Source organism: Exiguobacterium sp. s46 (assembly GCF_018618875.1).
Lineage (GTDB): Bacteria > Bacillota > Bacilli > Exiguobacteriales > Exiguobacteriaceae > Exiguobacterium_A > Exiguobacterium_A abrahamii.
Genome location: NZ_JACSMY010000002.1, coordinates 1 through 57069 on the forward strand (window position 1 = coordinate 1; position 57069 = coordinate 57069).

General features: G+C 48.5%; 56 protein-coding genes, 7 tRNA genes and 1 rRNA gene (1 of these 64 only partly in view). 47 read left to right on the forward strand and 17 right to left on the reverse strand.

Annotated elements, in window-relative coordinates; all coding sequences use genetic code 11:
• The 9 genes from rrf to rocF all read left to right on the forward strand — a co-directional run.
• Positions 1-88, forward strand: a 5S ribosomal RNA gene (gene rrf, locus KNQ08_RS11575); the annotation flags it as partial.
• Between the two features lie 11 nt (positions 89-99).
• Positions 100-174, forward strand: a tRNA-Asn gene (locus tag KNQ08_RS11580).
• A 2-nt stretch (positions 175-176) separates the two neighbouring features.
• Positions 177-251 (forward strand) — tRNA-Glu (locus tag KNQ08_RS11585).
• Between the two features lie 13 nt (positions 252-264).
• Positions 265-337: transfer RNA gene (locus KNQ08_RS11590), tRNA-Thr, on the forward strand.
• A gap of 37 nt (positions 338-374) precedes the next feature.
• A tRNA-Tyr gene (locus tag KNQ08_RS11595) sits at positions 375-458 on the forward strand.
• A gap of 4 nt (positions 459-462) precedes the next feature.
• A tRNA-Lys gene (locus KNQ08_RS11600) sits at positions 463-535 on the forward strand.
• Positions 536-541: 6 nt separating this feature from the next.
• Positions 542-613 (forward strand) — tRNA-Gly (locus KNQ08_RS11605).
• A gap of 9 nt (positions 614-622) precedes the next feature.
• Positions 623-698 (forward strand) — tRNA-Ala (locus KNQ08_RS11610).
• 211 nt (positions 699-909) lie between these two features.
• Positions 910-1818 carry an arginase gene (gene rocF / locus KNQ08_RS11615; RefSeq protein ID WP_214724778.1) on the forward strand — a complete coding sequence of 303 codons (909 nt, stop codon included), beginning with the start codon at positions 910-912 and terminating at the stop codon, positions 1816-1818.
• A gap of 78 nt (positions 1819-1896) precedes the next feature.
• On the opposite strand, the gene tnpB is transcribed toward rocF, so the two are convergent.
• A complete protein-coding gene (gene tnpB / locus KNQ08_RS11620) occupies positions 1897-3069 on the reverse strand; it encodes an IS200/IS605 family element RNA-guided endonuclease TnpB (RefSeq protein ID WP_214805789.1) in 1173 nt (390 codons plus the stop codon).
• Positions 3070-3289: 220 nt separating this feature from the next.
• On the opposite strand from tnpB, the gene sigW reads away from it, so the two are divergent.
• The 9 genes from sigW to KNQ08_RS11665 all read left to right on the forward strand — a co-directional run bounded on the left by sigW (position 3290) and on the right by KNQ08_RS11665 (position 12381).
• Positions 3290-3853 (forward strand): RNA polymerase sigma factor SigW, encoded by a 564-nt coding sequence (gene sigW, locus KNQ08_RS11625; protein ID WP_023466660.1) that lies wholly within the window; start codon positions 3290-3292, stop codon positions 3851-3853.
• A 16-nt stretch (positions 3854-3869) separates the two neighbouring features.
• Positions 3870-4490, forward strand: a complete 621-nt coding sequence (locus tag KNQ08_RS11630; RefSeq protein WP_149426610.1) for an anti-sigma factor — start codon at positions 3870-3872, stop codon at positions 4488-4490.
• A 79-nt stretch (positions 4491-4569) separates the two neighbouring features.
• Entirely contained in the window at positions 4570-5430 is an 861-nt protein-coding gene (cdaA, locus tag KNQ08_RS11635) for a diadenylate cyclase CdaA (protein WP_050676886.1), read from the forward strand.
• A complete protein-coding gene (locus KNQ08_RS11640) occupies positions 5430-6716 on the forward strand; it encodes a CdaR family protein (protein WP_064300434.1) in 1287 nt (428 codons plus the stop codon). The genes cdaA and KNQ08_RS11640 overlap by 1 nt, the downstream gene beginning before the upstream one ends.
• 29 nt (positions 6717-6745) lie before the next feature.
• Positions 6746-8101, forward strand: coding sequence for a phosphoglucosamine mutase (glmM, locus tag KNQ08_RS11645; protein WP_029343107.1), 1356 nt, complete (start codon positions 6746-6748; stop codon positions 8099-8101).
• 412 nt (positions 8102-8513) lie between these two features.
• The gene (glmS, locus tag KNQ08_RS11650; protein ID WP_064300436.1) at positions 8514-10310 is read left to right on the forward strand and encodes a glutamine--fructose-6-phosphate transaminase (isomerizing); all 1797 of its coding nucleotides are present in this window, start codon (positions 8514-8516) and stop codon (positions 10308-10310) included.
• Positions 10311-10385: 75 nt separating this feature from the next.
• Positions 10386-10952 (forward strand): hypothetical protein, encoded by a 567-nt coding sequence (locus tag KNQ08_RS11655; RefSeq protein WP_214805791.1) that lies wholly within the window; start codon positions 10386-10388, stop codon positions 10950-10952.
• A 23-nt stretch (positions 10953-10975) separates the two neighbouring features.
• Positions 10976-11743, forward strand: coding sequence for an alpha/beta hydrolase (locus tag KNQ08_RS11660; protein WP_149426612.1), 768 nt, complete (start codon positions 10976-10978; stop codon positions 11741-11743).
• Positions 11744-11781: 38 nt separating this feature from the next.
• Entirely contained in the window at positions 11782-12381 is a 600-nt protein-coding gene (locus KNQ08_RS11665) for a short chain dehydrogenase (RefSeq protein ID WP_149426613.1), read from the forward strand.
• 38 nt (positions 12382-12419) lie between these two features.
• On the opposite strand, the gene KNQ08_RS11670 is transcribed toward KNQ08_RS11665, so the two are convergent.
• Positions 12420-12593, reverse strand: a complete 174-nt coding sequence (locus KNQ08_RS11670; protein WP_214805793.1) for a hypothetical protein — start codon at positions 12591-12593, stop codon at positions 12420-12422.
• A gap of 129 nt (positions 12594-12722) precedes the next feature.
• Between KNQ08_RS11670 and KNQ08_RS11675 the strand changes: the two genes are divergently transcribed.
• The 4 genes from KNQ08_RS11675 to KNQ08_RS11690 all read left to right on the forward strand — a co-directional run bounded on the left by KNQ08_RS11675 (position 12723) and on the right by KNQ08_RS11690 (position 15726).
• Complete coding sequence (locus tag KNQ08_RS11675; protein WP_214805796.1) at positions 12723-13283, forward strand: isochorismatase family protein; 561 nt, start codon at positions 12723-12725, stop codon at positions 13281-13283.
• Between the two features lie 13 nt (positions 13284-13296).
• A complete protein-coding gene (locus KNQ08_RS11680; protein ID WP_214805798.1) occupies positions 13297-13779 on the forward strand; it encodes a GNAT family N-acetyltransferase in 483 nt (160 codons plus the stop codon).
• Positions 13776-14669, forward strand: a complete 894-nt coding sequence (locus KNQ08_RS11685; RefSeq protein WP_214805800.1) for a phosphotransferase family protein — start codon at positions 13776-13778, stop codon at positions 14667-14669. Before KNQ08_RS11680 ends, KNQ08_RS11685 begins: the two co-directional genes overlap by 4 nt.
• A 64-nt stretch (positions 14670-14733) precedes the next feature.
• On the forward strand, positions 14734-15726 hold the full coding sequence (locus KNQ08_RS11690) for an NAD(P)/FAD-dependent oxidoreductase (RefSeq protein ID WP_214771960.1): 993 nt from the start codon (positions 14734-14736) through the stop codon (positions 15724-15726).
• A 60-nt stretch (positions 15727-15786) separates the two neighbouring features.
• On the opposite strand, the gene KNQ08_RS11695 is transcribed toward KNQ08_RS11690, so the two are convergent.
• Positions 15787-16119 (reverse strand): winged helix-turn-helix transcriptional regulator, encoded by a 333-nt coding sequence (locus tag KNQ08_RS11695; RefSeq protein ID WP_353049228.1) that lies wholly within the window; start codon positions 16117-16119, stop codon positions 15787-15789.
• Between the two features lie 122 nt (positions 16120-16241).
• On the opposite strand from KNQ08_RS11695, the gene KNQ08_RS11700 reads away from it, so the two are divergent.
• The 13 genes from KNQ08_RS11700 to manA all read left to right on the forward strand — a co-directional run bounded on the left by KNQ08_RS11700 (position 16242) and on the right by manA (position 26553).
• Positions 16242-17096: an SDR family oxidoreductase gene (locus tag KNQ08_RS11700; RefSeq protein WP_214805804.1), complete on the forward strand. Its 855-nt coding sequence runs from the start codon at positions 16242-16244 to the stop codon at positions 17094-17096.
• A gap of 74 nt (positions 17097-17170) precedes the next feature.
• On the forward strand, positions 17171-18025 hold the full coding sequence (locus KNQ08_RS11705) for a PPK2 family polyphosphate kinase (RefSeq protein ID WP_050676896.1): 855 nt from the start codon (positions 17171-17173) through the stop codon (positions 18023-18025).
• Between the two features lie 195 nt (positions 18026-18220).
• Positions 18221-18646 carry a DMT family transporter gene (locus KNQ08_RS11710; protein ID WP_023466686.1) on the forward strand — a complete coding sequence of 142 codons (426 nt, stop codon included), beginning with the start codon at positions 18221-18223 and terminating at the stop codon, positions 18644-18646.
• A 12-nt stretch (positions 18647-18658) separates the two neighbouring features.
• On the forward strand, positions 18659-19321 hold the full coding sequence (locus KNQ08_RS11715; RefSeq protein ID WP_058713385.1) for a Crp/Fnr family transcriptional regulator: 663 nt from the start codon (positions 18659-18661) through the stop codon (positions 19319-19321).
• Positions 19322-19333: 12 nt separating this feature from the next.
• Positions 19334-19804 (forward strand): DMT family transporter, encoded by a 471-nt coding sequence (locus tag KNQ08_RS11720; RefSeq protein ID WP_214805806.1) that lies wholly within the window; start codon positions 19334-19336, stop codon positions 19802-19804.
• A 2-nt stretch (positions 19805-19806) separates the two neighbouring features.
• Positions 19807-20508: a YjjG family noncanonical pyrimidine nucleotidase gene (locus KNQ08_RS11725; protein WP_214805809.1), complete on the forward strand. Its 702-nt coding sequence runs from the start codon at positions 19807-19809 to the stop codon at positions 20506-20508.
• A 107-nt stretch (positions 20509-20615) separates the two neighbouring features.
• The gene (locus KNQ08_RS11730; RefSeq protein WP_483299297.1) at positions 20616-21053 is read left to right on the forward strand and encodes a GNAT family N-acetyltransferase; all 438 of its coding nucleotides are present in this window, start codon (positions 20616-20618) and stop codon (positions 21051-21053) included.
• A 102-nt stretch (positions 21054-21155) separates the two neighbouring features.
• Positions 21156-21698, forward strand: coding sequence for a sigma-70 family RNA polymerase sigma factor (locus KNQ08_RS11735; RefSeq protein ID WP_050676900.1), 543 nt, complete (start codon positions 21156-21158; stop codon positions 21696-21698).
• Complete coding sequence (locus KNQ08_RS11740; protein WP_050676901.1) at positions 21673-23031, forward strand: DUF4179 domain-containing protein; 1359 nt, start codon at positions 21673-21675, stop codon at positions 23029-23031. The genes KNQ08_RS11735 and KNQ08_RS11740 overlap by 26 nt, the downstream gene beginning before the upstream one ends.
• Positions 23032-23095: 64 nt before the next feature.
• Positions 23096-23578 carry a GNAT family N-acetyltransferase gene (locus KNQ08_RS11745; RefSeq protein ID WP_133208221.1) on the forward strand — a complete coding sequence of 161 codons (483 nt, stop codon included), beginning with the start codon at positions 23096-23098 and terminating at the stop codon, positions 23576-23578.
• A gap of 98 nt (positions 23579-23676) precedes the next feature.
• Positions 23677-24744 (forward strand): YcjF family protein, encoded by a 1068-nt coding sequence (locus tag KNQ08_RS11750; protein ID WP_050676903.1) that lies wholly within the window; start codon positions 23677-23679, stop codon positions 24742-24744.
• A gap of 40 nt (positions 24745-24784) precedes the next feature.
• Positions 24785-25426, forward strand: coding sequence for a peroxiredoxin-like family protein (locus KNQ08_RS11755; protein WP_214805813.1), 642 nt, complete (start codon positions 24785-24787; stop codon positions 25424-25426).
• 176 nt (positions 25427-25602) lie between these two features.
• Positions 25603-26553 (forward strand): mannose-6-phosphate isomerase, class I, encoded by a 951-nt coding sequence (gene manA / locus KNQ08_RS11760; RefSeq protein WP_214805815.1) that lies wholly within the window; start codon positions 25603-25605, stop codon positions 26551-26553.
• Positions 26554-26594: 41 nt separating this feature from the next.
• On the opposite strand, the gene KNQ08_RS11765 is transcribed toward manA, so the two are convergent.
• The gene (locus KNQ08_RS11765) at positions 26595-27929 is read right to left on the reverse strand and encodes a sugar phosphate nucleotidyltransferase (RefSeq protein ID WP_214805817.1); all 1335 of its coding nucleotides are present in this window, start codon (positions 27927-27929) and stop codon (positions 26595-26597) included.
• 40 nt (positions 27930-27969) lie between these two features.
• Between KNQ08_RS11765 and KNQ08_RS11770 the strand changes: the two genes are divergently transcribed.
• Positions 27970-28581, forward strand: a complete 612-nt coding sequence (locus KNQ08_RS11770) for a response regulator (protein WP_214805819.1) — start codon at positions 27970-27972, stop codon at positions 28579-28581.
• Here the strand turns inward: KNQ08_RS11770 and KNQ08_RS11775 are convergent.
• The 3 genes from KNQ08_RS11775 to KNQ08_RS11785 are packed head-to-tail and all read right to left on the reverse strand — an operon-like array spanning position 28565 to position 31746.
• Positions 28565-29431, reverse strand: coding sequence for a glycosyltransferase family 2 protein (locus KNQ08_RS11775; protein ID WP_214771977.1), 867 nt, complete (start codon positions 29429-29431; stop codon positions 28565-28567). The two genes, KNQ08_RS11770 and KNQ08_RS11775, sit on opposite strands and share 17 nt — an antisense overlap.
• Positions 29428-30567 carry a glycosyltransferase family 4 protein gene (locus tag KNQ08_RS11780; protein WP_214771979.1) on the reverse strand — a complete coding sequence of 380 codons (1140 nt, stop codon included), beginning with the start codon at positions 30565-30567 and terminating at the stop codon, positions 29428-29430. Before KNQ08_RS11780 ends, KNQ08_RS11775 begins: the two co-directional genes overlap by 4 nt.
• A 12-nt stretch (positions 30568-30579) precedes the next feature.
• Positions 30580-31746 (reverse strand): MATE family efflux transporter, encoded by a 1167-nt coding sequence (locus KNQ08_RS11785; protein WP_214771981.1) that lies wholly within the window; start codon positions 31744-31746, stop codon positions 30580-30582.
• Between the two features lie 49 nt (positions 31747-31795).
• Here KNQ08_RS11785 and KNQ08_RS11790 point away from each other — a divergent pair, with 49 nt between their 5' ends.
• Positions 31796-32968: a glycosyltransferase gene (locus KNQ08_RS11790; RefSeq protein ID WP_214771983.1), complete on the forward strand. Its 1173-nt coding sequence runs from the start codon at positions 31796-31798 to the stop codon at positions 32966-32968.
• A gap of 48 nt (positions 32969-33016) precedes the next feature.
• Here KNQ08_RS11790 and KNQ08_RS11795 read toward each other — a convergent pair whose 3' ends face one another.
• Positions 33017-37462: a polysaccharide biosynthesis protein gene (locus tag KNQ08_RS11795; RefSeq protein ID WP_214805821.1), complete on the reverse strand. Its 4446-nt coding sequence runs from the start codon at positions 37460-37462 to the stop codon at positions 33017-33019.
• A 183-nt stretch (positions 37463-37645) separates the two neighbouring features.
• Here KNQ08_RS11795 and ypfJ point away from each other — a divergent pair, with 183 nt between their 5' ends.
• The gene (ypfJ, locus tag KNQ08_RS11800) at positions 37646-38488 is read left to right on the forward strand and encodes a KPN_02809 family neutral zinc metallopeptidase (protein WP_029343140.1); all 843 of its coding nucleotides are present in this window, start codon (positions 37646-37648) and stop codon (positions 38486-38488) included.
• Between the two features lie 63 nt (positions 38489-38551).
• Here ypfJ and KNQ08_RS11805 read toward each other — a convergent pair whose 3' ends face one another.
• Entirely contained in the window at positions 38552-38920 is a 369-nt protein-coding gene (locus tag KNQ08_RS11805; protein ID WP_029343141.1) for a nuclear transport factor 2 family protein, read from the reverse strand.
• A gap of 22 nt (positions 38921-38942) precedes the next feature.
• Entirely contained in the window at positions 38943-39425 is a 483-nt protein-coding gene (locus KNQ08_RS11810; protein ID WP_214771986.1) for an Rrf2 family transcriptional regulator, read from the reverse strand.
• 208 nt (positions 39426-39633) lie between these two features.
• Here KNQ08_RS11810 and cydD point away from each other — a divergent pair, with 208 nt between their 5' ends.
• From cydD to KNQ08_RS11825, 3 genes are all read left to right on the forward strand, one after another.
• Complete coding sequence (gene cydD, locus KNQ08_RS11815) at positions 39634-41364, forward strand: thiol reductant ABC exporter subunit CydD (protein WP_214805824.1); 1731 nt, start codon at positions 39634-39636, stop codon at positions 41362-41364.
• Positions 41361-43070: a thiol reductant ABC exporter subunit CydC gene (gene cydC, locus KNQ08_RS11820; RefSeq protein ID WP_214805827.1), complete on the forward strand. Its 1710-nt coding sequence runs from the start codon at positions 41361-41363 to the stop codon at positions 43068-43070. Before cydD ends, cydC begins: the two co-directional genes overlap by 4 nt.
• Before the next feature lie 125 nt (positions 43071-43195).
• A complete protein-coding gene (locus tag KNQ08_RS11825; RefSeq protein ID WP_214771992.1) occupies positions 43196-43837 on the forward strand; it encodes a cyclase in 642 nt (213 codons plus the stop codon).
• Positions 43838-43877: 40 nt separating this feature from the next.
• Here the strand turns inward: KNQ08_RS11825 and kynB are convergent, their stop codons facing one another.
• Genes kynB through kynU form a run of 4 tightly spaced genes read right to left on the reverse strand, consistent with a single transcriptional unit; the run spans position 43878 to position 48045 of the window.
• Positions 43878-44501, reverse strand: coding sequence for an arylformamidase (gene kynB / locus KNQ08_RS11830; RefSeq protein WP_214771994.1), 624 nt, complete (start codon positions 44499-44501; stop codon positions 43878-43880).
• A gap of 13 nt (positions 44502-44514) precedes the next feature.
• A complete protein-coding gene (gene kynA / locus KNQ08_RS11835; RefSeq protein ID WP_149426635.1) occupies positions 44515-45354 on the reverse strand; it encodes a tryptophan 2,3-dioxygenase in 840 nt (279 codons plus the stop codon).
• Positions 45355-45377: 23 nt separating this feature from the next.
• Positions 45378-46757, reverse strand: a complete 1380-nt coding sequence (locus KNQ08_RS11840; protein WP_152995538.1) for an amino acid permease — start codon at positions 46755-46757, stop codon at positions 45378-45380.
• A 10-nt stretch (positions 46758-46767) separates the two neighbouring features.
• A complete protein-coding gene (kynU, locus tag KNQ08_RS11845) occupies positions 46768-48045 on the reverse strand; it encodes a kynureninase (RefSeq protein ID WP_214805829.1) in 1278 nt (425 codons plus the stop codon).
• Positions 48046-48153: 108 nt separating this feature from the next.
• On the opposite strand from kynU, the gene KNQ08_RS11850 reads away from it, so the two are divergent.
• The 3 genes from KNQ08_RS11850 (at position 48154) to KNQ08_RS11860 (ending at position 49652) form a co-directional block, all read left to right on the forward strand.
• Positions 48154-48783 carry a TetR/AcrR family transcriptional regulator gene (locus KNQ08_RS11850; protein ID WP_214805831.1) on the forward strand — a complete coding sequence of 210 codons (630 nt, stop codon included), beginning with the start codon at positions 48154-48156 and terminating at the stop codon, positions 48781-48783.
• A gap of 49 nt (positions 48784-48832) precedes the next feature.
• Positions 48833-49285, forward strand: a complete 453-nt coding sequence (locus KNQ08_RS11855) for a DUF4385 domain-containing protein (RefSeq protein ID WP_214805833.1) — start codon at positions 48833-48835, stop codon at positions 49283-49285.
• 67 nt (positions 49286-49352) lie between these two features.
• Positions 49353-49652, forward strand: coding sequence for a hypothetical protein (locus tag KNQ08_RS11860; RefSeq protein WP_214805835.1), 300 nt, complete (start codon positions 49353-49355; stop codon positions 49650-49652).
• 79 nt (positions 49653-49731) lie between these two features.
• On the opposite strand, the gene KNQ08_RS11865 is transcribed toward KNQ08_RS11860, so the two are convergent.
• From KNQ08_RS11865 to KNQ08_RS11875, 3 genes are all read right to left on the reverse strand, one after another.
• Positions 49732-50928, reverse strand: a complete 1197-nt coding sequence (locus KNQ08_RS11865) for an MFS transporter (protein ID WP_214805837.1) — start codon at positions 50926-50928, stop codon at positions 49732-49734.
• Positions 50929-51291: 363 nt separating this feature from the next.
• A complete protein-coding gene (locus KNQ08_RS11870; protein ID WP_214805840.1) occupies positions 51292-52353 on the reverse strand; it encodes an acyltransferase family protein in 1062 nt (353 codons plus the stop codon).
• A complete protein-coding gene (locus KNQ08_RS11875; RefSeq protein ID WP_251133702.1) occupies positions 52350-54116 on the reverse strand; it encodes a CDP-glycerol glycerophosphotransferase family protein in 1767 nt (588 codons plus the stop codon). Before KNQ08_RS11875 ends, KNQ08_RS11870 begins: the two co-directional genes overlap by 4 nt.
• A 298-nt stretch (positions 54117-54414) precedes the next feature.
• Between KNQ08_RS11875 and KNQ08_RS11880 the strand changes: the two genes are divergently transcribed.
• The 3 genes in view from KNQ08_RS11880 to KNQ08_RS11890 are tightly spaced (at most 31 nt apart) and all read left to right on the forward strand, a layout consistent with a single transcriptional unit that may run on beyond the window.
• Positions 54415-55128: an IspD/TarI family cytidylyltransferase gene (locus KNQ08_RS11880; RefSeq protein ID WP_056064491.1), complete on the forward strand. Its 714-nt coding sequence runs from the start codon at positions 54415-54417 to the stop codon at positions 55126-55128.
• Entirely contained in the window at positions 55125-56150 is a 1026-nt protein-coding gene (locus KNQ08_RS11885) for a ribitol-5-phosphate dehydrogenase (RefSeq protein WP_064300479.1), read from the forward strand. Before KNQ08_RS11880 ends, KNQ08_RS11885 begins: the two co-directional genes overlap by 4 nt.
• 31 nt (positions 56151-56181) lie before the next feature.
• A protein-coding gene (locus KNQ08_RS11890; RefSeq protein ID WP_214805844.1) for a CDP-glycerol glycerophosphotransferase family protein crosses the window boundary here: on the forward strand, positions 56182-57069 show its 5' portion. 315 nt of this gene lie beyond the right edge of the window; the window shows 888 of its 1203 coding nt (coding positions 1-888); the start codon lies at positions 56182-56184; its stop codon lies beyond the right edge, outside the window.

A 57069-nucleotide genomic window follows, 5' to 3' on the forward strand; every position in this document is an offset into this window, starting at 1 on the left:
CCGTTCCCATGCCGAACACGGAAGTTAAGCACTTGAACGCCGAAAGTAGTTGGGGGCTTCCCCCTGTGAGGATAGGACGTTGCCAGGCATTTAATTTATTCCGCAATAGCTCAGTGGTAGAGCAACCGGCTGTTAACCGGTAGGTCGTAGGTTCAAATCCTACTTGCGGAGCCAATGGCCCGTTGGTCAAGCGGTTAAGACACCGCCCTTTCACGGCGGTAACACGGGTTCGAATCCCGTACGGGTCACCATTATACTTTTTGTGCCGGTGTAGCTCAGCTGGTAGAGCAACTGACTTGTAATCAGTAGGTCGCGGGTTCGACTCCTGTTGCCGGCACTGTTTTTCTCAATTGTATAAGTTTCCTAGACAAACTGGGGGGGTAGCGAAGTGGCTAAACGCGGCGGACTGTAAATCCGCTCCCTCGGGTTCGGCGGTTCGAATCCGCCCCCCCCCACCATGTCGAGCCATTAGCTCAGTTGGTAGAGCATCTGACTTTTAATCAGAGGGTCGCAGGTTCGAATCCTGCATGGCTCATTTCTTGCGGAAGTAGTTCAGTGGTAGAATACGACCTTGCCAAGGTCGGGGTCGCGGGTTCGAATCCCGTCTTCCGCTTTTTCTTTTGGGGCCTTAGCTCAGCTGGGAGAGCGCCTGCCTTGCACGCAGGAGGTCAGCGGTTCGATCCCGCTAGGCTCCACCAATTTTATTTAAAGATCTTAAGCGAGTTTCGTTCGTCTTAAGTTTTTTTTATATGAAATGCCAAGCATAACCAGAGTACGTACGCAAGAACGCCGTGATTCCCTTCACGGTGTTTTTTTGTATATTCATGCGTTTTTTTGTTGAGTTGAACCACTTGTTTGTTACCGCTTACAATATGTGTAGAAGTGACTATGACATAGGGGGAATATCGTATGAACATTGCGTATATCAGCGTACCGTACCGTTATGGACAAGGAAAGCCGGGCACTGAACACGGACCTGCTGCTGTCGAAAAAGCGGGTCTACTCGCGACACTCGAAGCACGGGGACAAGAAGCAGTACGCTACGGGGAAGCGGCTGTCTTATCCGAGGATGCGGTTCGAGAAGAAGATCCGAAGCTGAAACGTCTTGAAGGCGTCGTCCATACGACGAATGACTTGCATCTAATTGTACGTGATGCGTTATCGGAGCAACGTTTTCCGTTATTAGTCGGTGGTGATCACAGCATGGCGATCGGAACGATTGCAGGGTTACGTCAGACTGTACCACGTCTTGGCGTCATCTGGTTCGATGCACACGGTGATTTGAATACACCGGAAACATCACCGTCTGGTAACATCCACGGTATGCCGCTCGCTGTAGCCCTTGGGGAAGGACATCAGCGTTTAACGGAAGTCGGAGGAACAGATATCAAGCTGCAACCGGAACACCTCGTCTTCATCGGATTACGTGACGTTGATCCAGGGGAACAAGAGCTGATCGATCGTCTTGGTATTCGTGTCTATGATATGGAAGCGATCCGAACTCGGGGAATGGACGCAATCATGGAAGAAGCGATTGCCTATTTGAAGGAAACGACGGATGCGTTCTATCTTAGCTTTGATATGGATGGTCTCGATCCATCGCTCGTCGTCGGTACAGGAACACGTGTCGCCGATGGCATTTTCTTAGACGATGCGAAGACGGTGCTCAAGCATTGCGCAACGGCAGAAGACTTCATTGCAGCTGAATTCGTTGAAGTGAATCCGTTGCTTGAAGAAGGAAACGGAACAGCAGAACTTGCGAATGAACTGATCGGAGATCTACTTTTGGCAATGGAAACACATCGCTTAGTAAAATAATGGTTGAACTACCTCCACCTGCGCTTTGCTTAGAGGTGGAGGATTCCTGGGTGATCCGACCTAACGGTCGAAACCTGATCAGGCTAACCCCGTCGTCCCGACGGTTGAAGAAGCTAAGAGGCGTTCGGCTTCTTGTTTGAGATTCAGTCCTGCATTCACATCACGGTCGTGGTGGATACCGCAACCCGGGCATGTCCATTCGCGCAAGCCAAGACGTTTCACGTCTTGGTGTTGATGACCGCAACTCGAGCACAGTTGGCTCGATGCGAAGGTCTTCCTGACCTTCACAATGGTCTTCCCGTACCAGTTTGCTTTGTACTCCAGCATGCGGAAGAACGCTGACCAGCTGACCTCGGAGATGGACTTGCTCAACCTGCGGTTCTTCTGCATGTTTTTCACCTGCAAGGTCTCGATGCCGATGACGTCGTGGTTTTTGACGATCTCGGCCGATACCTTGTGCAGGAAGTCGGTGCGTTTGTTGGCAATCTTTTCGTGGATGCGGGCGACCTTCCGCTTTTGCTTCTGATAGTTCCTCGCCTCGGACAGCTTGACTTTTTTATCCAAGGCTATGCGCTGACGTCGAGAGAGCTTGCGTTGCTCGCGCGCGAGCTTCTTCTCAAGCGTTCGGAAGTAACGGTCGTTTTGGTAGAGGGTGCCGTCTGACAGGACGGCGAAGTGCTTCAACCCGACATCGACACCGACCGATGAACCCGTCTTCGGCAGTTCGTGGATCTCCTGCTCGGCGAGAAGGGAGACGAAGTATTTGCCTGAAGCGGTACGTCGGATTGTCGCGTTCAAGATTCGTCCTGCTACCTGCCTCGAGTTCGCAAAACGTACCCACTTCAGCCTAGGCAGTTTGAGCTTGTTGCCGACGATTGACACTTCGGGAAGTTGGTTCTTTTTCTCGATATTGGTTTTGTAGGATTGGACGGGATGACGCTTCGATTTGAATCGGGGCCGTTCATTCTGCTTCTTGAAGAAGCGGTCAAACGCATCGGAAAGATGTTTGACACTCGATTGAAGCGAATGGCTATCGACTTCTCTCAGCCAGTCGAACTCTTGCTTCAGCATCGGGATTTCTTTTGAACAAGAACCGTATGACAGTCCTTTGCCTGTCGCTTTATACGTCTCCTCCCACTTCGCTAAGAAGTGGTTGAAGACGAAGCGCGAACAACCAATGGTCTTCGCAATCAGGATTTCCTGCTCTTTTGTCGGGTAGATCCTGAATTTGTAGGCCTTATGCTTCCACATATTTTTCACCTCCTAGAAAGGTTTATACCCGAAAGGGAGGGGCGATTCACCTCCCACTTTCACTTCGTTTAGAAGTGGGAGTGCTCTCGCCTAATTTAGATAGAACTTGAACTCTTTTCATCGGGGTTCAAGTTTTTTTGTTACAATTTAAAAGGAGATGAAACATTTATCGGTCGACTTCGTATAAGAGATTGACCGCATAGAGCGGGGGGTATTCAAAGTGGAAGAAACGACACTACGCTTAATTGAGCGAGTGAAACAGGGAGACCGTGATGCATTCGCGGCACTTGTTGATCTATATAAGGAAGGTGCCTTTCTTGTGGCTTTCCGTGTCTTGCGCGATCGAATGGAAGCGGAGGATGCGACACAAGAAGCCTTCATTCGTGTATTTACGAAAATTGATTCGTATAATGCACAATGGAAGTTCCGGACTTGGTTGTACCGAATCGTCACGAACGTATCGATTGACCGATTACGGAAAAAGAAACCTGATTATTCTCTTGATGCTGAGATGTCAGGTACTGAAGGACTGACATTGTATTCACAACTCGAGAGCAAGGACACCTTGCCGGAGGACCAAGTGGTCGATAACGAGCAACGAAACGAAGTCGGGGACGCGATTGCGGCTTTACCAGAAAAATACCGTGTCCCACTCGTCCTGAAATATGTAGAGGATCTTTCGCTAAAGGAAATCAGTGAAATGATCGAATTACCTGTCGCTACTGTCAAAACTAGAATTCATCGTGGACGAGAAGCGCTGAAGAAGCATTTTGCCAAACGATGAGAAGGAGGAACTCACCATGTCACGAGAGCATGTACATGAACGGATCCAGGATTATTTAGACCAAAACCAACCACCTGAGGAATTCGAGCGATTAGAAGCAGAGTTACGAGAAGTAGACGCGATGGACGAGTTCGAAGAGTATCGACTCCTTGATGCTCGACTGCGTCAACTTCCAGCGCCCAAATTATCGGCAGATTTTACATCCCGCGTGCTGGCACAATTGCCCGACCAGGTGGATACGCCAAGCGCTGCTTTGCTGCACCAACCGCAACCGTCTCGTTTTGGAGGTAAGATGAAGCAGTACCCATTGCTCGCGGCAGCGGCTGTTTTCTTACTCTTGTCGGTCGGTAGCCTAGGTGGTTATATGGCACAAGAAGAACATGACTTATCCTATACGAATGCACCAGGTATCGTCGCTCAAAATGGCGAGGTCGTCGTCCCGAAAGGCGTCACGGTCGATCAAGATCTATATGTTGAAGGCGGGAACGTTCGAATCGAAGGGAAAGTCAATGGCGATGTCATGACTGTTGACGGGAAAGCGTACACGGCGAGTGCTGGTAGCGTGACCGGAGAAATCAAGGAAATTGATCAATTATTCGAACGCGTTTGGTACGGAATCAAGCGTCTATTTCAATAATCAGCTGGGACGAGTCGAACTCGTCCCTTTGTGCTATAATGGAAACTGTTTAAATCAGATGAGTTAGGGGGCACGGTTGGTGAATTACTTCAGCTGGCAACCACTTCAATTTCAATTGTTGAAACTGGGAGAAAACGTACATTGGTACGATTATATTAATGACGTGATTGATATTGCGGTCGTGACGTTCGTCATTTACCGTCTCATGATCATCGTCAAAGGAACAAAAGCAGTCCAGCTCATTAAAGGGATCTCGGTCATTTTGATCAGTTGGTTCTTGAGTGGCTTTTTTGGACTCAAAACATTGCAATTCTTATTGAATCAAATCATCACCTACGGGTTACTGGGGATTATCATCATCTTCCAACCCGAACTAAGGCGTGGACTGGAACACTTAGGACGAACGAGTAAATTTTTCTCACGTAGTGCCATCAGTGATGAAGATGAACAAGTTCGAATCGTCGATGCACTCGTATCGTCTGCTCAGTACATGTCAAAACGGCGTATCGGAGCACTCGTGACGATTGAACGCGAGACAGGACTGAGTGAATACGTGGAGACGGGCATTCCGCTCGGTTCACAAATCACGAGTCAGTTGCTGATCAACTTGTTCATTCCGAATACACCCTTACATGATGGTGCCGTCATCGTCCAGCAAGGCAAGTTAGCAGCAGCTGCTTGTTACTTACCGCTGTCTGAGAGTGCACATATCTCAAAAGAGCTTGGAACACGTCACCGTGCTGCCATCGGTGTCAGTGAGGTGACGGATAGCGTCACGCTCGTCGTCTCGGAAGAAACGGGTGGTGTCTCACTCGCTATCAATGGACGTCTGTACCGGGAACTCGACGAAGAATCATTACGGACAAAGTTACTTGAGACGATCGTCAAGGCCGAACCGACGAATACTTCCTTCTTGAACTGGATGGGGGCGAAAAAATAATGTTCGAAAAGTGGTTCAATGAACGCTGGTTTTTACGCATCGTTGCCGTCGCCTTAGCCGTCATGTTGTATTTGATGGTCGCAGGTTCGAATACGACGGGAAAAAGTGATGCTGCTAGTCTATTACCGATCGCAGGACAAGGTTCGACGAAATTTGACGTGCCGGTCACGGTCCAGTATGATGAATCGCAGTGGGTCGCCTATAATATTCCAGATAGTATGGAAGTGACCGTCAAAGGTCCGTCGAGTAGCTTGACGATGCTCCGGCTCGTCCAAGATTTTGGATTATCGATTGATTTGAAAGGACTCGACCCTGGCTATCATCGTGTCCGTGTCACAGCAACTGGCTTCGGAAAAGATGTCGAGGTGACGCCAAAACAGGAAACGATTGAAGTCTTCCTCGATAAGAAGATTACAAAGGAAGTACCGGTACAAGTCGCTTTACTCAATAAAAACAAAATCGCTGAAGGATATGTCGCTGGGGAAGCGCAGCCGAACCAACAAACTGTTGAAGTCACAGGAGGCGCGGAGAAGTTACAGGCGATTTCAGCAATCCAAGTACCGATCGATGTGACCGGTCGGGCAGAGACGTTCAAAGAGACGTTCAATGCTAAAGCGACTGACACGAACGGGAATACGATCAGTGCATCTTATCAACCGGAACAATTAGAAATCACAGTACCGATCTATAAGGAAAGTAAGACGGTACCGATTAATGTGAAGACAAAAGACAACGTTAAAAAAGGGTATACTGTCGTCAAGATCGTTCCCGTCACAACGGAAGCTCGTCTATATGGAACAAAAGAAGAACTAGAGCGTATCGGTTCTGTTGATACAGAAGCGGTCTCGCTCAAAGGATTGACGAAGACGACGGAAAAAACCGTCAAACTCGTCGAACCGGAAAACGCGACAGCGATGGATCCGACACAGGTCACCGTCAATATCGTCGTCGAAAAAGAAAATGCCAATTCGACGACAGAAACCGTCGAGGATCGAGCGGAGAAAACGATTCCGGGTGTGACGGTCACGTTGAATGGATTCGATGAATCAAAGTATACGATTGATTATAATCAAACGATTGATGTCGTCGTCCGTGGGAAAGAATCTGATTTAGCATCGATTGATGCGACGGATATCAAAGCGGTCATCGACGTGACAGGATTAAAAGAAGGAACGCATGGATTGCCGATCTCGTATCAGACATCAAAAGCCTTTGATGTCCTGCGTCCGGATAATATGGATGTCACATTAAAAGCGATTCCCCGGACATCCATTCCGACCAATTAAAACAAATTAGTGAAATGAGGAAATAACACATGGGTAAGTATTTTGGAACTGACGGCGTACGCGGCGTCGCAAACGTAGAATTGACACCGGAACTTGCGTATCGCCTCGGTCGAACAGGTGGTTACGTGTTGACGAAACACGAAAGCACACGACCAAAAGTCTTGATTGGACGCGATACACGTGTATCTGGTCAAATGCTTGAGAATGCACTTATCGCGGGTCTGTTATCAATCGGTGCAGAAGTCATGCGTCTTGGTGTCATCTCGACACCAGGTGTCGCATACCTGACAAAAACGATGGATGCGACAGCCGGAGTCATGATCTCTGCATCGCACAATCCAGTGGAAGATAACGGGATTAAGTTCTTCGGTTCAGACGGCTTTAAGCTCGATGACGCAACAGAACTTGAAATCGAAGCATTACTCGATGAAGCAGAAGATACATTGCCACGCCCAGCCGGAAAAGAACTCGGCTTCGTTCATGATTACTATGAAGGGGCTCAGAAATATCTCCACATGCTTCGTCAGACATCGGATGAAGATTTCTCAGGCATCCATGTCGCGATCGACGGCGCACACGGGGCGACGTCAAGCCTCGCACCACGTCTATTCGGTGACTTGGAAGCAGAAGTATCGACGATCGGTACAACTCCGAACGGACTCAACATCAATGATGGTGTCGGTTCGACACACCCTGAACATCTCGCTGCCTTCGTTAAGGAAAAAGGCGCAGACGTTGGTTTATCGTTTGATGGAGACGGCGACCGCTTGATTGCAGTCGATGAGAACGGCGATATCGTCGATGGCGATAAAATCATGTTCATCTGCGGAAAATACTTGAACGAACTCGGTCGTCTGAAAGACAACACGATCGTCGCGACGGTCATGAGTAACCTTGGTTTCCATAAAACCGTCGAAGAAAATGGGATGACGGCGCTTCAGACAGCAGTCGGTGACCGTTATGTCGTCGAAGAGATGCGTAAGAACGACTACACACTCGGTGGCGAACAGTCGGGGCACATCATCTTCATGGACTACTCAACGACAGGGGACGGCATGTTGTCAGGCGTCCAGTTGTTGCAAATCATGAAAGCGACAGGGAAGAAGTTATCGGAACTTGCAGCTGAGATGCCGATCTTCCCACAACGTCTCGTAAACATCCGTGTTTCAGACAAAAATGGCGCAATGAGCGGTCCTGCCGTGCAAGCAATCATTGCCGAAGTCGAAGCGGAGATGGCGGGGAACGGACGGATCCTCGTTCGTGCGTCAGGAACAGAACCACTCGTTCGTGTCATGGCAGAAGCTCCGACACAAGAAGCATGTGATGCATACGTCGAGCGGATCGCGAACGTCGTTCGTGAGAACTACGCGTTACAAGAAAACTAAGCAGCCCGAAGCAGAGCGATTGCTCTGCTTCTTTTTTTACAATTATTTTAGAAAAACAGATTGATATTTTTACAAAATATAGGGATTATACGTATTGATTAGAAAAATATCGGGAATAGTTACAAATACGTTACCTTTCTTGCTTTTTCAGATTAAAGTTCGTATGATGGTGAAGTCGGACAGAAACGGGGTCAGACGGAAACAAGAAGCGCCAGGGCTTTCTTCGTAGGATGAAAGCTGACGAGGTGGAGGTTTATCGAATCATTCGGCGGATGCCTCCCGGTACCAGATCCATACCGTAAATCGTTCTGAAATCGTCCAAGTGATTGGACGGACAAACAGACCGATCGGGATCCTCTCAACAAGAGCCGTTTCCTCTTTAGGGAAATACTTGTAAATGGAGAGATGTAACATGTGCGGAATCGTAGGTATGATCGGACAAGTCAACACGAAGGAAATTTTATTAAAAGGTCTCGAGAAGCTCGAGTACCGCGGCTATGACTCGGCAGGTCTTGCGTTCGTCAACGACGGCGTCCAAGTCCATAAAGAAGTAGGCCGGATTGCTGCGCTACGCGAAGTCGTTCCTGCTGATGCAGACGGCACAGTCGGAATCGGACACACACGCTGGGCAACACACGGTGTTCCAAGCGTACCAAACGCGCACCCGCACCAAAGTGCGTCAGCACGTTTCACACTCGTGCACAACGGCGTCATCGAAAACGATGAGCAGCTAAAAGCAGAATTGAATGTCGATCTCCTCAGCGACACGGATACAGAAGTCATCGTTCAGATGATCGAAAAGAACTTCAACGAGACAGGTGACGTCGCGGAAGCATTCCGTCAAACACTCCGCGTCTTGCACGGTTCGTATGCCCTCGCATTGATCGATGCGGAAAATCCAGACGTCTTATACGTCGCAAAAAACAAATCACCACTTCTCGTTGGTCTCGGTGACGGTACGTTCAACGTCGTCGCGTCAGACGCAATGGCAATGTTACAAGTAACGGATCAATTCATCGAGTTGCATGATGGTGAGATGATCATTTTGACGCGTGATAGCGTCACAATCCAAGATCTCGATGGGAACGTCCAAGAGCGTGAAGCGTACACGGCTGAAATCGATGCATCAGATATCGAAAAAGGAACGTACGCGCACTACATGCTCAAAGAGATGGATGAGCAACCAGCGGTCATTCGTAACATCGTTCAAAAATATCAAAACGAAGCAGGCGACATCACACTCGACCAATCGGTCCGTGATCTCGTACTCGGTCGTGACCGTGTCTATATCATTGGTTGCGGAACAAGCTACCATGCTGGTTTGATCGGGAAACAGTTGATCGAACAAATCGCAGGCATCCCGACAGAAGTGCACATCTCTTCTGAGTTCGGATACAACATGCCATTATTGACAGAGAAACCGCTCTTCCTCTTCCTTTCACAATCAGGTGAAACAGCGGATAGCCGTGCTGTTCTCGTCGAAGCGAAGAAACTTGGTCACCCGGCACTGACGATCACGAACGTTCCAGGATCAACATTGTCACGTGAAGCAAACGCAACATTGTTGCTCCACGCGGGTCCAGAAATCGCCGTTGCTTCAACAAAAGCGTATACAGCTCAAATCGCTGTCCTTGCTGTCCTTGCGTTTGACCTTGCTCAAGCAAAAGGAGTTGCCGTCAACTTCGATCTCATGAAGGAACTCGGTAAAATCTCAAGTGCGATGGAATCGGTCATGTCTCAAAAAGATCGTTTCCAAGAAATCGCGACAGAGTACTTGTCTGAGTCACGTAACGCGTTCTTCATCGGTCGTGGACAAGATGCATACGTCGGGATGGAAGGTGCATTGAAACTCAAAGAGATCTCGTATATCCAAGCAGAAGGATACGCGGGTGGAGAGCTCAAGCACGGTCCGATCGCTTTGATCGAAGACAACACACCGGTCATCGCGCTCGTGACACAACCACACGTTCACCTCAACAACCGTGGGAACGTCAAGGAAGTCGTCGCACGTGGGGCAAACGCGTGTGTCATCGCAGCAGAAGGTCTTGAATTGCCAACAGATGCATTCGTCATCCCAGCAGTCGAGCCACTCTTGTCACCGCTCTTGTCTGTCTTGCCACTTCAATTGATCTCATACTACGCGGCACTCGGTCGCGACTGTGACGTCGATAAGCCACGTAACTTGGCGAAGTCGGTAACGGTTGAATAAGGAAACAAATCGACTCCAAATGACAGGCGTGTAAGCGTCTGCCGTTTGGAGTTTTTATATTAGGAGGAGAACGAGATGAACCGCTGGATCACCGCATTTCCTAAGAGATATGAACAGGACGTTCGGGTCGTTAAAGCGTGTTTACCATTTGCATGGACACGCTTATCACCAGGAACAATCAAAGTGAAAGTAGAGCAGGAACAGATACAGATTCCGATGCGTTTATACGTGTCAGAAATCGACTCGGAGCGGATCGAGGAACTGACGTCGACACAACAAACGATGTTATATTGTCTCTACACCCGTCACCATGATGGTCATGTTCGTGAGCATTATCTTCAGCAGTTACTTAAAAACCATCCACACGACGGATGGGTTCTTGCCTATATCATCGAACTTGCTAGTGAGTACGTCCGTGACATCGTCGACATCATCGTACCCGCAATCGAGCAATGGGATCCGGAAGTGAAGCGGCGGTTCGTCGAGGATGATCCGGCATACATGAAGCGAATCGAAGACCGGATGATCAGTTACTGGAATGCTTATTATCGGTCAAGTGGCGAACGACGATCCGAAGCGGACTACCCAGGCTTTCGGATTATAGAATCGTTACGGGAGGATGCTTCGGTAGAGGAAGTGTGAAGAGATGAAAAGGAGGGGCGAACTTGATTACAAAATCAAAGGATCTGTACTTAGAAGGACCCGGACCTGCTGTTTTGTTGTTACATAGTTTTACTGGAAGTGCGAATGAGATGCGGGGACTCGCTCGTTTTTTACATGCAGCCGGGTATACCTGTTACGCGCCCAATTACGCCGGGCACGGGGAATCGCCGGAGCGCTTGTTTGAGACGACGATCGAAGACGTCTGGCAGTCCGCGCAAGTCGGACTCGCGTTTTTACAAGATCGAGGACACAAAGACATCTTTTTGATCGGACAATCACTCGGTGGAGTGATGGCACTTCGACTAGCAGAACAGTCAGGATGTGCCGGACTCATCTTACTCTCGACGCCGATTCTTGAGCGGACGATTGCGGGACTCGAGCACCGCGTCCGTCGGTATACAGAACGGTATTTTCAATTTGACGATCGTTCACCGGAGTGGATCGTAGACTTTGTCGACCGTCATTTTCCACGCCCAGAAAAAGACTTACGGGCACTGCAACAGTTCATTCTCGACACAGGAGTCGTCTTGCCGAAAATCACGCAACCCATCGCCTTGTTCCTTGGTGCCTTAGATGATGCCGTCTATCATGCGAGTCTCAATCGAATCGAAACGACAGTGCCGAGCCGAGATCAGAAGAAGGTCCTTCTTCCGAACAGTAAACATTTACTAACGCTCGATCGGGATAAACAACGTTTATTCGAAGAAATCCTCGTCTTCTTGAAGACGCATCCGGTAGATTCCTTGAAACCATCAGCTGCTGTGCAGTAGGCTAGATAGGTAAGCTAGACGTGAAAGGGGAAGGGATCATGCGAATTTTAGTAGTAGGAGCAAGCGGAACGATTGGGCAGGCAGTCGTCGAACGGCTGAGTGAGCGGCATGACATCATTCGTGCCGGACGAAGCGGAGCGGATGTGCAAGTCGATATTACGTCAGAAGCAAGTATCCGAGCGATGTATGAAACAGTCGGTTCTGTTGATGCTGTTATCAGTGCCACAGGTGGCGCTCATTTTGGTCCATTGACGGACTTAACACCGGAGCTTAATCAAATTGGAATCGACAGTAAACTAAAAGGTCAGGTCAATCTGGTCCTACTTGGTTTACCGTCAGTACGAGACGGAGGAAGCTTTACGCTGACGACCGGCATCATGATGGACGATCCGATTCGCCAAGGCGCATCCGCAGCGCTTGCAAACGGTGGGGTTAAAGCGTTCGTTCATGCAGCAGCAATCGAGATGCCACGAGGTATTCGAATCAACAGCGTCAGTCCGAACGTACTGATTGAGTCGCTCGAGAAGTACGGACCCTTCTTCCGTGGTTTTGAAGCCGTTCCGGCGTCACGTGTCGCGACCGCGTTCGAAAAGAGTGTCGAAGGGGCGCAGACGGGGCAAAATTACGAAGTCTATTAACTAAAAAAAGCAGGTAGCGAAAATCGCTATCTGCTTTTTTAGAATTCGGATATGACATAACGTTCGATTCCGAATAGTAATAGAGTGATCCCGAGACAAATGAGTAAGTTGCGTACGAACCAGCGACGTGTCATCGTCCGGTTCATGATCAGTTTCTCCAGTGTCAGATTGACAAGAAGCACACATAAGAAGATGACGCCAAACCAAATCATCCAGACACATCCTTTCCTTCTTCTTAACGAATCCAACAGCTAAAAAGTTTCGCGTCTGTCAGGAGCAGGAAATCATTCAGATGAACGGGAAGGAAACAAGCAGTCGATTTTACAAGGAGGAACATGACGATGAAACAAGCGGTCCTAGTGATTGATTTTCAAAAGGAACTCGTCGACGGAAACACGGAAGAACGTCCGGTATACTTAAAAGAACAAGTCGCGCATGTCATCGAAGCAGTCGTACTTGAAGCAGACGAAAGGAACATCCCGATCGTCTTCATTCGTGATCTGGACGTCGCTGGTGGAATTGGACCTGGGTTTGCAGTTCATGACTCGATTCCCGTTCCAGCGTCGAGTGTTACTTTTGATAAAGCAGCAACGAATGCGTTTCATGGTACCCCCTTGCTCGATTATCTACGCCAAGCATCGATTGAACATCTGATCATCTTAGGCTGTAAGACGGAACACTGCATCGATACCGCGGTGCGCAGTGCGACGGTGCATGGCTTTGATGTCACACTCGTCGCCGATGGGCATACGACGAACGGGTCCGATGTCCTGACGCCGGAGCAAATGATCGCCCACCACAATCAAGTCTTGCACGGTCATTATAACGTCGAACATTTTGCGATCGTTCGTCCGTCGACGGAAGATGTCTTCACCCCAACCCACAATGACTACCGGACATGAAGAGGAGAATAAGATGATTGAATTACGAAAAATAACAGCGTCTGATTACGAACGCTACGCGACGCTCGTCCAAGACGAACGTGTCATGCGTTACATCACGGAACAGGCATTAACAGATACGGAAACGAAACAACGCTTTGAGCGAATCCTTGAACAACAGCAGCACGACCGACTCGGATCGTATCTGATTTATGCCGAAGAGACATGGATTGGAATCGGGCACATGACCCGGAGTCAAACGCAACCGTTCGAAGCAGAGCTCGGTTACATGCTGCTACCCGATCAGTGGGGACGCGGATACGGCACAGCGATTGCAGAGCGTCTCTTACAGTTAGCGATAGAAGAAGAGCTACAGGTCGTCACGGCAACGATTGATCCAGCGCATGAAGCATCGCGCCGTATTTTGATCGGATTAGGTTTTGAATCGACCTATGTTGGACCGATTGACGGTCTACCAGGTGAAACGCTACAGAAAATAGTGGGGACGACGGAATGACACGAGACGAATGGATTGAACATTTTCAACTCGACGTCGCAGCATGCACGACTGTCGACGAATCGTATAGTTCTGAAGTCGATCGTCTCGTCCTAACGGATGATCAGGTTGTTTTCTTGAAGCGCCCATATACGGCTGAAAAGTGGTACCGGGAGCGTGGCTGGATTCATGTACTAGAAGGGTTTGTACCCGTGCCGCACATCTTAGCTGAAGCAGCTCCTGGACAGACGACCGGGTCGTTCGTACTTGCTGCCTTACCGGGACAGGCACCGGTCACGATGACTAAAAAATTGGCGTCCGAAATTGGTCGAACGCTCGCAATGCTGCATACGTGTACAGGAGAAGCTTATGGCGAGTATACGGAAGATGGATTTTATGCCTATCCGGTTCAGGACTGGCGACGCTTCCGGAATGAAAAACTCGATGGATTCATGCCGTTCATCACGTCCGAACTCGACCCCGTTTTTTTAGAGAACATCCAAACAGAGTTAGTCAGACGAGAACAGTCGTTACCTGAGCCTTCACGTCCTGTTGCCACACATTGTGACTTCCGCCTAGCGAATTTACTGACGGTAGGTGATCAAGTCACAGGGGTGATCGATTTCGAGACGACCCGCTATGGGGCGATCGAGATGGACTTCACGAAGATCGTCCGTAATCTCAATACGTTCGATTCCATTTACGTAACGGCATTTCAAGAAGGATACGCGACGCTACACCCAGACGTGCCAATCGAGACGTATTTGGCATACTATCGTTTGTGGGAAGCACTCACGGCCGTCGGGTGGTGCATCAAACGTGGACTAGAAGAGCACCAGGCGTTCTTTGAGGAGAACATCGTGCTCATCAAGCAGGAATTACAGACGACGAGCATATCGGACGGGTATTGATTCACCCATGTCTTGGAAGAAACCTCTATACTTAGGGAAATGAGGAATATGAGGGGGAAGCAAGATGACAGGGAAACGAATCGGAATCATCGGCGGTGGACTCGCCGGGATTTTTGCGGCACGTCAATTGCAGGCAGCAGGACATGCTGTTGAAATCATCGAAAAAAGCCAGAGCGTCGGGGGGCGAATGGCGACTCGTCGGATTGATGAAGGAACAGCGGATCATGGTGCCGTCTTCTTCACGGTCCGGACGGAAGAGTTAGGACGCGAAGTCGACGAATGGCTTGAGAAGGGATGGGTTCGTAAGTGGTTCGGCACAGATTTTCCACGCTATGTCGCGACGAACGGCATGAATCAACTCGTACAAGCCATTGGTCGAGGGATTCCCGTCCAGTTGAATGAACAGGTCACGCATATTACGGCAACGGAGGGCGAACTCGTCACACAAGCGACAGATCATCAAGGTGCGTATGATGCGTTACTCGTGACGGCGCCTGTGCCGCAAGCATATGAACTGTTGCAGTCTTCTGATCTGGCGCTCGGAGATGACGATCATGAGCAGTTACGTCAAGTGACGTTCGAGCCGACATTCGTTGGTCTGTTTGAAATCGAAGAGCGACTCACGATCGGAGAAGTCGGTCTACAAGACGAACATCTCGTCGATGGGATGTTGAAGCTCGTTAATAATGCCGAGAAGAAGATTTCGAAGACGACACTCTTGAGCGTCTATATGACAGCCCGCTTCAGTGAAGACTGGTACACGCGCCCGGAAGAAGAGACACTCGCTGAAGTCGAGCGTCTGTTACAACAGCAACTCGGACCGGTGACGATTATCTCGCGTCAGCTCAAGCGTTGGCGTTACGCCCAGGCACGCGCGGTTTACCGGACACCGCATTTGAAACTGGCGGCACATCCGCTTTGGCTTGCTGGTGATGCGTTCCTTGAAGCCGATGATGCGTCAGGACGGACGCGCGTCGAGAGTGCTGTCATCTCCGGATTACGCGTCGCGGAGGCGATTGATACCCACTTACGTCAGACGGTGACAGCGACGGAATGAACGACAACATGCACTTCTTTTCTGAATCGAGAAGAAGCGCATGTTTTTTGTTACTCACGATCATTCCGCTTGGAAGTGTTGTTCACTCCAGGCTGCCATTTGATCAAGAATCGGTAAAAAACTATGTCCGGCATCCGTCAGGGAATATTCAACGCGAGGAGGAACTTCGCCAAAGACGTGCCGTTGAATCAAACCATCCGCCTCGAGCTCGCGAAGCTGACACGTCAATGTTCCTTTAGAGATACCTGTTAATTGTTGCAGTTCATGAAAACGATGTGTCCCGTGTGTCAGGTGCCACAGCAAGATGATCTTCCATTTGCCAGCGACCATCTGTTGCACCCGAGTGACTGGACAAGCCGTCCGTTGATTGGTCGTTGAATCGAATACAGCCACGTTCATCCTCTCCCATTGGTTCGTTTTGAGGGACCTAGTTTCAGATAAGTGCCTACTTTTTTTAGTGTATCACCTGGCGTATCATGAAGAACAACATCAAACTTAAAAGGAGTGGTTTCATCATGAAATGGTTAATTACAGGAGCAACCGGAAAATTAGGTGCACGGATCGTGCAACATCTCAGTGAAGAAGTCGGTAACGAACATGTAGCGGTTAGTGTCCGTGACGTTGAAAAAGCAGCGTCGCTTGCAGCGCAAGGAATCGACGTCCGGCATGGTGATTTCGATCAGCCAGAAACACTCGGACACGCGTTTCAAGGCATCGATCGTCTGCTGATCATCTCGACGGACGGTGAAGAAGCAACACGGATCCGGCAACATCAAGCCGCCGTAACGGCAGCAAAAGCGGCAGGCGTCAAGCTGATCGGCTATACGAGTATCGCCAATGCGGCACACAGCACAAACGGACTTGCGCGAACACATAGGGTCACAGAAGAAGCGATTCAAGCGACAGGTATCCCGTATGTCTTTTTCCGCAACAACTGGTATCTCGAAAATGAACTCGGAACGATTGAGGCTGTCGCACAAGGCGCAGACTGGTTAACGGCAGCAGGTGAAGGCAAAGTCGGATGGGCGTTACAAGATGAGTATGCGCTAGCGATTGCGACGGGACTGACACTTGAGCATCCAAAAGCGATCTATGAACTATCAGGTCCGTTGCATACACAAGCAGAACTCGCGACTGCAGTCGGAACAGTGCTTAACCGACCGGTCGCTTTAGATGAAGTAGATGGCGCGACCTATGGCGAGCGGATGCAAGCAGCCGGCTTACCTGACTTCTTGATTCCAATGCTGACTGGTATCCAGGCAGATATCGCAGCAGGGACTCTTGCAGTGGAAAGTACTGATTTTGAAGAATTACTCGGTCGTCCCGTGACGACGCTGGAAGAGGGAGTACGCCTCCTTTTTAAAAGATGAGTTCATCTGAACGTTTTTAGGATGAACGAGTAGGGTAAACCTCTTTTAGAAGCAATTGAAGGAGGAACCCTATCATGAAACTGTCATCCTATCGTGTTAAGGAAGGCGAGCAAGTCTCGTTTTCGAATTACCCGACATCAGAAAAACATGAGATTTCGGAAGCGGAATTGCGAGAGAAGCGGATTCCCAAAAGTGTCGAGACGTTACAAGAGTTACACTGGCGGTTGCATGCTGAAGAAAAGAACGGCGTCCTCGTCATCCTGCAAGCGATTGATGCAGCGGGGAAGGATGAGGCGATCAGCTACATCTTTTCCAACTTGAACGCACAAGGACTCCGGACGATTTCCGTTAAAAAACCGTCGGATACGGAGCAAAAACATGATTATCTATGGCGGATCCACGAAGGACTACCGGAAAAAGGGGAAGTCGGCATCTTGAACCGTTCCTATTATGAGGAAGTCATTGCGCCACGAATCCATGATTTGCTCGAGGAAGAAGAAAAGCCGGATGACGGAGATGTGTGGCAGATGCGCTATCGCCAAATCAATGACTTTGAACGCTATCTCGTCGAGAACGGCTTCCGGGTCGTCAAGTTTTTGTTCCATGTCTCAAAAGAGGAGCAACGGCAACGGTTGTTGACTCGTCTAAAGGATCCAACGAAAAACTTCGAATTCTCGTTCAGTGACATTGAGGAACGCAAGCACTGGGACGAATACCATGAAATTTTTGCTGAGCTCGTCTCAGCGACGTCGACATCGTATGCACCGTGGTACATCTTGCCAGCAGATGATGAATGGTATTCCCGCTATATCGTCACCGAAGTCATGAATGACGTCCTGAAGGAAATTGATCCGCAATATCCGAAGTTGTCGGAAGAGGATCAGGAACAACTAGATGAAGCGATTAAACGATTGGAAGAAGAAGCATAAATCACTTAAATACAGAAAAAAGCGATTGTTCTCTTGCTGAGAAGAATCGCTTTTTTGATACACTTGGCTTTGTATGAAATCTTTTTTAGCCATCATAAAGTATGAACTTCTTCATATCTTAGGACAAATGTCCTGTTCAAATCAGAAGGACTCTCGTTAAATGAAAGTATCATGGAACAGGAGAGGAGTATGCACATGCGTGGTGTCTTATTTGCGATTGCTGGTGGCTTTTTCTTGACGCTTCAAAGTGTCGCTAATGCTCGGATTAGTCAAACGATCGGTACGTGGCAAGCGGCGACGATTACCCAGATGACCGGGTTCATCGTTGCGATCCTCTTAGCGATCGTCTTACGGGATCGCAGTTTTTCAGCGATGCGACGTGTCAAACCGCTTTATCTGGCAGGCGGTGCCTTTGCAGCGATCATATTATTCAGCAACATGACGGCTGTCCACCGGATGGGCGTGACCTTGACGATTTCGCTCTTTTTGTTGGCGCAATTAGCGCTTGCACTCTGGATTGACGGAAGAGGCTGGTTCGGCGTCATGAAACGTCGACTGCGGGGACCGCAGATCATTGGCATCTTGATGATGGTCGCAGGCATCTTCATCTTAAAGAGTTAAGGAGGAGAAGAAGTGACGGACATTGTGACCTATTTGGAACGGTATCAGTTAACGCATGTCTTTGATGCATCGCTACGCAAGGCGATGCACATCCAGACGTTCGCACCGGGTGAGGCTTTATGCCGACAAGGCGATGTTGCGCATGAACTTTACCTGCTCGTCGAGGGGAAATTGAAGATCACACATATGTCGGCAACGGGGAAACGTCTCGTGTTGTCCTTCAAGCATCCGTTTGATCTCGTCGGCGATATTGAGTTCGTCCGAAAGATTGATTTGATGAACACGGTCGAGGCAGTGACACCAGTGACCGTCTTACGCATCGCCTATCCGGATTTGGAAGAGGCACGTGTACATCATTCTGCCTTTCTATTATTTTTACTCGAGACGATCACGAAAAAGTTTGAATTGAAATCGCATACGCTCAGCTTCAATCTGCTATACCCGGTCGAAGTCCGGCTAGCCAGTTATTTGCTGTCGATGACACCTAATACGGATGCTTTTGCAAGTAAGGAACTCGTTGATGCAGCAGATTTGATCGGGACGAGTTATCGTCACGTAAATCGTGTCTTACGCCAGTTCGTCGACGATGGGTTGATTCGCCGGACGCAGCATACGATTGAGATCATTGATCGAGACGGATTGATGGAGCGAGTCGGAGAAAGCATTTACGAATGAAGGAGGTGCGACATGGTTACGGGAATCATCCTTGCCCTTTGTGGGGGCATGCTCGTCTGTATTCAAAATACGTTTAACGCAAAAGTCAAAGAACACGTTGGTGCTTGGGCAACGACGACACTAGTCCTTGGACTCGGGTTCCTCGCTTCACTGACGATCGGTCTGATCGTCGAAGGATCACAACTATTTGCACTAAAAGAGGCGCAAACCTGGTTTTGGTTCAGCGGAATCATCGGTGTCGGTGTCGTCCTCTGTGTGACGCAAGGCGTTCAACAACTCGGGCCGAGTCGTGCGATTTCAATCGTCATGGTATCACAAATCCTGTTTGCCTTACTGTGGGATACGCTCGGTTGGTTCGGATTACAAGTCGTTCCGTTTACATGGACAAAAGCGCTCGGTGTCCTATTGATTGGTGGCGGCGTGCTGTTATTTCAACTGGGCGGGAAAACAACGACTGTACAACACGTACGAAAAGGAGCTTGAATATGTTTTACACGACGGTATTATTCGATATTGACCATACATTACTCGATTTTGAAGCAACGGAACGGATTGCCTTTCGCCGCCTGCTCGAGCAACAAGAGTTGCAGTGGACGCCGGAGCGAGAAGCGCGCTATAAAACACTCAATCAAGCACTTTGGAAAGCACTTGAACGAGGCGAGGTGACACGCGAGGAAGTCATTCACTCACGGTTCGTGACGTTCTTCGCGGAAGAAGGACGGACGGTCGACGGACGAGAAGTTGACGAAACGTATCGCGGCTATCTCGCACAAGGAACAGAATTGATTCCGGGTGCGACGGCGCTGCTTGAGCAGCTAGCCGGAAACGTCACGATGTACGTCGTCACGAACGGTATTTCGAAGACGCAACGCGCACGGCTCGAGGGCGCTGGATTAACGGATTTCTTTGAAGCGATTTTCGTTTCAGAAGAGACAGGTTTTCAAAAACCGATGGCAGGATTCTTCAACCACGTGTTTGCGCGGATTCCGCAATTCGACCCGGCGCGAACGATCATCGTCGGGGATTCCTTGTCAGCTGACATCGCAGGTGGCAATCAAGCCGGTATCGCAACGTGTTGGTTTAATCCGGAAGGAAAATCAGCGACGGATATCAAGCCGACATTTATGATTACGTCGTTAGCCGAACTTCCTGCGGTGCTTGAAAACGCAGCAGTTCTTCAACAATGAAGCGAGTCAGCCGATAGGAAAGAGAAGGAAAGGGGGCGATCACTGTGCAACGATGTGATCAACAGACGCTGGAGGGAACTCCTGTCTAACTAAAAGGGGAAATGAACATGATTCAACTTGTACCGGTAACAGCAGAGAACTGGGAAGCGTGTTGTGAGCTGACACTGACAGCAGAACAGCAAGACTTCATGGAAGCGAACGTCTACTCGATCGCGCAAGCGAAGTTCGAACCTAGCCTTGTCCTTCGGGCGATCATTGCAGATGAAGCCGTCGTTGGTTTTGTGATGTACAACACGGAACTAGAAGAACTCGATGGCTACTGGATTTACCGCATCATGATCAATCAAGCGCAGCAAGGGAACGGCATTGGACGATTAGCGATGCAAGCTGTGATTGACGAGATGCGCACGTTACCCGCAGCGAAACGAATCGTCGTCGGCTATCGACCGGATAATCAGGCGGCACACCGTCTGTATGCGAGTCTCGGCTTCATCGACCACGGGGACCGATTCGGGCGAGAAATGGCAGTACGATTAGACATTTGAAGGATGGAGGGACTCTTGAAACGCAAGAGTCCTTTTCTTTTGGATATTTTTTGAAACTTTTCTCGGCTCATCATGCTCTAATAAGTAAAGGGAGGGAACACGATGGACTTACGAAACGAGCACACGACACTCGTCCGCCGTGCGATGAAGCACGATGAAGCGGCGTTTGAGCAATTGGTGCTCCTACATAGCGAACAACTCTACCGAACAGCATATCTTTATGTGAAGAACGAACACGATGCCTTAGACGTCGTACAAGAGACAGTTTATAAAGCGTTCATCTCCATCGAACAAGTGAAGGAACCGAAACATTTCGTGACATGGCTCACGAAAATCCTCATTCGTAATTGTTATCGTGTGTTGGAAAAACAACAACCAATAGATGACATCTTACTTCATGTTCCGGTACAGGAAGACCAATCGCGAGACGAACATCTCGATCTCGTGCATGCTTTATCGCATTTGCGAAAAGAATATCGGGATGTCTTAGTTCTTTTCTATTTTCATGATATTCCGATGAAAGAGATCGCAAGCTTCATCGGCATTACCCTCAATACGGTCAAGACGTACTTAAAGCGAGGACGCGAAGAATTGAAGATACAGTTAGGAGGAATGGATTATGGCACAGCACGATCTACGAAATGACTATGAAAAAATTCCTGTTCCAACGAACGCCTTACAAGACCGGATTCGTCAAGGCATTACGCAAGGTGTAGCGGAACGACAACACGTACGTCCTCGTCGGAAACAGTACGTAGCCATTGCGGGTCTTGCCGCCTCGCTATTCGTGACGACGTTCATCGTTCCACCGTTCGCTTCCGCGATGTCGCATGTTCCATTGATTGGTGGACTGTATCGTCCCTTTATAGAACAGGGCACAGTCGGTACGGAAATCGAGAAGAAACAACTTGCAACAGCAATTGATCAGACGGTAACGGATCAAGGCATTACGATCAAGATCGTCGACGCCTACTATGATGGTACGACGATCGGGATGAACTTGACGGCAACTGGTGTACCAGACGTCAACGAAACGAAACGAGCTGCTTTTTATGAAGTGTTCAAAGGGGATAAACGATTCGAAGGTACTGAAAATCAAGAACTGGCATATTTCAAACAGGACGGTAAGGTTTGGAAAGCGCGAATCGAATATGATGTCGGCTTACAGAAATTAAGTGATTCCATGCAGGTGCCACTCGTGATTTCGGAAATGTTTGGTCTAGACGGGAACTGGCAATTCGAGGTTCCGGTCAAACGATTGCAAGCCATTGAACAGACGTTTAATACGACGGTGAAGAATCCTGATTATGCGGTCGATATCACGTTGAAACAAATGACAAAAGGACAGGCAAGTACGACGTTTGATTATACGGCAGTTTATCCGAAGGCGGATCAGTATTGGCTAGAACTGGCTCTATTTGATGATAAAGGGAAAGAAATCATCAAAAACTGGTCAGTCGGAACATCGTTAGTAAGTGGTACAGTTACCGGGTCGCAACGAACGGATGTCTCGCGGATTCGATTCGGAAATTATGTCATTCCATCCGGGTCCTATACGTTGCATCCTTCTTTGAGCCTTTCACCGAAGACACATTGGCTGTCACTAAAGAAGACATCCTTCCCTTATACGCAACAAGATGCGCATCATCCATTGAAGATGACGATTCAAAAGGTAGAGACGTCCGGTTCTCACGTACAAGTCGATTTCTTGACGAACTCGGATCAAAAAATTTCAGATATCAAGTTGGATGTTAAAAACAGTATGTTCCTGATTCAAGGAAACGAACCACCGGATGGTCGCGAAATCAAACCGACTGTTGAAGTCATCGATGCGAAACAAAAGCTACTACGGGCGACGTTCACGTTATCGGCGTCACAAATAGATGCAATCGATGACTTCTATCTACAAACCGGCTATTCCAACACTGTGACGAATACACCAATCGACTTGAAGCCGATTCCGTTCACCGTCGATTAAACAGGAGACTCCTGGCATGCTGTCGAACTAGAATCAACAGTGAGCAACAAAGGAGCCTGATGAGATGGAAGTACGTCAAATGACAGCGGACGATTACCCGGAAGTCGTTCGGATCTACGAACAAGGGATAAAGACGGAGAACGCGACGTTTCGCACGGAGGCATTACCGTACGAAGAATGGACGAGGCATCACCATGAACACAGTCGTCTCGTTGCGATTGAAGACGAGCAATTGCTCGGCTGGGTCGCGTTAAGTCCATTCTCTTCGATTCCGGCATACGCTGGTGTCGCTGAAATCAGCCTCTATATCGCGGAAGAAGCACGCGGTAAAGGTGTCGGCACACGCTTGATGGAAGACGTCATTAAAGCAAGTGAAGCAGCCGGGATCTGGACGTTGCAATCGCAAGTTTTTCCGGAAAATCAAGCGAGTCTGCGCCTTCATGAACGTTTTGATTTTCGGGAAGTCGGTCGCCGGGAGCGAATTGGTCGGCTCGGAGGCAGATGGCGCGATACGGTATTGCTCGAGCGACGCAGCACATATCTCTAAAATTAGGCAAGTGGACGCAATGTTCCCTTGCCTTCTTTGTGTTGAAAGCGAGGGATAACGGGAAAAGACAGACAGCAGAAGAAGGGGGAGGGATCACGATGGATGATTTTTTTGGTGAAGGACTCGAGACCAATCAACAAAAACGGAAACGCAAACTGGAGGAAATCTTTGATCAGTCGTTTGAATCGGAGCGACGGGATTTCAATCAATCGCTGGAGCAGGACGTGACGGTTGCTTTGATCGGAGACGTCAATGCGGGGAAATCCTCAACCTTGAACGCGATTCTTGGTCGCGAAGTCGCAACGGTCGGGGCGCGCCCGGGTGAAACGATTCGCATCGATCAAGTCCGGCAGCATCCGGAGGATAAAGTCATCTTCGTCGATACACCAGGATTGAATGATGCCAATACACAGAACTCGGAAGCGACGTGGACGTACTATCAAAGTGCCGATGTCATCCTTTATTTTTTAAATGCGGCAGGTACCGTTTTATCTGAGACGGAGACGAAAAACTTTCGAAAAATCTATCAACATAACCAAAATGTCTTGATCGTCGTGACGAAGATGGATGCGACGGATGATGTCGACACGATCGTCCACCATATTGCAGAAAAACTACCAGGACCCAAAATCATTCCCGTATCAGCACGAGAAGGAACGAACATTGATCGGCTCCGCCGGGAGGTCCTCGATATCTTAAAAAAGTTCGACAAGGATAATGTGTTCGTTCGCCAGATGGATCCAACCGTTCGCGGGAAAATCGCTAACAACTGGATCGTAGGTGCTGGAACAGCCGCAGGTGCGATTGGTGCCGTGCCGTTTCCAGGAGCTGATATCATTCCGCTGACTTCAATTCAAATCGGCTTGATGCTCAAGTTATCGAATCTGTACGAACGGCAGTTATCCAAAGAGAGTGCGAAGGAGTTACTTGTCGTGACGATCGTCGGAAACTCCGGAAAGACTGCTTTTCGGCAAATTGCGAAGCTCGTTCCGGGGTATGGTGCCGTCATTGCCGCGGGCGTTGCTTCGACCGCCACCCTTGCACTCGGATATGGAACAAAATATGTCTATGAGAATAAGCTCGAGCTGACACCGGAACAACTAATGGGGTTTGTGAAACGATTCCGGAAGAAGGCGGAGGAGTCGTCAGAAGAGACAAACGAGTAATCTCCCTGTTATTCTATACAGCAACAAAGGGGGAGAACATATGACACGATTACTCGAAGAAATCAAACAGTATCAATCGGAATTCCGACAAAAGGCACCTGCTGAGAAACAACGATTGATGGCGGAAGCGACAGCTGAGCTGGCTGCTTCTGGTATCGCAAAAGGTTTAGGTGTCGGTGATACGATTCCACACTTTACGTTACCCGATGTATCCGGCAAGCCTGTGGCGATCGAGACATTACTCGAGCAAGGTCCTGTCATCTTGACGTTCTACCGGGGTGGCTGGTGTCCATACTGCAATCTCGAGCTTCGCGCGTATGAACGGGAAATCGACCGTATTCGTGCTCAGGGAGCGACTGTCGTTGCAATCAGTCCGGAGACACCTGAATTTGCTGAGCAGACAGCAAACAAGAATGCGTTAAGTTTCCCTGTCTTAAGTGACGTTGATTTACATGTATCCCGTCAATTTGATCTCGTGTTTGACCTGCCAGATTATTTGATTGAGATTTACAAAGAATCGGGACTCGATGTAGCGAAGCACAATGGAAATGAGGATTGGCAGTTACCGAAACCGGCGACGTTCATCATTGATACGGATGGTGTGATTCGTTTCGCAGAAGTATCATCGGATTATACGAAACGCGTGGATCCGCAGACGATCATCGATTACCTCGAACAATAAAAGAGCTAGCAAACTGTACGAAAACCAACTCCTAGTGATGCACTAAGAGTTGGTTTTTTTATGATTCAATCTGTTTTATTTGGATAATATAGACATAAAAATGGGTATAAAGAGGTAACTAAACGTATAGATGGAGGTGAAGCGTCGCTCCTAGTCTATCAGGAGTCCGCGTCGATATGTATGCCATTCAACCGATTTTCAAAGAACGAATTTGGGGCGGTCGACGTTTAGAGGCGTTGTTTCAGTTTGAGTTACCAGAAGGACAAATTGGAGAATGTTGGACAGCATCTGCTCACGCGAGTGGGCGGACGTACTTCTTAGATGGACCTGATCAGGGGAAGACGCTAGATGAATTATGGCAAACGAAACGGACAGAATTATTCGGTGATTATCTGCTGGATGCCTTTCCGCTTCATGTAAAATTTCTGGACTCGTCCGCCTACTTATCCGTTCAAGTCCATCCGAACGATGAGGAGGCACGACGGCTAGAAGGAGAACCATACGGCAAGAATGAGTGCTGGTATATCTTAGAGGCTGCACCAGAGGCAGAAATCATTCTTGGTCACAATCTACAATCACGGGATGCCCTGTTTCGGTGCGCTCAAGAAAAGGACTGGGAGACGTCACTTCGGCATCAAAAAGTTAAACCTGGCGAATTCTATTACATTCCGAGTGGTACGATCCACGCTCTAGGACCAGGTATCGTTCTTCTTGAGATTCAACAGATGAGCGATCGAACGTATCGACTATATGATTACGACAGATTAGGAGATGACGGGAAACCGAGAGAATTGCACGTTGAGAAGGCAGTCGCTGTCACGACGATTCCAGATGAGCCGTGGACGAACCAACCAGAGACGATCATCAAGGAAGGGGGCATCATGACGAAGTTGCTTCAAGTACCTTCCTTTACGGTGATCCGTCATGAAGTGACCAGTCGATATACATTACAGGATCATCCAGTCTTTCGTTTATTGACTGTCATCGAAGGTAAAGGAGAAGCGCGGCAAGGGAATCGCGTGATTCCCTTACAGAAAGGAAAACAATTCTTTGTGCCGCGTCGAGCGGGAGATTACGAAATAGCGGGATCCGTCACATTCGTGACGAGTGAAGTGTTTTTAGATTAGAGCAGACGAAAGGGCACCGATAGGAGGTGCCCTTTCTAACATCATGGTTTGGAACGAATCGAGGTCGGGAGCGGATAGTTATCTTGCTCCGTCCAATCGATGGAATATTTAATTTCAATCATGATCAGATCCTCTAGTGTGGTCAGCGTATGCGGAATACCTTGTGGGATATGCACGACAGAAGTTGGTCCGAGTTGCTGTGACTGACCATCGATCAGTGCCTCAGCGCGACCTTGTAAGATACTCCACGTCGAATCCGTATGTGCATGATAATGGTGACTGATTTGTTGATGCGCCTTGATATGCAAACGTCGGGTCACGGCATAGCGTCCGTCCTCTAGTTGCTGTTGATGTAAGATCGTCGCATAGCCCCAGCGTTTCCATTCAAATTGTGGTGGCAAAGTGTCATCCGTCAAATATTCCTTTAAGGCAGGTGTTTCATCTTTCGAAGCAACGAGGACACCATCCGGACTCACGGATACGATCAAGTTATCGAGTCCGATTCCGAGGACGGGAACCTGTAACTCATTCACGATATGTGTGTTCGTCGAGTGGAGCATCCGGGCGTTTCCGTGAAGCGGATGCGGCATCTCTTCCGTTAATGTATTCCATGTTCCGAGATCTTTCCAGTAGCCTTCATACCGATGAACGAATAAAGAATCGGTCTTTTCAACGACCGCATAATCAAATGATGTTTTTTCTAGTGCCTCGTAGTTCGAACGGAGCGCCTCGAATGTCGTCGGCACATCTTGTTCTTCTAGACACTGCATTAAGAAGTCAAGGCGACAGGCAAAGACACCACAGTTCCATAGTGCACCTTGTTCGATTAAGTCACTCGCGACTTCAACAGTCGGTTTCTCCTGGAAGCGATCGACGATGGACATATTTTCGGAAGTCTGCGGAATGATATAGCCATATTTTGATGTCGGATGCAACGGTTCGACCCCCATTAAATGAAGCGCATCTGGATGTTCTTGAACGGCTTGGTCCAGTTGCTCAAAGCGTTCAAAGAACGATAGTTCAACGTAAGGATCGACCGGCATGATAATGACCGTCTCTTCTAAATCGATCCGTTCTGCGAGATAACTTGTCGCAAGCATGATGGCAGGGAACGTATCGCGACGTGAGGGTTCTTGAATGATGGAAGTACGGAAGCCTAGCTGATTTTCAATCGCATCGACTTGTGAACTCGTCGTCGTAATGACGGTCCGGTCGTCCAGACCGACTTCCTGAAGTTGTTGGAAGACCCGCTCCATCATCGATTGTTTATTACCATCGCGATCTTCTAGAATCTTTAAGAACTGTTTCGAGTTTAAATCGTTCGAGAGCGGCCAAAGCCGTTTTCCGGATCCACCTGATAGTAAAAGAATATACATTGACGACCATCCTTTCTTTTTAAAACGGAGGCGATAGCATATGGCACTTTATCTATTAGTTGACTCACATGAACCGACACGACGGATTTTACGCCGTAAACTACTGGCAGCGGGACAAGACGTACAGGAAGCACGATCAGGAGAAGAGGCTTTGGAACAACTCAGCAATTCCGACGTTGATGTCTTGCTGACGGAACTTCGACTTCCGGAAATGGATGGCGTCGAGCTGTTACGTGCTGCTAAACAACGGGCACCGTTAACGAAACAAATCGTCTTGACGGACTATATGCAAGTCCATACGTTGCTGGCGGCTGTGAACGCAGGAAACGTCAGTCGGATGATGACGAAACCATTGAAGATTGACGATCGGGTTCTTAGTATCATGACCCGCATCGGAGATGAGGTCGTGGAAACGAAACAACGTAAACGGAATCTGGGACAACATTTTACCGATGTGTTAATCAATTCAAATCGTCCGTATTGTCTCTTTTACGAAGATGGATCAATCATCAGTCAACGTGCCCTGACGATTGATCATCATGAACAGATTCTAGAAGACCAGAACGGTATTCACCGCTTCGAATTCCCTACACAGTTCGGAACGTACATCCTCTATCAATCGCTGACCGGCAGTCTTACGAAACCCGTTTGAAGAAGAGGGACTCTACACCAATGAAGCTAAGACGCAAGTACATGTAGATGACGCCAACGGTCAACAGCGGATGACGGCTGTATTTTCTTAAGTTAGCCTGATGATAGAGAACAGGACGGAAGAAATACCAACGTCGTAAGGCCTTCATGAAGCCACCCTGTTCCGCGTCGAGCGTCGCGGGCATGACATCAAAGTAATAGCGTTTCTTTCGAAGCAGGTCATTTAATTCGACCTGCTTTTCGTTGTGGTGTACGTAGGTGAACGTCGCACGGCGAATGATCCCGCCTTGTTCCAAATAACGGATTGTCGGCTGCGTCTCTTCGAAACTGATTTGCGTCGGATCAATCTCGCCAGAAGCGACGTACGCCTCGAGCCGCCAGAAGCGAGCAGCTTCCATCGTATGCGTGTCGAGTTGATCCGTCGGAACGTTGAACAGGTTACGCTCAAAGACCTTCACTTGACTGAAGTAATTATCATAATCACTGTACGCGCGTTCGGGAATGACGAGTGCTCCGACCTCTAAATGTGCCTCAAGATATAAGAGGCAGCTTTTTAATAACTGTTCTTCAAGTACCATATCGGAATCAATGATATAGAGGTATTCGACATCGTGTTGCTTTAAGCGATCAATGGCAGTCTTGCGAGCGATACCTCGTTCACCGTGCGGTAGCGCAAGCACTTCAAATCGCGTATCATTTGCGGTCAATCGACGCATCGTCGCGACAGTCGAATCGGTCGAACCATCATCCGCGATGACACAAAGGAAAGAAGCCTGTTGTGTCTGAAGTGAGCGGATCGTTTCCGTGATGATTGCTTCATTTTCGTATGTGGACATAGCGATTCCAATCATGAAAAATCCTCCTTCAGTGCGACGGGTATCAATTCGCGTTGCAACCAGTTGCGAAACGCTTGACCTGTATGATCCCAGTGCAAGGTCTGAGCGAAACGATGACCGGCTGCTTGAATCATTTCGTATTCTTCGGGGTCACGTAAGCAAGCCCGCATCTCGGCAGCGAGGGCGCCCGGGGTCTGACTTTTTGCCATGTAACCAGTCATACCATACTGGACGGCGTCACGCAGTCCAGGGGCGTCATAGACGATCGTTGGTGTACCGACAGCCGCCGCTTCACTGACCGTCAGACCCCAACCTTCTCGTTTAGAAGGAAACAGGAGCGCCGTCGCGCGACTCATCCGTTCGAGCTTTTCTTCCTCACTGACGAATCCAAAATAGGTGATGGCGTCACGCATCTCTTCCGGGACGATTGGATGAAGGTGCTCGGTGATATACGCCTCGTCTTTTTTTCCGATAACCCAGAAACGAGCGTCAGGATACTCCCGTTTAACGATGACGAAAGCTTGGAGTGCATCATTGATTCCTTTATAGGCCGACATCCGTCCAGCGTATAAAAAAGTCGGATGTGCTTCTTTCGGCTTCCAGTCTTCTTCGTTCCATGGGGTAAAGGAGAGACCTTCCGGTAGAATCGTCACGTCGTCCTTGGAGAAGCCGACAGCAAGTAGATCGTCTGCCGTGGACTGACTGACCGTCAACGCGCGACCGGTCCGGTACAGCTGCAGACGCGGTGTCTCCGTCCATTCGCCGACGTATGAAAACGGAGGACGAACATTGATTTGCCAGATTTCACGTGTCAGTTGATGAATGAAGAGGGCACGTTTCGCTAATGGAACATACAAGGGTGTGAAAAAGTGATGTGTGTTCATCTGATCGACGACTAAATCAATCGTCGCAGCATGCGACTGATAATAAGAAAAGGCGAGCGGAACGACGGAAAGCGCAGTACCTCTCCGGATATAAGTGATTCCATCCAAATACTCGACATCGTGTCCGCCTTCGAATGCGGGAGAAAAATGAGTGATTTCATACTCATCACTGACACGTCGGAGCATCTCGTGGGTGAACACTTCTGCGCCACCTGCTTTCGGGTGTTTGATATCGCGCCAAGATAAAAAAAGTAGATGGGGTTTCATGTTATGCCTCCTTCACGGGATGGGGTGTCGAGGTAAAGTGAAACGTAAAATCAGGGCGCCAAGTAAAAAGACACCTGCTTGTGCAAGCAACCAAATCTCGACGGTCGAGTGAAATGTCGTCAAGACAAGGACGAACAGAACCAGAATCAGCCAATAGCCTTTCAAGTAACCAGTTCGATGTAGGGAAAACTGAACAAGTGCTTCGTATTGAATCAATGTGATGCCGACATAAACGAAAACCATATATTTGATGTAATGAGTTGCCATGTCGTAGCCGCTCCCAAATAGAAGCGGAATCAGATAAGGGACGATCGTCCAGTACACCAAAACAGCAAGAGCCATTCCACCTAATAAGATGCGGTAAAAGCGACGCTCCCAAAGAAGAAAGGCTTCGTCCTGACTTTTTTGGCTTAAGCGTGGCAACAACAATTGGGCGAGTGATAACGCAACGAACAACAGGAGTTGACCAAACCGTAAGGCAACGGAATAATCTCCGGCTAATTGCGGGAAGTAACGGGTGACGAGAAGACTATCGAGAGTGAAAAATAGTGTCATGACGACCTGTGTATGGATCATATGGACGAGTCCGTTCGCATGAATACGCCCGCTACTAACCGGGAACGTGACTTGTATCAGGCTTAATAGATAGGACGCGATCATGCCAGCCAAAATGAATAACAATGCATAGCTGACATCCGTTTGTTGAATCAAAAGCCATGTGGCTAAAACTTTGACGACGGATTCGATGTAATAAGAAAGGTTCAGGGCATAGAAGCGTTTAGTCGCTTGTAAGACACCACGGCGAAAAGACAGAAGGATATGAAACACGATGATGAAATAAACAATTAGTAGGTTTATTTTGGTAAACGGCAGGAAATAAGGTAATGCATAAAGTAAAATAAGTAAGAAGAACCCTGTAACCACCAGTATACGAAAACGGAGCTTTTGATAATCATTTGTCTTCTGTTGACTGTAGTCACGTGTCACGGTCCATTGTAAGGCGCCACCAATGATGAGTAGGAGACCCAAGAAAGCCAAATAGGCATTTAGTAATCCATAAACAGCACTAGAAAGTTCGCGGGCTAACAACAAATGATAGGCATAGTTTACGAGGTTTAACGCTACATCGAGAATCGGAAAAATCAACAGGACGGCATGTCGCTGAATGAAGCTTGTCATGGAGCCATCTCCCATCAGTTAGAGCTGTTTTACGGAAAGGATGAGACTTATGAGTCAAGGGCATATTGCTGTTTTCACCGATCACTCTCGGCATATTCCATACGAATCATTGATTTCCTATTATCCAGTTTTGTTTTATACACAACCTGGTAGATGTCCTGCCTCGTTCGAACAAATCGCCAGCACTGAAATTCAAGAAGCTGAAGAACACGAGATTCTGTTGTACGTCGTCGACTATAAGACGCGTGAAGAGCAGATTAAAATTGCCAATCAAATTCGATCCGTACGGCCTCGCTCCAAAATTCTGTTGATCAAAGAAGCGATTCGCTTAAAAGGAGATTTCCCGTATCACAGGGTTCAAGGAGACGGGATGCTTCGTCTGTTTTCCTATCGCCCAGCATATCCAAATGAATTGTTTGCTGAAATCCAGCATATCATCCATCCTGAATATCCCATTTTAAAGGATACTATAGCCTTTATATTGCCAATATTTAACGAAGAGAAACGTTTTAATTATGTAAAAGATTTTTTAGAGTCGCTTGCGACCTTCATCAGCGAAGACTATATTCACGCTTCAATCAATTTCTTTGATGATGCTTCATCGGATCGATCGAAAGCACTCTTACAGGAGTATCGATCCATCGTCATGGAAGCGACCGATACGTTGTTCACGGTCGGGTATCTCGAAGTACATCAGGTCGAGCAAAATACACGGAAGGCCGGTCTGTTCATCGAGGGAATGAAAAACGTCTCGAGTGATTATTACGTCTTCGTCGATGCGGATAACTCGTTTCGAATCGAAGATATCGCACGGCTATTAACGATCGCTCAAGAAGGATACTATGACATCGTCGTCGGGACGAAAGATTTGACGATTGAAGACCGGGGAGCCGTTCGGCGTTTCATGAGCTTTGGAAAACGAAATCTGACACGGTTCTTCTTACCAAGAGGAGTGACTGATTCGCAGACCGGTCTGAAGATCATCAACCGACGGGTCGTCCATCGTCTGTTGCCTTATCTACACGTCGAGAGCGGTCTCGCGATTGATTTAGAGCTGATGTATGCAGCGAAAAAAGAACGCTTACGAGTCTATCAACAACCCGTGACCTGCATCGAGCGCGAAGGATCGCACGTCAATCTCGTCAAAGATTCCGTCGCTTTCTTGAAGACGATGGTCAGCCTATATCAGCGCCACCGAAAAGAGGAAGTACCGGTCAAATGAAAAGGACAATGGGGATCCGAGGGATCTCCATTGTCCTTTTTCGATACACTATTTTTGGTTTCGTTTCAGACGAGGAAGACGTTGCTTGAACACAGACGATAGGCGTTGTCGCATAGCCAGACCACGATTGCTCGTCATGAAATAAATTAACAAGATACTAAGTGGGAGTGCTAAGACGAGGATGGTCAGTCCGGCGTAATAAATCGGACGTAGTACGACGGTCACATGTGCCGTCTTTTCGTTCGAACGATACAACTGACTAACGCCGTTTAATGCCGTGTCACCACGCATCGTTTCCTGATCTGTCTGGAGCTTAAATAACGGTGTCGGAGAATCATTGACCGTGAAGCGACCGAGTGGCGCATCACTTTTTATATCCCGTCCCATCTGTGATGCATCGACATCAAGCGCACGGGCAGGTTCTGTTGCGAACAGCGTACCGCTTTGCTCGGAGAGAACGAGTTGATCGACTAGAATCAGTTGATCGTACGGTAGCACTTCTAAATTCTTCAGACGCAATTGCCCAGCCCTTTTCTCATTTCCGCGCGTCCAGATATGCAGTTGCATCCGGACGGTCTTCTTCGGTGGAATGACGATTTGTTCATAATGGTTCCACTGCTTCTTTTTCTTTTCTTCGACTTCATTGATGAAATCCGTACCGATGACCCGATCATCTTTATCCAGGTAATACACTTTAAGGTGTCGTTGACGGACGTTCTTGCTGACGGCGTCGAACTGGATCAAATATTCGTGATATGGTTTCACCTTCATTTTTTGCGAGGCATAAATATACCAATCACAGGAGCAGGTCGGCTCGTAATCAATCGTATAGCCGTCTTCGGTCTCACTCGCGTCGAACATATCATCCGTGATCGAGACGCACGTCGCACAATTCGCTGCTGCTTCCGGAGCGGCAAGGGCTTTATCGGTGACGATCTCGTTTGGGTCGAACTTGTGCAGATCCTTCCAATCGACGAGTGACGGTACCTTACTCGCATAGGACAGCTCTAGCTGATAGCGTCCCTTCGCAAGTGGGATATCGGACAACTTGACCTCGTATAACGTTTGGTAGACATCACTCAACTCTGTCATCCGGTACGGAAACGCTAAATGTAGCGGATCGTACGTCACCGTCTGATTCCCGATCTGCTGTTGATGTTTTTGACCATTTAGAATATCAGCACGAGACAAAGCGCGTTCGAAGACGACCTGCTTTCCGTCTCGGATTTTGACAGTGATTTGACCATCGTTTCCTGGCGGTGGAGTCAACATTAGTTGAAGCTGATAGTCGGTCGCTTCGCGAATATCGATCGAACGCTGTAAACGTCCCCGTTGCGCAGCGACTCCTTTCCCAAAGCTCAGTCCAGGATAGTTTCGTTCCGACTGCAAGTGACCGGTGTAATCGAATCCGGTCTCTGCCTCGAGTACCATCAAGGTCTTCGTGAAGGCGAGTGTATCATCGACGCGTTTTCGTAAAGCAGTCAGCCTTTCTTCCGGAATCAGAACGATGTTTTGGATGGCATTAAAGCCTTCCGTGTTCGTCACGCTGAGCGTCGCAGGACCGCTCGGCGTCGTGAACGAACCGATCGGAACCCAAGCGAGTTTAGCACCGGATCGTTGTCGAGTTGGAATCGTGACGCCTCGTTTATTGAAGGTTAAATCGAGTTGTCCACCTTTTTGGTTCAGCAGCACACGGGCAAACCCAGCGTAACGACCGGCTGGCAGGTCTTTCGTCATCGTAAACGTGTTCGGGATCATATAATCCTCATAGCTGAAGATTTTAATATCATGGACCCACCAATACGTTTTCCGCTCGGGGCGCTGGAAACTGAGTAGATCAATCCGCATCGTTTTTGCGTTTCGTGGTGTGACATATTCACCTTGCAAGTGAATCGCGTCGACATCACCGGAATCACGCGGAGCGACGACATACGTCTGATTCAGCTCGCGATCCTTCTCATCAAAGAACCGGACCTTGACGTGGAGCCGGTCGACCCCGCGACCGCTCGCTGTAATATCAAAGCGGTAGGCGTTATTCGGTCGTGCCGGTAGCTTATCGGATTTCGCGACTTGCCAGATGTATTTTGGGTCGCCTTCCGCGACTTCCGCATGAAGGACAGGCAGGTTATTATCTTTTGACATCGGATTCGGAGACAAGTCGACGATGTCCGGGTTATCGGCTTTAAAGAACGTCTCATCCTCAAGCATCGAATTAAAGGAGGCGACCTGCTTCGCCTTTAATCCGTCTAATTTGTAGACCGGCGCGTCAATCCGGGCGGAAGCAAACGAGAGACCGATCCCGTCTCCAAAATCGAGGTCAAACGACGGGTTCGTCATACCTTGCGTCCGTAAATACCAGCGCCAATCATTATTGGCGAGAAACGTCTTACCCCAGTTCAGGAAAGCATTGGCTGAATCAATCGCATCGAACGGTTTCCAGTAGTATTCGTCCGGCACTTGGCTGAGAACAAGGTCGTTTTCCTCGATCATCTCGACGATATCCCCCTTTTTCATCCAGGAGAGGCTATCCTGATGTGCTTGTGTCGCATACAAAATCGATTGACGACCGAGATCGTAGCCATCCAGTGTCGGATAACTGATTGACCGTTCGAGTCCATAAGGGGTCAAAATCAATTGTGGAACGGTTCGGGTATCGAGCGGTGCAATCAAGTCGAATAAGGTGAACAAGCCGACTTGTTTCGTTTGTACGAGATCACGTTGTTCCTGTAGAACCTTTAGATTGAAGTCTTGTCGGTCCTTCATCCCCGTGTACTCATCCCGGTAGGCGAATTGTTTCAGTCCGAATGCTTTTGCGATCTGTCCGGCTTGTTCCGACCGACCGGTGTCGAGTAGATATTGCATGAACGTCATCATGTAACCAATCGTCGGCGACGCCCCTTCATGATGAAAGACGGTATCGTGTGCCGACGTGTAGACTTGCACGTCACCCGTAGCCTTGATCTCGCCACCTTTTCGTGGATTTTGATTCCAGCGTGGAGTCGCGATGCCGGTACTCGGTTGTGTCATCTCGTCCGCAATCGGGAATTGCAACCATTTCCCATCGACTTCTTTTTGGATAGCTGTGTACTCCTTAGGCATTTTGACTGGATGATAAAAACCTTCCATATAGACAGTCCGGTAAGGGAGGAAAAAGCAGGCGACGACGATCAGTGTTCCGACGATCGAGACGACCCGGTACAACTTCAGTGGAATCGTCCGGGACGCACGGATAAAGACGGCATTCAATCCGACGGCGAGCAACAAGCTGTAACTGACCATCAAGAGACCAACTAGCTTATTCGGATCGCGGAACATCGCGCCGATCAACGGTGTCTTCGTCACGAACAGGACGAAAGCATCGGCAACTTGTTCATGGGTACCGGTCGCAAAGACGATCAGCGGAATCGCAAGCAGACTAAAGAATAGATGGATCGGTTGCCGATACGCGACGACGGCTCCTAGCAAGATGAGTAAAAGTGTAATCGCGCCAGCAATCCAAAACGTCAGCGGTAACGTCGTCAAATCAAACATCGGCCACCAGTAGCTCGTTAAAAATAAAACGTTCGCCCAGCTCGAGTGTCGGCTGAACAACATCAATGTATCAGAGACATTGATATTGTGTTGTGAAGCTTGTGAGCCAGTCAGAATCGAGCCGACGTACATCAAGAACCAATATCCATTGAATAGTAGAAAAACGAGACCAAACGCACAAGTCGCCCGAACATAAAACCACAGTAACGGTGACCAAATCCGTTCTTTGCGACGGGTCCAACTCGTCTTTAGGAAAATGAGTCCGACCATGATTCCCATGTAGATCAGCGAGAAGAAGAAATAATGGATCCCCGCCGCCATGAAGGCGAAGACGATCGATAGTCCGGTAATATCAATCCATGTCCGTCGGCTCAACCGATCAGACAAACGAAAACCAGGATCGAGTTGTTCCCGAAACTTCGGGTCGAAGATGTTGAAGAACAACATCAAAGCGTAAGGGAAGACGGAATAACCACATAGTAAATAGATATGTTGAATCCGCGTAATCACCCATGGGTTCAAGGCATAAAACAACGCGGCAATCGCAAAGGCAATCAGTGAGAGATAAGAAAAGTGCTTCGAGACATAAACCGAATGGAGCCGTTTCGTAAAAGCGAACATCGATAAAGCAGAGATCGTCAACAGTCCGATGATGAATGACTTGATCAAGACGGGACCGGATGAGCCAAACAATAGACTGAGTACATAAAACGGTAGGATGTAGAGCAATCGTGCGACATTCAGAAGCGTCGTCGTGCTCCAGCGATTGTTCCAGGCACCGTAGATTTCTTCTAAATAGCGATGTGAGGACAGTCCGAAGGATAGATCGCTGAACGTCACCATACCGGAACGAAACAACGGGAAGCTATAAATTAGGATGAATACAAACATACCAGATAGGACAAGGATGTCCTTACGGTACGTATGCATGAAGTTCTTGAGGTGTTGACGGAACGAGTGCATCGGACAACTCCTTTCTACGAAAATCCGTGCTGAACTTCTTCTCTACAGGAGGGCGATATTCCTAGAAATGGATGTACTTATTTTAGCAATGAATACGAGAAGGAACGTCCATCCTAAGACGGAGCGTTACGGACGAATGCTTTCGGGTAAAGACCTACAACGAAACGAGTAGGAGGAAAGCGCATGAAATGGAAGGGAAGAGAACGGAGTTCGAACGTTGAGGATCGACGAGGAATGGGAGGGAAAGGAATCGCCGGTATCGGTGGTGGTGTTGGGATCATCCTGCTGATCGTCATCACCTTGATGGGCGGTAATCCAGCTGAATTACTCGGAGACTTAACCGGTGGGGATCAGCAAAATACGACGTACGAAGAAACAGCACAGGAAAAAGAAGCAGCGGATTTCGTCTCTGTCGTCTTAGCGGATACGGAACGGGTCTGGACGAAGGAATTTAAAGAAGATGGCAAAACATATAAAAAACCAAAGCTCGTCTTATATACGGATCAAGTCAGTTCGGCTTGCGGACAAGCAGGGAAGTCCGTCGGTCCCTTTTATTGTCCCGGTGATCAGAAATTATACATTGATTTAAGCTTTTATGATGAACTGCAGACGAAGTACGGGGCCCCGGGCGATTTTGCGATGGCTTATGTCATTGCGCACGAAGTCGGACACCATGTCCAGACGTTACTTGGAAAGTCGGACGAGATCATGCCACTTCGAGAGCAAATGAGTGAGGAGAAGTTCAACAAGTACCTCGTTCGATTCGAGCTACAGGCCGATTATTATGCCGGCGTCTGGGCGCATCATGCGCAAGGCGAAAACTTGCTCGAAGAAGGCGATCTTGAAGAAGCGTTGACGGCAGCGAATGCTGTCGGGGATGATACGTTACAAGAGAAGGGACAAGGATATGTTGTACCGGAAAGTTTCACCCACGGCACATCGGCGCAACGAGAACGTTGGTTCCAAAAAGGCTTTGATAACGGCACGATCGAAGGTGGAGACACATTCAAAGCGAAGAACCTATAAGAATACCAAAAAACCTGTGTTCTGCTTTCGCGGAACACAGGTTTTCGTTATTTAAAAGTAATCTTATGAACGGAACATCGTCGGATCATCTGGAACGTTCTCCAGGTAAGCGATCCGTCCGTTTTCATCGAGACGTGCGATATCTTTTCCGTCTTGCGTGAAGACACTACCGTCTGCCCGTTTTCCGCAAACTGCCCAGCGTGTTTCATACGTTCCTGGTGTTGTTTCTTCCCAGCCCGCATACATATGCTTAATATCCTGATTCGCCGTGAACACATGACGGACGAACTGTTTCCAGGCGTCAATGCCGTGCTTTGGTTGTCCGTTCAGAACGAACGTGATGTCTGTCGTGAATAAGGAAACGAGATCCTCAAAAGCTTGTGCGTCCGTGCGTGACGCGTCGAATAAGTCAAAATAACGATTCAATACCATGGTAAAAACCTCTTTCTGTTCATTAAAGTGTCATCATCCGGTCTGTGATTATCGTATGCAACCGTTCTAAATGTTCCGGTGGACAGGAGGCATCGATTGCTTGACGGATCGAGCCGATCGACTCGCGCTTCAACGTCGATTGCCACGCGTCTTCCGCCTCTGTCATCAGATTCGAGAGTAGACCGATTTCCTGTTCCTGAATTCCCATCAAATCCTCGAAGACACCGCTTGACGCATACAACGTCTGTTTGCCCTCGATCGCTTGATAGACGTCAAAGATTTGAATTTCGTCTGCTGGACGCCGTAAGCGAAAGCCGCCTTTGACACCCGGTACGGAATACAACAGATCCGCCTGAACGAGTTTTCGTAAGAGTTTTTGAAAATAGGTTGGCGAGGCACCGAGTTGCTGGCTGATGAATTCACCGGGCAACACAGCGCGATCCGGAAGGAAGGTCAAGAGCAACATCGCGTAGACGGATTGCTCGACTCCGGTTTTCATTTGCATGAGAAGTCTCCTTTTGTTAAACGTGGATAATGTATATCCATAATAGTTTCATTCGAAAGAATTGTCGAATCATATGCTCTCACAAAACCGTCACACCTTTTCGACAGCATCTGCATGGCATCCCCGTTCCGGATTCGGTATACTAAATGTACGATATGTGAAAATATTCACTAAAAGTCGTTCACACTTTGTGAAAGGACGTTTGTATATGAATCCATTAAAAGGAATCGTCCAGATTCCACGCAGTATTCTCATTCAATTCATTATTGCAGCTTTCCTGATGGGGGTTGCGGTCGTCGGTCAATCGTATGGTATCGTGTTGACGGTCGATCGGATTTTCTTGAAAGAACAACCGTTTGAAGCCGTCATTCCGTTACTACTCGTCGTCCTCGGGATGCTGTTGCTCCGAGTCGCCGTGACGTATTGGAACGGTCGTCTCGGTACGACGTTATCTGCACACATGAAGCAGGCGCTTCGGGAAGCACTCGTCGCGAAATACACAGGTCGTTCGGTCGAGATGATGCTACAAGGGCAAGCGGGACAGAAGGTCAGTGTCTTGCTCGACGCTGTAGACGAGATGGACAGCTACTACAGTCAGTACTTGCCGAAAGTCGTCCAGACGACGATCGTTCCCTTGATGGTCTTGATCGCGGCATTCAGCTATGACTGGATCACCGGTCTCGTCATGATGATCACGGCACCATTCATTCCGTTGTTCTACATCATCATCGGCATCATGACGCAAAAGCGGGCCGATGCTCAACTCGAAAAGATGACGGCATTCTCGGGAACATTCCTTGATACGTTGCAGGGATTGACGACCTTGAAGTTATTTGGTCGTGCGAAACGACAACGTGACGTCATCGAAAAAAGTAGTCTTGATTTCCGGGATGCGACGTTAACGGTCTTGAAGCTCGCCTTCTTGTCGTCGTTGATGCTTGAGTTCATCTCGATGCTCAGCATGGGAATGATTGCACTTGAAGTCAGTCTGCGCTTGATTTTGTTCCAAAGCATTACCTTCGTCCCGGCGTTCTTGATGCTCGTGTTGGCACCAGAATACTATCTTGCCTTAAAAGAGATGGGAGCTGCCTTCCATACGGGACGAGGTAGTGTCGCGGCAGCGAAACAGATCGCAGCCGAACTAACAGCAGACGATCGTCCTGTCGCCTTCGGTCAATCAGAACTTTCGATGAACCGTCCACCACGAATCGTCTTGGATGAAGTTGATTTTACGTATCAAGAAGGACGTTTTGCCTTACAAGACGTGACACTTGCGATTGAACCGTATCAAAAGGTGGCATTGATCGGTCGCAGTGGTGCCGGTAAGTCGACTGTCTTACAGTTGATTGCCGGACTCGCGGATCCAAAAGAAGGACGGATTCTGCTTGACGGGATCGAGCGCAGTCAGGTGGAGGAAGCGAGCTGGTTCCGTCAGTTGAGCTACATCTCGCAGCATCCGTATCTGTATGCCGGAACGCTGGCAGAAAACATCGCAATCGGTGAACTCCGTCAAGCGACGCCGGAAGAGATTTTTGAGGCGGCGCAGGCGGCAGGACTCGAGGAGTTGATTGCGACGTTACCTGAAGGGATTGACACAGTAATTGGAGAAGGCGGACGTGGTCTATCAGGTGGCGAGAAACAGCGCGTTGCGTTGGCACGAGCGTTCTTGAAACGACCGAACGTCATCGTCTTTGATGAACCGACGACAGGACTCGACGTCAAAACGGAGCGACTGCTTCAACAAGCGATCGAACAGCTTGGACAAGCAGCGACAGTCATCACTGTCGCACACCGCCTGCATACGATCGAGCGCTCAGATCAAATCGTCGTCCTCGATGGCGGACGAATCGTCGATTGTGGCACTCACGATGAACTGCTTGGACGTGATTCGGAATATGCTCGGATGCGTAGCGTCCAGAGAGGGGAGGAAACACGATGAAGGAACTACTAGGAGTCTTTCGATTGATGGTGCATCAAAAACGCGATATCGCCTGGTCGATCTTCTTCGGTGTCCTCGCCGGAGTGACAGCGGTCGGTTTATTCGCAGCAAGTGGTTACCTGATTTCAAAGGCAGCCTTATTGCCACCGATCCAGACGCTTGCCGTCTTGATTGCGCTACAAAAAGTGTCGAGTCTGACGCGCGCCGTCAGTCGATATGCGGAACGTTATTATTCGCACCGGGCGACGTTTACGATCCTCAGTGATATCCGGACGTCGTTCTACCGGAGACTCGAGCCGCTCGCGCCAGGAATTTTCGGCAAATACCGGAGTGGGGATTTACTTGCCCGGATTGTCGGGGACGTCGAGAGTCTGCAAAATACGTTTTTACGTGTCCTTTATCCACCGATCGTGTTGCTGCTTGTCTTCTTCTGTACGATCTTTTTCGTCAGTTTCTTCTCGTGGACGATTGCCGGACTGTTATTGCTTGGTCTGATTCTGACCGGTTTCTTGATTCCGGGTTGGTTCGCGTACCGCGAACAACGTTTCGCACGTTCAGTTCGTGTCCGCCGTGGTGATCTGTCGACAGAAGTGACAGAGTTGTTCCAAGGCTATCGGGATTTAAAGATTTATCAGCAACTTGATCAAAAAGAACAGGACTTGAATGCCGTCGCAAAACGGTATGTCGAAGAAGAAAAACGTAATGGTTTACATGCTGTTTCGAACTTGGCCTTGAATACGATGGTGACGCTGATCATCTCTTGGCTCGTTCTTGGTGTCGGTGCCTATCTTGTCGCGAGCGGACAGCTCGAAGGGGTCTTCCTCGCTTTACTCGTCATGACATCGCTGACCGTTTTTGAAAACGCCGCACCGATGGCGATTTTACCGGGCTTTTTCGAAGATAGCCGGCATGCTGCGAAACGACTTGATGAAGTCGTGACCGAGCAAGAAGAGCCAACTTATGACACGTTTGTTCTCGATCAGGCACCATCCTTTGAAACGAACGCGTTGACGTTCACTTTCCCTGATGCACCGCGTCCGGTCTTACGTGACATCACCGTCTCAATTCCTGCCGGCAAGAAGACGGCAATCGTCGGGGCGAGTGGTTCCGGGAAATCCACGTTACTTCAATTGATGTTACGGATGTATCCGAGAGACGGATTAACGATTGCTGGTCAAGAGAGTCAGACGGTTGATCCGGAAGGACTGTGGCAACACGCAAATGTCGTCCTGCAACAGAATCATTACTTTTATGGAACGCTTCGCGATAATCTATTGCTTGCGAACGAAGCAGCAACGGACGAGGCGATGCGTCAAGCACTCGATGATGTTGGGTTAACGACGTTCGAATTAAACGATCGTGTATTTGAAAAAGGCGAGAACTTGTCTGGAGGAGAAAAACAACGCTTAGCGATTGCTCGTGTGCTCTTACGGGAAGCGTCGCTCTACTTGCTTGACGAACCGACGTCTTCCGTTGATGCTTTGACAGAACAGATGATTCTCGATCGATTGTTCACGCGAGCGGAGAACGCGACACTTGTCCTCGTCAGCCACCGATTAGCGGGTCTTGAAGCGATGGATCAAATCATCGTCATGGATCAAGGTCACGTCATCGAAGTCGGAACATATACCGAATTGATGGCGCGACAAGGACCGTTCTATGAATTAAAACAAGTCGAACAGTCCGTGTTTGCTCCGATTGGATAAAGATATAGGATTGGCGATGACCCAATTTGGTACATCGCCTTTTTTAGTTTATAAGGGAGAACCGAAAAAGACATGACAGTCTACCTTTGAAATGGTAAAGTCTAGAAAAAGTGTGGAGGGATTTCATGCATATCGAACAATCATCCATCGTCGTCGATCAGACAACCGTTTCATATGATCATTTTCAAATGGGATCCAAACAGGTTTGCTTCTTGATTTCGGGAGCATCGTACCTTTACGACCATCCTTACTTCTACTACAGCCGGATGGCACTACTAGCTCGAGACATCGATGTCATCTGTATTCATTATGTGACAGAAGAGCTCTTTTCGATGACAGACGCAGAATCGAATGTCTGCATGACGCAACGGGTCGACGCCGTCGTCTCAGAAGTGCTTGCGACACATACATATGAAAACGTTCAGTTCATCGCAAAGTCGTTAGGAACAATTCCGCTAGCGGCATTGCTCGCTAAGCCGAATCTACAGACAGCACGTTTCGTCTTCTTAACACCCGTTCTTGAAGCCGAAGTAGTCGAACAAATCGCCACCTCGTCGCAAGCTGGACTCCTTGTCATCGGAACAGCCGATAAGTTTTATGATGAAGCGGCACTTGAAACGTGTCGCACCTCACAACTGACGATTGATGTTATTGAAGGAGCAAATCATTCTCTGGATCAAGGATTTGAGGTTGATCCATCGCTTGCAGTCCTTGGGCATGTCGTTCGTCAAATCGAAGCTAGTTTGTTCGAACCACTACCTAAGTAACAAAAAATCCGTCCAGCAGAGAGCCTGCTGGACGGATTTTTTAGTATGGACGAAGTAAGGCACGAACGGGACTACCGTCGCCGTCGACGAGCGGAAGTGGAACAGCGTTGAGGTGGTAATCACCAGGCGTGATCGCATCAAGGACGAGTCCTTCAAGGATATGGACTCCATGCTGCGCCAGTGCGTGATGGGCCGCCATTTCCTTACTATCGATCGCATCGACGCTTGGTAAGTCGAGACCAATCAGCGAAATCCCGAGTTCTCCGAGACGCTCAGCAAGACTTGGCGTCAAGACGGGAATCGTTTCTGGGAAAGTTGATTTGTCGATCCAACCATCCGTTTTGATGATCAAGCGCTGGACGTCATTTAGCTCAAAGCCATCTAAATCAGCGGCTGTGATTTCTGTACGACCTGGTAAGTAAATGACACGCGCATGTCCGATGTAGAGATCCAGATCAAGGTCGATGATTTTTTGTCCAGCATCGTCAAAATGAAACGGCGCGTCGACATGAGTGCCAGTATGCAGACTCATCGTTACCTTTCCGACGTTAACGGAACCGGTGTCTGCCTTATTCCATGTCAATGTCGCTTCAAAAGGTGTATCTCCCGGCCACGTCGTGACGTGGCGATCAAGTGGTTGTGAAACATCAATCCATCGTGTCATCGCTTCATCCTCCTCATAATGTCGTGCGGACTGACCACAGTTCCGGGAAGAATCGGTGGTCGAGCACACGTCGTAGATAACTGACGCCAGAAGAACCGCCCGTTCCTGGCTTTTGTCCGATGATCCGTTCGACGGTACTCATATGGTTAAAGCGCCACATCTGCTGCTGGCTCCCGATATCAAGTAGTTTTTCACCGAGCTCATACAGATCCCAGTATTGTTCGACATCCCGATAGACGGTCGCCCAAGCTGCTTCGACACTTGCATTCGGCGTCCAGTCTTGCGTGACATCACGATCAAGGACGGATTGGTCGATCGGTAGCCCATGGCGCGCCATCGCCCGGATCGTTTCGTCGTAGATGCTTGGTGTCTTCAAGTCTTCGAGCATCATCGGATAGAGTGTTTCGTCATGCGCATACACTTTTAGCATCTGCTCATTCTTGAAGCCGAGCGCGAATTCGATTTGACGGTTTTGATACGATTGAAAACCGGATGAGTGACCAAGCGCATCACGGAATTCCAGATATTCGGCAGGGGTCAAGGTCGACAAGACATTCCACGACTGAATCAACTGGTGTTGAATCTTTGAGATACGTGCGAGCATCTTAAACGATGATTCGAGATCATCGTTTGCGACCGCTTGCGTCGCTGCTCGCATCTCATGCAGGATCAGCTTCATCCAGAGTTCGCTCGTTTGATGAATGATGATGAACAGCATCTCGTCATGATGCCCCGATAAGCGATGTTGACTCGTAAGCAATGGATCTAGTTGCAAATAATCCCCGTAGGACATATCTTTCTTAAAATCCGTTTGAATCGATGCTTCAATAGACGTAGGATCTGTCTTTGTCATTCCCGTTCATCCCCTTTATCGAATTAATTTAGTTTTCGTTTTTCAGCGGTCTGTGGTTGTTCCGGATGCGCCCGTTTCCAGAAGAAATAGGCGATCGATAAGAACACTAACCACGGTACACCAAACTTCAAGACGATTTGGAAATCCGTGAACCATGTCGTTAGGACGAGTGCGAATAACAACAATGCACCGAGGGCAGTCAGATACGGATAGCCCATCATCCGAACCGGTAACGTCCGTCCACCTTCACGTTCCCAGGCTTTACGGAAGTACAGATGGGAGATGAAAATCATGAACCATGTGAAAATCGCCCCGAACATCGAAATCCCCATCATGAATGGATAAGAAACGCTCGATTGACTGCTGATGATCGCTGCGAGAAAAATGCCGAGTGTCGATAAGGCGAGTGCGAAGAGTGGTACACCTTTTCGATTCAAGCGTCCAAATACTTTTGGCGCATACGTTGCCTTCGATAACGAATACATCATCCGTGTCGAAGCGTACAGTTGACTGTTCATCGCAGACAGCGCCGCTGTCAGGATGATGAAGTTCATGATACCGCCTGCATATGGAATCGATAGCATCTCCATTACTTTAACGAACGGACTTTGATCGACACCGCCTGCTTGTTGCCATGGGACGATCATCAACATCAAAGCAATCGTGACGACATAAAACGTCGAGAGACGGAAGACCGTCGCTTTTAATGCTTTCGGTACGGCGACATCTGGGTCCTTCGCTTCACCAGCAGTGACAGCAATCAATTCCGTTCCGAGGAAGCTGAACAGGGAGATGAAGATTGCGATCCAGAGACCTGAGAAGCCGAACGGCATGAAACCACCGTCGTTCGTGAAGTTTTGTGGACCAATCTCAGGACTTGGACTACCGATAACCAAGTAGGCACCAAGCAAAATGAATAGCAAGATGGCACTGATTTTAATGACTGAGAACCAGTATTCGAAGGTCGCGAACGTATTGACTGTCGTGGCATTGATGTAAATCAACGCGGCAGCGAATACGAGAATCCAGACGACCCCGGGAACGTCGGGGAACCAGTATTTCATATAGATCGCAATCGCACTGACTTCGACACCGATCGCGAGAACGTTTGCGATCCAGTATGAATAGCGGACGAGAAAACCCGCATATGGACTAATGTATCGTTCGGCAATCGTACCGAACGAGCCAGATGTTGGATGAGCGACCGTCATTTCAGCGAGACAGCCCATTAAAAGTAGGACGATGAAGGCGCCGACTGCGTAACTGATCAAAACGCTCGGTCCGGCAAGCCCGATCGCAAGTCCACTTCCGAGGAAAAGACCGGTTCCGATCGCACAGCCCATCGCAATCATCGTGAGTTGGCGTGTCTTGAGTTCACGCCGTAGTTCAGTAGGTTGTTCCATGGTGTACTCCTTAAGCAACGACTTCGCGTTCATTCGCGAAACGTTCGTATTCTTTATCTTTCATGATTCGTTTGAGTGTCGCGACGACGTCATAGACATCGGTAAACGTATTATAGAGAGCGACGGGTGCTAGACGGACGATGTTCGGCGCCCGAAAATCGGGAATGATCCGATTTTCCTTGAGTGCTTTACAAATCCGTGCTGCTTCCGGGTGCTCGAGGCTGAGATGCGCCCCACGGCGTTTATCATCGACCGGATTTCCGATGACGAAACCGTACGGTGTGAGTTCCTGCTCGACGAGTTCCATCATGTACTGCGTCAACGCGAGTGATTTTGTCCGAACGGCTTCGATACCGACTTCGTCAAACATCTCTAATGCACCGATTTGTGGAGCAAGACTTAAGACGTGTGGTGTCCCGATCTGGAAGGCACCGGCATGCGCCGCCGGTGTCATCGTATGATCCATATCGAACTGCTTATCCTTACGCGAACCAAACCAGCCCGTCAGACCAGGCAACGTTCCGAAATGACGTTCGTGAACGAATAATCCACCAACCGTTCCAGGACCACCGTTCAAGTGTTTGTAATTACACCAGTAGGCAAAGTCGACGCCCCAGTCATGGAACGCGTGGGGAACGGCTCCGACGGAATGACAACCATCAAAACCGATCAGGATGCCACGGTCGTGTGCCGCCTTCGTCAAACGCTCCATATCGAGAATTTGTCCACTTCGGTAAAGTACCGCCGGCAAGACGATCAACGCGATATCATCCGTCATCGCGGCGATGATATCATCTTCTTCTAAAAAGCGACCATCCCGACTCGGAACTTGGACGAGGTGTGTCTCCGGATCCAGGCCACGTAAACGAAGTTGGCTTTGGAGGGCATAGATATCCGACGGGAACGTCAGCGCATCCGCTAAAATCTTATCTCGTCCTTCTGTTGGTTGGAAGAATGTCGCGACGAGTTGATGGAGATTGACGGTCGTCGAACCGGTGACCATGACTTCTTCAGCTTGTGCGCCGACGAGCGGAGCGTTGAGAGCAGCGAGACGTTCCGATAATTCGAACCAAGGATGACGTCCTTTCATCCAGCCATCGATTCCGAGTTCTTTCCAGTCTGATAGCGACTCGAGCAACGTCTTCTCGGCACGCTTCGATAATAAACCGAGCGAGTTTCCGTCCATATAGATACTACCCGGTTGCAGATAAAACTCATCACGATAGGCAGCGAGTGCATCTTGCTCGTCCAGAGCAACAGCATCGCTCCGTTTTGCTTGCAGTGTCATACGTCATCCTCCTCAAATGAATGCTCAATCAATTTTGACAAAAGCGTAGCAAACAAATTGACATTGTGTCAATATTATCGAATAGAGAAAACAAAAGGAGTGAAGGACATGTCATCTTCTCAACCAGAAAAAATCGATAAACGTCATCTGCGCACGGTGCGGACACGCGAGAAACTGTTGAGTGCGGCACGTGACGTCTTCTTAGAACAAGGATTTCAAACGGCAACGATTTCACAAGTGATTAAACAAGCTGGCGTCGGTTACGGAACGGCTTATGTCCATTTTGAAGGAAAAGATGAGCTGCTCGTCGTCCTGATGGAAGATGTCATGAGCCGCTTCCACGCAATCGCGGAACGAACATTCGAACCGACTACGTCGATGGAGGCAAAGGAACGCATCGTGACGCAAGCGACGGATTTCTTACGTCTCGCGGAAGAAGAACGAGCGATACTACGGATTGTCGAGCAAGCGATCGGCGTGTCTTACATCGTCCGTGCAAAATGGAAAGCGATTCGGGAACGCTTTATTGATCGGATCAGTCAGGATATCCAGTATGCGCAGGAGACAGGACTCGCACGGCAAGATGTCGATCCAAAACTCGTCGCCCGTGGCTGGTTCTTCGCGAATGAGATGTATTTATTCGAAGTCGTCCGCGAAGAGGCGACAGCGACGATTGAAGAGATCGCGCACGTCTTAGCGACGATTTATACGCAGGGACTCTACCGAATCGAGGATTGATGAACGGACGGGAAGGGAACGTTTCGAAGTAGAAGGGAGCGTGGCCGGGATGCCGTTTGATTACGATCTCGATTTCAAGACGACGGATTTTCGTAAGGAGCCGGAAAAGTACCGGGTTGGACGTGGGGAGCAAGGGGTCTTACTCGTCGAACCTTATAAAAGTGAGATTTTGCCGCATTGGCGTTTTAAGACGCCGGACATCGCGAAGGAATCGTCTGAGAAAATTTATAAGATGTATTTAGCTTATAAAGAAGACGGGGACTTCGTCGGCATGGATATGGCGCGGAAGTTCATTCAGATGGGACATACGCGCGCACGACGTTACGCGAACTACAAGGGTGGACGCAAATATAAAGATAAAGAGACTAAAGAATTGCACACGCGCGAGATTGACGAAGAAAAAGCAAAATCTGCGGCCATCTTTCAAGAAAAATGGGATTTGATCCGGGCGGATGAAGAATACCTTGAACTTAAACGTGCGCATCAAAAGCAGTACGGATAAGTGATTTCAAAATAAAGGGAATCAATTCAAATCATGCGATACTGAAAAGAAAATGGGAGGTATCGGTATGAACCGTTGGTGGGTTCCACTATATCCGATTGGTCTGTTTTTACTGGTCGATCACTTTTTCTATAATATTTCGGTGACATGGCTTATCGTGCTTGGTGTCGTGAGCATCCTTTTGAGTGTCCGTTCGAAGCGACCATCCTTTTCTTCGTATCGTCCGTTAATGATTGGGACACTTTTAATCGGCTGCGGTCTGATGCCGTGGTTGACGCTAGATTTTACAGGAATCGTCTTCGTCTTCTTGTTAACAGAAATCGTTGCGAAACTGCTTGTGTCAAGAACAGAGGAACAATCCGTATAACGGGCGAATATCGTTAAACGAAATAGCCTCGACTGCTCTGTCCGATGGGATGGAGCAATCGAGGCTATTTTTGATGCGTTTAAGAACTCTGTTCGACCTTGGCAATTAATCGTGCTTGACGTTTTTGCCAGATGAATGATCCGATGAACGTCACGACGAGGAAAATCAGACCGAGTGCGAACGGATAGAGAATGTTGACGTCATACAGGACACCCGCAAGCGTCGGTCCGAGCACGTTCCCGATGCTCATGTAGGCGTTGTTCATTCCCATAGCAAAGCCTTGCTCATTACCAGCGAGCTTTGAAATCATCGTATTCAAGACGGGACGTAAAATTGACGTCGCGAGGAAGATGACGAGGGTGATCGCAAAGAATCCACCGTAACTTGATGTCAATAATGACAACAGGAAGCCGAGCGCTGCGATGAACAGGAATAGGTTCAAGACCTTTCCTTCTCCGAGACTACGTGACAACTTATCAACGATGAAGATTTGAGCAATGACGCTGATGATACCGGTCGACGTCACCATGATCGCGATGTCTTTCGGTGAAGCACCGAATTGGTCATCGACGAATAGACCAAGTACTGATTCGTATGCCATGAGACCGAAGCTCATGACGAGTGTTATGACGAGCGGTACGAAGTACGGTTTCTTAAACGACGTTCCCAGTTTCTTGAGCATCGAACCTTCGTCTGGTGCCATCGCTGTCGCATCGTGTGTTTCGCTTTCTTGAAGTAACAGGACGCTGAACAAGACGGCTGCCCCTGAGACGATTGCTGAGACGAGTAGTGGCAATTTTAAGTCATACTCGGCAAGGAAACCACCGATTCCAGGACCGATGACGATTCCGAGTGACATCGCAGCTGAGACGTAACTGTTTCCTTTTGCGCGTTGATCCATCGTCGTGATGTCCGCGACGTAAGCAAAAATTGCTGGAATCAGAAGTGCAGCACCGGCACCGCCGATTGCGCGCGAGATGTAGAGGACCGTGACGGAATTCGAGAAGTAGAAGACAAACATCGAGAGCGTCAAGCCGATCAATCCATAGATGATCATCTTGCGACGACCGTATTGGTCCGCCCATTTTCCGGCAATCGGTGACATGACGAGCTGTGCTCCGGCAAAGATGGCGATCATTAATCCGGCAGCCGTTCCACCTTGTCCAATCGAAGCTAAGTAAGCGGGTAGAATCGGAATGATGATCCCGAAGCTCCCGACCGCAATGAACATATTGATCATGAGGACCGTTAATTTTTTTCGTTGATCCGCGTGCAAGGGGACCCCTTCTTTCGACCCGCTTTCTGTAAGCGGTTATTTGTTTCACCTTCATTATCTTAGATTCAAGCTAAAGCGCCTGTCAACGCAGACGAGTCGAGGATTCGAAAAAGGGGCTGACTCAAAAAAAGAATGACGCGTCTTTTCACGCCCTTTCCTCAGGCGAGACACAAGCCAGTTTTCCTGCTTCATTTAAGCAGGAAAGCGGGTCTTGTTCGTCTCTGACAGCGCATAAATGCGCTTTTCCTGTAGGAGTGGCGTGTGACGCACCATTTTTTGTGTTACGAGATAAGGGTTTCAGATTTTTATTCTGCCACCCTTATCTTTGTAGAGACTGACTTTTGAGTCAGCCTCGGTTCAGATTTATTGGTCTTTTTTTAATAACCATTTGATGTTCGGTGACAGCAACGGTCGGAAGATTGTCACGACGAGTCGACTCGAGAGCAACCAGACGAATCCGGTAGCGAGCAAGAACGACAGTCCGATCAGTAACAGTGGCGACTCCGTAATGGCTGGTGGAACCGAATCACGGAACAAACGGACGATGAACGAGTGAATCAAGTAGATCGCAAGTGTCTGGATGCCGATCTGGTCGAATCGATCTCCGAATGACCGATGCGGCACGAGCAACAAGACCGAGAAGATCATGATCGTACTGACGGCATAGAGGAACAATTGAATCGCTGCTCCCTTCAGAAGCGAGACTTCAAATTCCCCGTAGGTGTCGCGGTAGAAGAGCCAGACCGTATCAAATCCGTTTTTCGTCCAGACAATCATGAAGACGGCAATCAAGATTGAGACGATTAGTCCAATCAGTCGACCGATTGGTGCCGTCATCTGCTTTCGCCAGCCGGCGTCAGTCAGCCAACCGCGCTCTTTGACGAGGTAACCCATCAAAAAGAACGGATAAAAACTGACGACTTTTTGTAACGACAGGAAGTTCGTGATTGAATCTGGGTTGGCATTGATCAATAACGCAAATAAGATACTGACGATCAGCGGGAAACGCATCACCTGGAATGCCGGTGTGACGGTTTGCCAAATGATGATCCCAAGCAGATACCAAAGCGTCCAATTCGGAACGAGCGGATGGAGTAACCCATCGAGCATCTCACGTAAGGAATCATCCTGCGTGTAGGACAAATAGATTTCGTGAATCGATTGCCAGATGAAATATAGGGCAACGAAGGCGAGGATGCGTTGAGGTCGAACTTGTTTGAAAAAGTAGCCGCTCATGAAAATGAAGGCGGGCATGTGCAACAAGTAAATGACGTTATACGCCATCCTCACACTATCGTTTCCCGGTAAATCACGGAACGTCTCGATCAAATGACCGAAGACGACCATGAAGATGAGTAAGACCTTATAGTTCCCAAGCCAATGATCGTACGCTGGTGTGGTCACTGGTTTGATGGAGCGATTCATTTTTTCTCACCCAGCAGGATTTGATCAACGAACCGGGCGCTCGATTTCCCGTCTTGATGTTCAAAGAAATACTCTGCGAATGCTTTGACGTTATGCATTTCGAAGTCTTTGTTTTTAATCCGTTCAATCAATTCGTCCGATGTCTTGACGATTGGACCCGGAACGAATTCTTCGAAGTCGTAATAGAAATCACGTTTTGAGATGTAGTCCTCAAGGTCATACGCGAAGAACAACATCGGTCGATTCAATAGGGAGAACTCGAAACACGTTGATGAGTAATCCGTAATCAAGATATCTGAGACGAACAGCAACTCATTGATTTCACGATGATCCGTCAAATCGAGGAAGAAGTCAGCGTAGACTTCTGGAATCTCCATCCGGCGGCGGATGAATGGATGCAGTTTAAGGACGAAGACGTACTCCTCATGAAGTGCTTCGTACAGCGCATCGAGATCGAGTTGATCAAAATCATAATAGGCACTCTTCGCACCATTTCCTCGGAACGTCGGCGCGAACATAATGACTTTCTTTTGTTTGAAGATGGGATATTCCTCATAGATACGTGCTTTTGCTTCCTCGATGAACGGTTGATCGAAGAACATATCCGTCCGTGGAATACCGGTCGCGATGACTTGATCTTCCCGTAATCCGAAGCCTTCTGCATAATGACGGGCGACATTATGGGAGCTGACGATGGCTTTCGTGTAGTTTCGATGACTGAGCGAGTTTGCGCTTGGACCACCTGGTTTTCCGAGACGGCTGTACCCGAATGTCTTGAAGGCGCCAACGGCATGCCAGACTTGAACCAAATCACTGCCTTTACGAATATTCAACGGATAGATCATCGGATAGAAGTCATCGACAAGAATCGTCTTTGCTGTCGCTAAATGGTATGGCAAGGTAAACTTGTCACGCCAATCACGACGAGACTGGAGATTCGGTTTGAAGAAGGTCTTCACATCGAGATCAAGATCGCGACGCTTGACTTCATCTAAGATATAAGCAAAGTTCCCACTGATATCACTCCGTGAATCCGAAGCGAGGATGACTTTGTTCTCTTGGATCGGTTGCGTCCATTTCGTGACGTTATAAATCGCCTTAAATGTGAAACGGCGGAACTTGAACGCGCGCTTCTTCATGTTCTTCTTCCACTTCTTATAGCGATCGATGACTTGGATTAGACGTTTCGATTCGCCTTTCTTCAGGGAATGGAAACCTAAAGAGTTGCTGTATTCCGAATACTGCACGACAAGTTCATATTCGAGTAAGATCAAGGCGTTACTATGTTTTGTATCGACGCGGTAAGCGACTGGGATTAACGAACGCGTATCACCAAAAGGCGCTTCATGTAAGATCGTCTTTCCTTGGACGATGGCGAAGAACGCATCAAAATAGCCCATCGGCAATGGACGACCGGTCGGCGTGATATGATTCAGGTTCAATTCGCCTGTAAAGGCTTCTTCCGTCCAGTCACCTTCGAACGGAAAGCGACAAATGAACGTCCGTTTGTTTCGTTTATTACGGAAGACAATGGCACGTTCAAGCGGTATCAATGCTTCGGCAGGTTCAGACTGAATATACTCATCGTCATGTTCCTCAAGTTCAGGTTGCTGTTGCGATGTAGGATTTTCAAATAACGTTTGTTCGGCACGCAAAAAATCAGCCAATCCACTTAAACGTGCTTCGAAACGAAACGTCGTTCCAGCTAATTCCAAGTAGGTGACCTCAGCATGTAAAGTAGGGGTTAGTGTCTCTTCGATCAAAACCATCTCTCCTCGCTCGAATAATTACAATGCATTTACACAATCATGATAGATTTTTAAATTTTACGTGAACATAGTATAGTGAAACTAGAAATCACCACTCATTATATCGTGAGACATTAAAATTAATAGGGATTTCTTTATTTTTTTGTGTTTTTGTAAAATAACACTTCAACACAGACTGCACCATTACACATACCCTGAACGCTAGGGAAAGAAAACCGAAATTCGATTATTTCATAAGGGAGGGAAGCAGGTCGTCTCGTTTGGAAGAGTCAACGAGACACTGCGCCAGAAGATGATTTATGCAGCCATTTTAGCTGGAGGAAAAGGAACACGGATGGGGAATGTCGATCGACCGAAACAATTCTTATCGATCGGAGAACGTCCAATCATCGTCCATACAGTAGAGAAATTCCTATTACATGAGGATTTTGACCGCATCATCATCGTCACACCGACTGCTTGGATTAACTATACGCGCGATATTTTGGAGAAATACATTGGAAAAGATGAACGCCTCGTCATTACACCGGGTGGACAGGATCGAAATGAATCGATCATGGCAGCGGTGAACTGGATCGAAGAGAAAAACGGTCTGTCTGAGGAAGATATCATCGTCACACACGACGCTGTCCGTCCGTTCTTGACGCACCGCATCATTAAAGAAAACATTGAAGCAGCACAAGAATTCGGTTCATGCGACACAGTCATTTCAGCAATCGATACGATCGTCGCGTCAACGAACGGTAAAACGATCACAGATATTCCGGTTCGTGATCAAATGTATCAAGGGCAGACACCACAAAGTTTCCAGATCACGAAGTTGAAATCGCATTATGAGTCGCTTTCGACGGAAGAACGAGCGATTTTGACGGATGCTTGTAAGATTCTTTTACTTAAAGGAGAAGATGTGGCGCTCGTCACGGGTGAACTGTTCAATATTAAAGTGACGACACCATACGACCTACGGATTGCGAATGCTATCTTGAAGGAGCGGATTCATCAATGATTAACCAAGTCTATCAACTCGTCGCCCCGCGTCAAATCGAAGTGACATATGATGAACGGTCATTGAATACCGATCGTGTTGTCGTGCGTCCAACGTATTTATCGATTTGTCACGCGGATCAACGCTACTTCACGGGGAGCCGTAGTGCGGAAGTATTGGCGAAAAAATTACCGATGGCGATGATTCATGAAGGCATCGGAAAAGTCGTACATGATCCGAGTGGAACATTCAAGAAGGGAACACTCGTCGCGATGGTTCCGAATACACCGACGGAAGAAGATGACATCATCGGTGAAAACTATTTGCGAACGAGTCGTTTCCGTTCGAGTGGATATGATGGCTATATGCAAGACTATGTGTTCTTAAAAGCAGATCGTCTTGTCGAGGTACCGGCTGATCTTGACCCTGAAGTCGCGGCATTCACTGAGCTCGTCAGTGTATCGGTCCATGCCTTGACTCGTTTCGAAAAGATTGCCCATCCGCGTCGGGAGACGTTCGGAGTGTGGGGTGACGGGAACCTTGGCTTCATCACAGCACTCTTGCTACGTAAGTTGTATCCAGAAGCGAAATTACTCGTCTTTGGTAAAACACAGTCGAAGCTTGACTATTTCTCGTTTGCAGACGAGACATACCACATCGATCAGATTCCAGCCGATGTCTCCTTCAACCACGGTTTCGAATGTGTCGGGGGAATTGGCAGTCAATATGCGATCAATCAGATGATTGACTATATCATTCCGGAAGGCACGATGGCGTTACTTGGCGTATCAGAAGATGCCGTTGCGATCAACACGCGGATGATTCTTGAAAAAGGACTTCGTGTCTACGGTTCAAGTCGGAGTACACCGGCTGATTTCGCACGGACGATGGAATTGTATCAAGCACATCCTGATATTCCAGCTTATTTATCGAACCTGGTTTCAGGCGTATTCCAAATTCGACAAATCGAAGATATTCATAAAGCGTTTGAAAACGATTTGACGAACCGGTTCGGAAAGACGGTCATGGAATGGTGCATGTAACGATGTGCATTGAAAAAGAGGAGAATCGTCTATGAAACAAAAAATTCGGTTATTGCAACGACGGACGGTCCACTATCTGCTTGCTATGACGTACTGGTTGACGAAACGGTTACCGATTCAACCGAAAAAAGTCGTCTTTGCGACGTATCGTTCCGATCGTCTTGTCGATAACTTTCGTGCCGTCTACGATGAACTCGAACGACGCGACTTAGGGTATGAATACGTTTTTTTGTTAAAGCGATTCCCTCAATCGTTGGCGGGACAAATTCAATACGTCTTTCATATGATGCGAGCGACGTACGAGTTAGCGACTGCTCGTTACTTCATCATTGATGATTATTATTACCCTGTATATGTGTCGTCCTTACGGGAAGGGACAGAAGTCATTCAGCTATGGCATGCTTGTGGAGCCTTTAAAAAGTTCGGCTATAGTGTGCTTGATAAATCCTATTCACCGGATGATGATTATTTGAAGATGGTCCAGATTCACCGGAACTATAGCAAGGTCTATGTTTCCGGTGAAGCATGTATCGCACCATATGCGGATGCTTTCGGAATGGAGCAGAAACGGATCTATCCATTAGGAGTTCCACGGACGGATCAGCTACTGAACACAGCACGCCAAGCCCGTGTTCGAGAAAAGTTGTATGACCGATATCCAGAATGGCGCAAAAAACGAATCATCTTACTCGCGCCGACGTTCCGAGGAAATGGACAGACAACGGCACATTACGATCAAGAGCTCGATTTTGAGAAGTTCCGTCGTGAGCTTGGACCGGATACAGTGCTCTTGCTTCGCATGCACCCGTTTGTTCTCAATCCACCAGTCGTACCAGACGCGTATGCGGATCAAATCATTAACATGACAGACTATCCGGACATCAATGATTTGATGCAGATTGCGGATATTCTGATTACG

What these genes read in the sequence shown, in the direction of transcription:
- rocF (WP_214724778.1), top strand. Translation starts at nt 910, where the DNA reads ATGAACATTGCGTATATCAGCGTACCGTACCGTTATGGACAAGGAAAG.
- tnpB (WP_214805789.1), bottom strand. Translation starts at nt 3,069, where the DNA reads ATGTGGAAGCATAAGGCCTACAAATTCAGGATCTACCCGACAAAAGAG.
- KNQ08_RS11630 (WP_149426610.1), top strand. Translation starts at nt 3,870, where the DNA reads ATGTCACGAGAGCATGTACATGAACGGATCCAGGATTATTTAGACCAA.
- KNQ08_RS11640 (WP_064300434.1), top strand. Translation starts at nt 5,430, where the DNA reads ATGTTCGAAAAGTGGTTCAATGAACGCTGGTTTTTACGCATCGTTGCC.
- glmM (WP_029343107.1), top strand. Translation starts at nt 6,746, where the DNA reads ATGGGTAAGTATTTTGGAACTGACGGCGTACGCGGCGTCGCAAACGTA.
- glmS (WP_064300436.1), top strand. Translation starts at nt 8,514, where the DNA reads ATGTGCGGAATCGTAGGTATGATCGGACAAGTCAACACGAAGGAAATT.
- KNQ08_RS11655 (WP_214805791.1), top strand. Translation starts at nt 10,386, where the DNA reads ATGAACCGCTGGATCACCGCATTTCCTAAGAGATATGAACAGGACGTT.
- KNQ08_RS11665 (WP_149426613.1), top strand. Translation starts at nt 11,782, where the DNA reads ATGCGAATTTTAGTAGTAGGAGCAAGCGGAACGATTGGGCAGGCAGTC.
- KNQ08_RS11670 (WP_214805793.1), bottom strand. Translation starts at nt 12,593, where the DNA reads ATGATTTGGTTTGGCGTCATCTTCTTATGTGTGCTTCTTGTCAATCTG.
- KNQ08_RS11675 (WP_214805796.1), top strand. Translation starts at nt 12,723, where the DNA reads ATGAAACAAGCGGTCCTAGTGATTGATTTTCAAAAGGAACTCGTCGAC.
- KNQ08_RS11680 (WP_214805798.1), top strand. Translation starts at nt 13,297, where the DNA reads ATGATTGAATTACGAAAAATAACAGCGTCTGATTACGAACGCTACGCG.
- KNQ08_RS11685 (WP_214805800.1), top strand. Translation starts at nt 13,776, where the DNA reads ATGACACGAGACGAATGGATTGAACATTTTCAACTCGACGTCGCAGCA.
- KNQ08_RS11690 (WP_214771960.1), top strand. Translation starts at nt 14,734, where the DNA reads ATGACAGGGAAACGAATCGGAATCATCGGCGGTGGACTCGCCGGGATT.
- KNQ08_RS11700 (WP_214805804.1), top strand. Translation starts at nt 16,242, where the DNA reads ATGAAATGGTTAATTACAGGAGCAACCGGAAAATTAGGTGCACGGATC.
- KNQ08_RS11705 (WP_050676896.1), top strand. Translation starts at nt 17,171, where the DNA reads ATGAAACTGTCATCCTATCGTGTTAAGGAAGGCGAGCAAGTCTCGTTT.
- KNQ08_RS11710 (WP_023466686.1), top strand. Translation starts at nt 18,221, where the DNA reads ATGCGTGGTGTCTTATTTGCGATTGCTGGTGGCTTTTTCTTGACGCTT.
- KNQ08_RS11720 (WP_214805806.1), top strand. Translation starts at nt 19,334, where the DNA reads ATGGTTACGGGAATCATCCTTGCCCTTTGTGGGGGCATGCTCGTCTGT.
- KNQ08_RS11725 (WP_214805809.1), top strand. Translation starts at nt 19,807, where the DNA reads ATGTTTTACACGACGGTATTATTCGATATTGACCATACATTACTCGAT.
- KNQ08_RS11730 (WP_483299297.1), top strand. Translation starts at nt 20,616, where the DNA reads ATGATTCAACTTGTACCGGTAACAGCAGAGAACTGGGAAGCGTGTTGT.
- KNQ08_RS11735 (WP_050676900.1), top strand. Translation starts at nt 21,156, where the DNA reads ATGGACTTACGAAACGAGCACACGACACTCGTCCGCCGTGCGATGAAG.
- KNQ08_RS11740 (WP_050676901.1), top strand. Translation starts at nt 21,673, where the DNA reads ATGGCACAGCACGATCTACGAAATGACTATGAAAAAATTCCTGTTCCA.
- KNQ08_RS11745 (WP_133208221.1), top strand. Translation starts at nt 23,096, where the DNA reads ATGGAAGTACGTCAAATGACAGCGGACGATTACCCGGAAGTCGTTCGG.
- KNQ08_RS11750 (WP_050676903.1), top strand. Translation starts at nt 23,677, where the DNA reads ATGGATGATTTTTTTGGTGAAGGACTCGAGACCAATCAACAAAAACGG.
- KNQ08_RS11755 (WP_214805813.1), top strand. Translation starts at nt 24,785, where the DNA reads ATGACACGATTACTCGAAGAAATCAAACAGTATCAATCGGAATTCCGA.
- manA (WP_214805815.1), top strand. Translation starts at nt 25,603, where the DNA reads ATGTATGCCATTCAACCGATTTTCAAAGAACGAATTTGGGGCGGTCGA.
- KNQ08_RS11765 (WP_214805817.1), bottom strand. Translation starts at nt 27,929, where the DNA reads ATGTATATTCTTTTACTATCAGGTGGATCCGGAAAACGGCTTTGGCCG.
- KNQ08_RS11770 (WP_214805819.1), top strand. Translation starts at nt 27,970, where the DNA reads ATGGCACTTTATCTATTAGTTGACTCACATGAACCGACACGACGGATT.
- KNQ08_RS11775 (WP_214771977.1), bottom strand. Translation starts at nt 29,431, where the DNA reads ATGATTGGAATCGCTATGTCCACATACGAAAATGAAGCAATCATCACG.
- KNQ08_RS11780 (WP_214771979.1), bottom strand. Translation starts at nt 30,567, where the DNA reads ATGAAACCCCATCTACTTTTTTTATCTTGGCGCGATATCAAACACCCG.
- KNQ08_RS11785 (WP_214771981.1), bottom strand. Translation starts at nt 31,746, where the DNA reads ATGACAAGCTTCATTCAGCGACATGCCGTCCTGTTGATTTTTCCGATT.
- KNQ08_RS11790 (WP_214771983.1), top strand. Translation starts at nt 31,796, where the DNA reads ATGAGTCAAGGGCATATTGCTGTTTTCACCGATCACTCTCGGCATATT.
- KNQ08_RS11795 (WP_214805821.1), bottom strand. Translation starts at nt 37,462, where the DNA reads ATGCACTCGTTCCGTCAACACCTCAAGAACTTCATGCATACGTACCGT.
- ypfJ (WP_029343140.1), top strand. Translation starts at nt 37,646, where the DNA reads ATGAAATGGAAGGGAAGAGAACGGAGTTCGAACGTTGAGGATCGACGA.
- KNQ08_RS11805 (WP_029343141.1), bottom strand. Translation starts at nt 38,920, where the DNA reads ATGGTATTGAATCGTTATTTTGACTTATTCGACGCGTCACGCACGGAC.
- KNQ08_RS11810 (WP_214771986.1), bottom strand. Translation starts at nt 39,425, where the DNA reads ATGCAAATGAAAACCGGAGTCGAGCAATCCGTCTACGCGATGTTGCTC.
- cydD (WP_214805824.1), top strand. Translation starts at nt 39,634, where the DNA reads ATGAATCCATTAAAAGGAATCGTCCAGATTCCACGCAGTATTCTCATT.
- cydC (WP_214805827.1), top strand. Translation starts at nt 41,361, where the DNA reads ATGAAGGAACTACTAGGAGTCTTTCGATTGATGGTGCATCAAAAACGC.
- KNQ08_RS11825 (WP_214771992.1), top strand. Translation starts at nt 43,196, where the DNA reads ATGCATATCGAACAATCATCCATCGTCGTCGATCAGACAACCGTTTCA.
- kynB (WP_214771994.1), bottom strand. Translation starts at nt 44,501, where the DNA reads ATGACACGATGGATTGATGTTTCACAACCACTTGATCGCCACGTCACG.
- kynA (WP_149426635.1), bottom strand. Translation starts at nt 45,354, where the DNA reads ATGACAAAGACAGATCCTACGTCTATTGAAGCATCGATTCAAACGGAT.
- KNQ08_RS11840 (WP_152995538.1), bottom strand. Translation starts at nt 46,757, where the DNA reads ATGGAACAACCTACTGAACTACGGCGTGAACTCAAGACACGCCAACTC.
- kynU (WP_214805829.1), bottom strand. Translation starts at nt 48,045, where the DNA reads ATGACACTGCAAGCAAAACGGAGCGATGCTGTTGCTCTGGACGAGCAA.
- KNQ08_RS11850 (WP_214805831.1), top strand. Translation starts at nt 48,154, where the DNA reads ATGTCATCTTCTCAACCAGAAAAAATCGATAAACGTCATCTGCGCACG.
- KNQ08_RS11855 (WP_214805833.1), top strand. Translation starts at nt 48,833, where the DNA reads ATGCCGTTTGATTACGATCTCGATTTCAAGACGACGGATTTTCGTAAG.
- KNQ08_RS11860 (WP_214805835.1), top strand. Translation starts at nt 49,353, where the DNA reads ATGAACCGTTGGTGGGTTCCACTATATCCGATTGGTCTGTTTTTACTG.
- KNQ08_RS11870 (WP_214805840.1), bottom strand. Translation starts at nt 52,353, where the DNA reads ATGAATCGCTCCATCAAACCAGTGACCACACCAGCGTACGATCATTGG.
- KNQ08_RS11880 (WP_056064491.1), top strand. Translation starts at nt 54,415, where the DNA reads ATGATTTATGCAGCCATTTTAGCTGGAGGAAAAGGAACACGGATGGGG.
- KNQ08_RS11885 (WP_064300479.1), top strand. Translation starts at nt 55,125, where the DNA reads ATGATTAACCAAGTCTATCAACTCGTCGCCCCGCGTCAAATCGAAGTG.